The organism is Blautia glucerasea (assembly GCF_020537505.1).
Taxonomy (GTDB): Bacteria; Bacillota; Clostridia; order Lachnospirales; family Lachnospiraceae; genus Blautia_A.
Genome location: NZ_JAJBMO010000007.1, coordinates 1 through 57,671, shown reverse-complemented (window position 1 = coordinate 57,671; position 57,671 = coordinate 1). Strand labels below are relative to the sequence as shown.

Sequence of the window (57,671 nt, the reverse complement as noted above, 5' to 3'; positions counted from 1 at the left end):
TATTTCCTTCTGCATCGTGCACCTGTATCAGCGGTTTTGCCGACTCAACATGCTTTTCAAGATACCTGGATAAAGCTCTCGTAGCTTCACGGGTACGAACATATTCAAACCAGCGGATGGTTGCATGGGGAATATTCAATTCCGGATTATCCTTATGGGAATCGTGGACAATCTCTACCAGATCACCTTCATTTAATTTTGCATACAATGGAATCTGCTCCTGTTTTTTGTTAACCAGAGCGTAACGTGCACAGATTCCAATTTCCGGATGAATGGCAAAGGCAAAATCGAGGATAGTGGCACCTTCTTCAATCTGCACCATAGTCCCATCCTTACGATATACATTGATAAATGGCTTAAAGCTTTCTCCCGGTTCCGCGGTATCAATTTTGCCAAGTTTTTTTAAGCCAAGATCTCCTCCCAGAATAACTCCATTCATTTTGTTCAGATAATCCGATTCTTTTTCCACAAACAAACGATATCTATTGTTGTAGCAATCCACTAATACAAAATACGAACGGGTATCTTCTGCATTTCTTTTAATTTCCGTTACGGTGATACGGTAAGAGCCATTCAGGAGCTCCTGATAAAAATGGAAAAAGACGTCTACCGCTGTAAATGCACATTCATCCTTTACAATAAAATAGATATCATATAATTCCACTTTTTCTTTGCATATGTTCTTTTCCAGATCCGTAAGGATATTCGAGACCTGCGATGTTACATTACGAAAAATACTCTCCATATATCTTTTCCGGTATCCACAGGAAAGAATAAATTTGGACAGCGAATCACTCTTTCGAACACTATCAAGAGAGTCTCCAAAAAAGATCATAGTGAGGTAATCCTGCACTTCCTTCACACCATACCGGTTTTCCCATAAAAGCTGCTCATATTTTTCTTTTACTGCTCTATAACATTCTGGGTTCTCGATTCCAAAGCACAAATCTTCCAATTCATAGATCAGACGGTAAACTCCCATTTTACGTGCAAGCGGAATCAGGATTTCTCTTGTATGCTGTGCCTTTGCCCGTTGTTTTGCATAAGGGAAAGCACCGATCGTCGTCAAATTATGCATACGGTCCGCGATTTTTACATAGATCGCCTTCGGATTTTTTTCAATTTCATTTAGCAGCTTTACATCTGATAATACATCTACGTCTTTTTTCTCCATTTCCGGATCAGCAGATGTGATAACATTTACTGCGGAAAGTGCATCTACTGTATCGGCTACATTTTTCCCAAACCGTTCCGTCAAATATTCTACAGTGACATCACAGTCCTCTACAACATCATGCAAAAGCGCTGCTGCCACCAGATCGCTTTCAAAGCCTAAATTCGCCAAAATCTGAGCCACTGCGATAGGATGCAGGATATAGGGCTCTTTGTTTTTTCTCAGAGCCCCTTTATGTTTCTCCATAGCAAACTGAAATGCATCATTAAGCAGTTTTGTATCTGCCATAACTCCATGTGCATACATCGTCTTTATGATTCTGCTATATTTCTCGTGAATTTCTTTGATCTGCTCTTCTGTATATTCCTCCACCATTTCAGGTGCTGCAGTATTAACATTTTTTGTTTTCTTCAGTGCCAACAGTCTGTCTTCCATAGTCAGCCTCCTCGTTCTATTATCCACGATTTCTGGGATTGAATTTTTTTACAAAATGATACCACTCATCATCGTCAATATAAGAAATCTTAAATGTGCGGAAAACATTGCTTTCCACAACACTGTTGATCAATCTTGTAACTTCCCCCTGAATTAAACTCTCTCTGTATACATCAGACAGCTCCATTTCAAAATTCTCGGAAATATTATCGTATTCCAGACGTTTCTGATATAACTGCTTGATCAGCTTCAACAATGGTTCACACTTATCTCCTGGTTTGATGGAAGGATAGCCCAGCAGCAGCTTTCTTGCAATTTCCTCTTCGGAAATATCCATGTTAAACCGTGACACGCCCAGCGTCTGCATACAGGGAAAAGAAGTCCTGCCCTTTGAGGTAGACACCATTGCTCCCAGACCGCCAATATAATATTTTCCGGTTCCATCTGGTCTGTGAAGAATAATAAAAGCATGATCTTTTTCTCCGTAATCCAGAGTAAGATAAACATGACCACTGGTAATTTTCACGGTTCCCTGATACAAATGAACAGAGGAATAGCTTTTCATTTTAATTGCGGTATTATCCAGCGAAGTAACCGTGCTGATTTTCCCTCCGCCCAAGGTTAAAAACTTCTCGCGCATCTCCTTAACCTTCATGCCAAACTGCGCAATACAGGCATATTCCTTATTCGCTTTGTTTCTATAAATCAGCAATAAGCCACTATTTAAGGCTTCTTTCGCCTCTTTATTGTCACGTCCCTTGAAAGCAGCCGTATCATAGTAATAGAAACAGTAAAGACCGCACAGCTTGTCCGCCTGCTCCTTGCTTACATCTCTTGAAAAGCTTTCTTCGTCTTTGACTGTAATATCAGTACTCAGTATTTCTGACATGGTGTATGGGGTTTCTTTTTCTAAGTTATAAAAAAAAGGGTAAATACCGGGAATCTGTCCGGATTTTAAGATTTTCACAAGTGTCGGCGGTGCAATTTCCATTTTTTCTGCAAAATCTTTCTGAGATCGATATTCATTCTTGATAATGTACAACAGATTCTTCTGAAGTAACTCGCTTGCCATTTTTTCATTTGCTAACATAAAAAAGACCCTCCTTTGTCAAAATACATTGATAAGTTGGGTCTATTGTACCAAATTGGTATAATTATTCAATATGGTTAACGTTAATTTTGTTTATAAAAATGAATTATCGCTGTCCGCAATTCACAAATCAGAATTTTTTAACTTAAATTCTATTTTTTACATTTTCAACCTAATCTAGTACCAGGTTTCAGATTTGAATCAGCAAAAGATATAACAACCTCTTTGTTTTCATTCTCTGCAGCAACAATCATACCCTGGCTCTCTATACCACATATTTTTCTCGGTTCAAGATTCGCTACAAAGAAGACTTTTTTTCCGATCAGATCCTCTGGTTTATATGATTTTGCAATTCCAGAAACAATCTGTCTTCCAGAAAATCCATCATTGATTTTGAGGTGTAATAATTTGTCGGATTTCTTTACCTTCTCACATTCTACTATCTCGCCAACTCTCATATCAACTTTCATGAAATCATCAAATGAAATGTTCTTTTCAATTGGCTCAATATTATTTTCCTCTTTAACGGTTTCGTTGTTTTTTATGATAGCATTTAATGCTTCAATTTCTTTATCGATATCAATTCTAGGGAAAATAATATCCCCTCTTTTAACCTTAACATCAACAGGTAAAACATTAAACTTGTTCATATTGTCATATGATACATGTTCTTCTTCCGCACCAATTTGTTCCCATACTTTTGGCATTGTAGAAGGCATAAAAGATGATAACAATGCAGATGAAATTCTAATACACTCCAGTAAATTGTACAACACTGTAGCAAGACGCGCCTTTTTCTCCGGGTTTTTCCCAAGAACCCACGGCTCCGTCTCATCTATATATTTATTTGACCGATCCACAAGTTTAAATATTTCCGCCAATGCTAAATTAATTTGTGTATTGTCAATATAAGTATCAACAGCACCCCGAATAGATGTAGCTAAAGAAATAAGCTCATCATCCAATGCGTCATATTCACGTTCAGTGCTCAGCTGTCCTCCAAAATACTTATCAACCATTGCAACAGTTCGGGACACTAAATTACCGAATCCATTAGCTAAATCTGAATTAATTCGATTGATCAATACTTCATTAGAAAAGCTGCTGTCCGCACCGATTGCCATCTCACGGAGAATATGATATCGTATTGTATCACACCCATATCGCTCACCTAATACAAAAGGATCAACAACGTTTCCCTTTGATTTACTCATCTTTTGACCATTAAACGTAATCCATCCATGAACTGCTAAATGCTTTGGTAATGGCAGCTCCAAGGCCATAAGCATAGCTGGCCATATAAGTGCATGAAATCTCATAATGTCCTTTGCCACCATATGCAGATCTGCCGGCCAAAAAGTCTCATAGTCATTGTACTGGTCATTATCATAACCCAATGCACTGATATAATTGCTTAAAGCATCAATCCAGACATACACAACATGCTTTTCATCAAATGTAACTGGTACTCCCCATTTGAATGTTGTTCTTGACACACATAAGTCTTCAAGTCCAGGTTTGATAAAATTATTAACCAGTTCTATTCCTCTATTTTTCGGCTGTAAATAATCCGTGTTTAAAAGCAGATCTTCCAATCTATCCGAAAACTGTGATAATTTAAAGAAATAAGCTTCTTCTTTAGCATCAATTACAGGTCTTCCGCAATCTGGACACATTCCATTTACAAGCTGGGAAGGAGTCCAAAAACTTTCACAAGGTGTACAATATTTGCCTTCATATGTTCCCTTGTAAATATATCCTTTATCATATAATTTTTTAAAGATGCTCTGAACTGTTTTTATATGATACTCATCTGTTGTTCTAATATAACGGTCATAATCAATATTCATATATGACCACAATTTTTTAAATTTTAATACAACATTATCAACATATTCTTTTGGAGTTATTCCCGCCTCTTTGGCTTTCTGTTCGATCTTTAAGCCATGTTCATCAGTACCTGTAAGGAACATGACGTTGTAACCTTGTTTTCTTCTATATCTTGCTATTGAATCACATGCAACTGTAGTATAGCAATGACCGATATGAGGATTTCCTGATGGATAATATATTGGAGTTGTGATATAATAATTTTTCTTCACAAATATTCCTTCTTTCATTTATAATTAGTCTATTTTATTGTATCACTTTTCTCGGATTTTTCAAGTTTTTTCTATGCTCTTGCAAAGCTCCCCAACACAATTTGTTATGTGTTTTTCATTCAACAAAGGAGTTCTTTCTTCACACAGCCAAATAATATCTTCTAGTACTTTCTTTATTTTTTCAACTTTTTCCGTCAGAAATACGCCTTTTAAAACGATATCTGATTAGAATTATGGCTCTTATTTTATGATTTGTTAATACTATAAATATCCAACTGCATCGGCTCTGCAATGAATGCAATGCTTCATAATGGGAACCCATTTAGCAGCAATATTTTGATACTTACTAATATCTCTACGTAAATGTGAAATTTTTAATTTTTCAAATTTAGTTCCCTCGATAGGAATCAGGGGAATAATATTCATTAATGTTACTCGGTTTTTTGATGCAAATTTTGCAACCGCTTCAACTTGGTTTTCATTAACACCTGGAATCAAGACAAAATTGATTTTTATCTTTATATTTAAAGAGTTCAATATTTCTATTCCTTCCATTTGTCTGTCAATAAGAAAACCAGCAGCCTCATCCCCCGTCTTCACAGTATTATCAAAGATTACCTTTTCATATATCTGAGCTCCAATCCCTTTTTCTAGTGAATTAATCGTAACGGTTACATATTCAATACCAGTATCTTTTATTTCTGCAGACAATCTCGGAATAAGTAATCCGTTAGTAGATATACAAAATGCACAATCTTTGTTTATGTTTCTTATTAACCCAAAAGTTTTTTTCACCTCTTTCCAATTTGCAAGAGCATCACCTGGTCCTGCGACTCCGGCAACTGCCAAATTATAAATCTTCTTATTCTTCTTATAATAACCACAAGCTTCTTCAGGACTCATAATACGAGATGTCACTCCTGGACGTGATTCATTCAAACAGTCAAACTCTCTTTTGCAATAATTACATTGTATATTACATATCGGAGCAACTGGTAAATGTATCCGTCCACTTTTGCAGCCACTTGCAAAACATGGATGGCGTTCTTCTTTAATTTTCACTGCCTTCCCCCTAATTCTTCAATTCTAACAGACTCATCAATTATCAATGTAAATAATTTCTCAATAAATTCCTCATCTAATCCAAGATTTTCTGTGTCATTAATTTTTTTCATTCTATCCAAGATTGAACGGACTCGATCTGGCTGATTGGCTGGAATTCCATATTTAAATTTAACACTCGACACTTTTCTTATTAATTCTGTACGTTCCGATAACTTTCTAATAATTTCAATATTTAATTTATCGATTTCGTTCCTAAGTAATTTCAAAACATTAAATTCATTCATGGAAGAAATCATCTTTTCTATTTTTAACATTAATTCGTTATATTCATCAACGGGATCAGATTTTGCAACAATACCACCCCCTGCATGAATATAAAAACTCTCCCTATCAAAATATACGATTCTTATCCCTATGGAGGTGTTTACATAACCGGAATTCCCCCAAAAACCTACCATCCCAGTGTAAGGTCCTCTTTCCGTAAATTCCAACTCATCAATTATCTCCATTGAACGTATTTTAGGTGCTCCAGTAATAGAACCTCCTGGAAAGTTACCCCGAAGGATTTCCGACATCATTATATTTTCCTTCAAATCACCCTCAACTACAGTTTCCAAGTGATAGAGATTATTACATTTTTTTATTTTACACAACGCAGGAACCCTTACACTTCCAATTCTGCACACTCGTCCAATGTCATTCCGGATCAAGTCGGCAATCATAGTATTTTCTGCACAATTCTTTCTGCTTTTTTGCAAAAAATCGGCTTGATCCACTCCATTAATAACACACCGCACAGTCCCTTTAATTGGTCTGCTTTGTATCATCCCCTTACTCATGCGTATAAAACTCTCTGGTGACGTCGAAATCATTTTTTCCTCAAAATCGAAATATGCAAAATACGGATTAGGTGTTGTTTCACGCATTCTTGAATATACTTTAAAAGGATTTCCCACATATTTGCCGTGAAACCTCATGGTTATATTTGATTGGAGCATATCTCCCTGATGTATGTACTGAATGCACTTACTGATGGAATCCATATACTGTTTCTGCGTAAAATCAGCTTCAATATCTCCGAGCATAAAAAAATTATCATCACTGTTTTGATATTCTACATGATTGAAATATTCGCTCTCATATAGTTTACCTTGATTCAAATACGTTTCATCATCAGCCACCCAGAATGATTTATTTTCCACTCTATCATAAATCAATATCAAGGAATATTTTACCAGTCTAACCTGTGATACAGGACTTTTCACATTTCCAACAACAGTAATTTTTTCGAGATATTTATACATTTCATAGCCAATGTATCCAATTGCACCAGTTTGAAATACGGTATCATTAATTCCAATCGGTCCGCACCAGTCATCTAATAGGGCAAGCCAATTATCTATTGTTTCCACTTCTTTTTCATCAAATTTTGTGAGAAGGAATTCTCCATCTTGTTCACACAGTTCCTCTTTCGCAATTACACCAAGAAATGAATATCTGGCTGTTTCAGCATCAATATCTCCCAAACTTTCAAGTATAGCTGTATTAATACAGACCTTCTTTATATAACTATAAAAGTCAAATACATTTGTAATTAATGAATTCTCTATAATATTTTCCATTTGAGCCACCTAATTTCCGTATCTTCTGCTTCAAAAGACTTCCTTAAACCTGATTTACAATTCTTTTCTAAAACTATCACTAATTTTCACAAAATTATTCAATATTATTTTACCCGCTTGACCTGTTAAGATAGATTCGGGGTGAAATTGTACTCCATATAGTGGATACTGATTATGCTCAATCCCCATAATCGTTCCATTTTTCAACCTCGCATTAACATGAATTTCATCACTCTTAAATGTTTTTCCATCAATTTTAAGTGAATGGTATCGTGCCCCCATAATACTACCAGGTAACCCTTCATACAATTTTGATTCTGATAAGATAATATCGTCTGCTTCGCCGTGAATTATTTCTTCACACTGAGTAAGTGCCCCACCAAATACTTCACCAATGCATTCATGTCCTAAACAGATTCCCAGAATTGGAATCTTATTATAAAATTTGCGAATAATATCATTTGAAATGCCAGCTTCTTTTGGAGTCATTGGTCCAGGAGAAATAATGATTGCATTAACGCCCCCGTTATCAATCTCATCAATAGTTATTTCATCATTACGCCGAACAATAAACTTATTTTCTGGCAAGTTCAAGACATGGATAATGTTGTAAACAAAAGAATCATAATTATCAATAATTAGCAGCATACCTTCTCCTTCGCTTTCTATGCCTCGACCATTGCTTTCTTTAAATATTGATAGCAATAATCACAATGATCTGGATGACATGCATCTAAACATTCAAAATCTTCATTTAGGAACTTTTCAAGAAAGCCATCCAGTTTTTTATTATCTAAATATAAATGTTTTTGGGTCGTTGAAAATCCAAAAATAAGGTCAATCAAATTACCTTCATACGAACGGGAAAAGTACACTTCAATCATCCGCAGTAAATTAATATCGCTTAATCTTTCCCTTCCAATCAACTTAAACAAATCCACTCCATGCTTTGCATATGTTTCAATGTCTTCGGGCCGAATCCACAATGACTTAATAAAAGATACTGGATCTTCTATCCTGCACTTTGCACAATTCCCCCCATAATTAAATGCTTTTCTTAAACCGGATGTATCATGGGACACTGAATTATAATGAAAATTTCTATATACACAGTTAAAAGTACATTTGGTATTTACAATAATTTCTGTATCAACACCACCATATTTCTTTATACCTTCAAGGCGTTTAAAATCTCTTGTAATATCTTCTTCTAAAACAATTGTACTTGCACCAATTTTTTTTACCTCATTTGCGCGAAATACAGAATTAATTCCTGTAATTGCTGACGCAGTAATTAATAAATCAGGGTATCTTTTATGAACGGCAATCATTAATGCTGGAGAAGCGATGGTAATCCTCTTAACACCAATCTCTATAATTTCTCCAATAAATCCAAGAATCTCTTCTAATTCCTCTGTTATAATGTCTTTATTTTCCAAACAGGAAGAATTAAATGTATAATTAAAATCAAAACCAAGTTCTAATGCTTTATTAACATATTCTTTTAGCTCAGTTAAATTTTCAAGATATTTCTGAGACTTCAGAAATCCATGTCCAGACGGCCACTTGCTGCCAGAAAGATTACCAAAAACCTCCCGAATTTTGTTATCTGGATACTTCTCTTCCAATTGTTTCATCTTATATAATGAGCCAATCTTAAAATCTGCCGGAACCGTATACTGAATCATAATTTCTACTCTCCTTTATCTACCCTATTCGAATATATTTTTTACAACACGTTCCCTATAAATTTTCTCAAAAACCTCCGTTCCTTCCTCAAATGAACCCACAAGCTTTAAAGAAACCAATGCTAACGCACAAGTATTAGCTAATGCCTCTTTCCAGAATCCATCTTCTTCTCCACACAACAACGATTTATTAATACGCTTGATACTTTGAACACTTTCAAGTATAGGCATTGCATATTCAGAATTACACACCTGAAACTCCTTATTATTAAGAAAAATTGTACCATTTGGAACTGCTTCATCAACAATCCCACGGTCTGTTTCAGAACAATATGTAATCAAACAATCCGGTCTGTTATCTACACATAAATAATCATTCAATCCACAATGGTATTTTTTGTTCGTAATCCCCAAAAAGTATGTCGAAGCTTTGTAATCCAAAAAAACGGTTTTATCAAATACTCTTTTAAAATCCGGATGTCCATATAAGACTTTTTTAAATTTCTTCCAGGGTGACATTTCCAAATAATCATAATAAGCAAAACCATAGTCTCTGAACACTTGCTGTCTTTTTGCCGAATCCAGCATCCCTAAATCACGGAAAAAATCTGAGCTACCATATATCCCAGAATACGCAGTACTTCCAGTCTTTACAACCGGAATCTCAGACACCTGAGATATATATATACCAGCAATTGATGAGATATTAGGTTTATAATACCCTGATCCCCCTGAGCCATTTATGTTTATTGCCCCTTCTGCCAGAACCTTGTTCTTTTTTCCAAAACGCCTTAAATAATTAACAATAGTACTATCATCAAAACCAATTGCCGATGTATTGTCAACTATATCAATTAGTTCATTTTCATTTTCATCAAATATATATTTTTCTACTATATCTAAAAACTCATCCATTACAAATCACTTTTTCAAATAAATTTCTTATTTCTTCCAAGTCTAATGGCGTTGGTCTAACTTCCTTCTTCGGCATTCCTATATATTCACATATCCTGTCTATGTGCTCTTTAATATCTGAGTCAGGAAAAAGATCTGCAATTGGCATACCTTTTATTGTACACTCCTCAATTCTATTATCCCTGGGAATAATAGCAATTAATGGAACATTTAAAGATACACAGAACCGTTTTAAGATTTCTTCTTCCCTTGGTATTCCCCTCATGTTTCCAATAACTCCTGCAAGCTTTATACCGCGTTCATTTAATTTACAATTATTATAACCTTTGCAAAGATTATTTGCCGCAAAAAGGGAATTAAATTCACCCGATGTGACAACATACATTTCATCAACCATTTTCTTTTTTAATGGTTCAAAAAAACCGCCGCAGACTACATCACCTAAAATATCGTAAATTACACAGTCAAAAGCTGCCGTATCATACTCTTCAAAACTATCTAATTTCTGGAGGCCAGATATAATTCCCCGGCCAGCACACCCCAACCCTGGCTGTGGTCCCCCAATTTCAATACAGCTGACCCCATGTTTTCCTGTTGTCATTAGTTCATTTAACAAGCAATCCTTCTGTAAGTATTGAATTACAGTCGTAGGTTCAACACTTTTCTCTTGCAATAAGAGTGTAGAATCATGTTTTGGATCACATCCAATTTGCAGTACTTTTTTTCCTTGTAAAGAAAGATTAACTGAAATATTAGAGGAAATTGTGGATTTTCCAATCCCCCCTTTTCCATAAATAGCTATATTCATATCTTTATCCTCGATATAATCGTTTTCTAAAAAAAATATTTTTAGTTTTCTACCACAATTGTTTTTTCTTTTTGTCTTAGCAGTTCAATTAAGTAATCTGCCATACGAATCACACCAGAAAAGCCAGAATAATCAACTTCCGGACGCACCAGATATTTATGTGGTGCCACAATTTCCGGTAATGTAGAAAAAATAAAATCAGGATTTATCTCATCAATTTTTTCAACCAGTGTATTAGGAAACTCATTAAACATTACATTTTTAGAAAACTGCAGAAACTCTTTTTTGGAAGTATATTTCTCATCTGCCTCAGAAAAGATAAGTTTGACCTCGACTCCTAGTTCCTTTAGTATTGCCGAATACCCTAATGCTCTTCTTGTGCTCGCAACTATAACCGCGCTTTTTCCTCGTAATGCTTTCTTTTTCTCTTGCACGATTCTTAAATTGGTATTATATTCTTTTTCTAGTTCAGACTTCTCCACCTGAAAAAATTCACAAATTCTAGAATATAAATTATATACATTTTCCATGCCATAGAGATCTGAACCATTTCCAATATATGGAATTCCATATTTCTTCTTCATTTGTTCCGCAAGATACCTAGATGCGTTTTGGCACGTTATAATGTTCAACTCTGCATTTGAGGCGTCCTCCAGCTCAGATAAAGAACATTTTCCAGGCACATGAGTTACATCTGTAATCCCTATCTTATTAAGAAAAGCACTTAAATCTTGAGTCGATCTATTAAAATAATCAAATTCTCCCAATAAATTCACTTTCCTTTTTTTACACTCTTGTCTATCCGCAAATAAATATCTTATAAGAATATCTCCAGCCATTCTCATTCCATATTTATGATCGCCCTTGAATCCTGCAGTATGGATTGGAATAACCCGACATTTGTATTCCCGTTCAACATTCTCTGCAATTATATCAATATCCGAACCAATAATTTCAGATACACAACAGTTAAAAATAAATAGTATTTCCGGGTGAAATTTCTCGATAATCTCAGCAGCTGCCTGCTCAACTTTCTCATCACATCCCATAATAGCATCGCACTCGTTAAAATCCGTACAATAAATATGTGGAATATCCACCCTGTGTTGAGCATTAAAATACCCATTTAATCTAACTACAGCATTATTTGCATAAAATGTACACCCTGTCGGACCGTTAATTAAACAAACTGTCTTTTTCAAATTGGCAAAATATCTTAGCGCTCCAAATAATGCACATGATTGATATGGTTCACAATATTTCATTTGATTAGCCTTTCATACATAATATTTTGTTCTTTAAGACTTCTAGAAAAGCAATTGTTTCATTAAATATGTCGTATTTATCACCGTATGAATATAATAAATCTTCGTCCCTATTTTCAACACAGATTATCAGCTTTTCAAACTGCTTTTTATCCCCGCACAGCCGCCTATAATATTCATATGAAGATACTCCCTGTATTTCATTCATCATTATACAGCTTTCATATAAATTATTAAGTACATTTTTTAAAGAATAAAAAACGCTTTCCGCAATCATCTCATTTGGTGTTGGAATTTCGCAATATTTAAACTCTATAAAACCTTTATCATTTTTCACCCATATTAAGTACTTATAAACATCACGTTTCAACATATCAATACAATAGTCAATACCTTCATGACATGTAATCAGATACTGCGGTTCAAATTTCTTACATAAGTCTAATAAAAGATCTTCTCCGTATAATATACGGTGATTCTTTCCATACTGAACTTGATGTGTTAGCGGTAAAAAGTTTTTTAAATCATTTACTTCATGAATAAGAAAATGCAATAAGATATTATACTTCTTTTCAGACAGCCTATGATTAACTGCGCCAACATTGTTATTAAAACCAAGCTGAATCTCTTCATTGGTGAATTCTTCGACTATTTGTTTTTGAAACTTCTCTACCTTATCCAATACTCCAGGTGTAACCTTATCTACCAACAATCTTATATCATAATCATTGTTTCTGCGAATAGTATATTTCTCAAGATTGTACATCGATCCTACAACAAAAATAGAAACTATTTGTGGTTCATCGCAAAAAAAATCAACAGCTTTATTATCAATTTCCTTAATAAGTTCTAAAATAGTCATAGTTCGCCCTTTCTGCACTATATTCTCCCTAGGAATTTATTGTACCATTTTAGTACAACTGTTCAATACAATTTCTGTTAATATCATTTACAAAGGTAAATTGTATCTGTTTCTTATTCCTCTTCTGACATCCCCCCTACCAATTCCTTCGCCATCCCATACAATTCATCAAACTCCTCCAACTCCCCATACGCAAACCCTTTCCGATCCCCATACATACTCATAATTTCCCAGGAATCTGCAGGCTTAAAGCCTCCTTCTACGTCTGCGTATTTGTGAATCTGCAGGTCATCATCTAGCCAGAAAAGGTGCAGGTACTGGGTGTTAACTCCGTTATCTGCTGCGGTGTAGGTATAGACCATGCTGTCCCAGAAACCGAAGAATGGTCCGACTTCGTCTGCCCTTAGTTTTTTGCCTGGGGAGCAGTTGATCCGTGTGTCCATATACATAACAGATTCCATCTTCTCTTCTTCCAGATTATAGAGCCAGACGGATTCTTCATCTGCTCCTAACAGGCATGTGCTGTCACGGAAAAAGCTCATATCCAGATACCTTTTCCCGCCTACGTTCAGGGTATGGAGAACTTCCAGAGTCTCTGCATCCAGAACCCAGACGCTGCCAGAGCGGTCGTAAATCAGCAGGTTTGTACAATTTCTATTTTGGACAATTTCCACAGAACCATAATTCTGATCCTTTTCCAGAGACAATGTTTTCTCTGCCAGAACCTTCTTCTCCAGCGTTGAATATGTGATCACTCTGATCTGATTCTGATACTGGCTGATCAGTTCCAGCCTTATGTCACCTTCCGCATCCGGCTTCTTGACTAAAATGTCGCGTACGTGTTCTACGTCATTTAGCCCGAGAGAAATTTCCGAAAGCTCCTGTGTCTGAAAATCAATATAAAACAGCAGGTTCATGTTATGGTCCGCAAGGTTTCCGCATAAATAAACCCCTGTCAGATCAGAATTATACTGAATTTGATTTAAGAGCCCTGTAACCGTTGCCAATGCCTTGCTTTCTCCACCCTTCACTGGGCAAAGCGTTATTCTGGAAATGGTCTCATAGTTTTCGTTATACCGAGTCTCCAAAACCAGCGCAACTTCCTGTCCATCCTGCACTTGCATCTGCACGTCCTGGATTTTCCAGTCTCCGTCACTTTTATAGGTAAACAAAGGTTCCTCTTCCAGCATCCGATACACAGCCACAGCATCATTATAGAAAAACAGGGAACCGTACACCTTTTTCTGCCGTTCGGTGTCACCAAACCACATGTACGTATACGCACCTTCCTGTTCTACCCCTGCGATTTCATAGCTCTCTCCAAAAAGACCTGTGATATCCACATCTGTCATTCTGGAATCCTTTGGTTTTCCACAATGAACCACACCCTGCTCTGTATAAAGCTCCAGCGTCTGCGCCTGGGAGTCACAGTGGAAATCATACAGCGTGCCATTGCCTTCATAAACCAGCTTTTTGATCATAGAACCATCGGATACGGTAACGGAAATCACACTTCCGCTGCTCAGACCTACCAGAAATTCGTTCTCGGAATACGGCTCCACAGCAGCAATTTCTGAGTGAAACGTTAAATCTGCAAGCCGATCAGACATTCCATCAGCCAAATCCACAAGCCACAATTTCTGCCCGATCCAGCAGGCCCACACATCCGAAGCACTCTTTCCCATGAGATCCAGATTCAGCACACAGTTCCCTTTGCCATTTTCAAACCACTCATTCTCAGTTTCCAAACGGCATACCTCTTTCCCAGTTGTAAGATCATACAGCACCGGGGTAAAAAGCCCTTTTTCATCACTCCAGATGTCCATCTGGTCATAAGGATCCTGCTGTCCTTCCTGATATTCAATCACAGCCAATAAATTGTCCGCAACCAGAACTGGTCTGGCTGCACAGTCTGTTGTCAGTACAGTCTGGGTATTATTCTGTAAATCATATACGGTCAGCCCCTGGTCGTTCCGCTGTATCCGCCAGTTTTCAACGGTAAAATCATAATCGCGGATATCCTGGAACTGGTCAAATTTATTATTCCCTGGGGACTCCGTATCTTCAGACTCCGCCATCTCCTCTTCATCTATTTTTTCTATTCCCAGAGGCGCAAACATGGTTTCCTTACCCGAAGAATAAGAACCCATTATAGTATTCAGGGCGTACACCTGCTCCGGCACCACACTCCAGTTGGTTTTTTCCTCTTCATAAGGTAAAATGGCAGTCTCAAGTGCCCCCTTCTTGTCCCCATTTTCATATAGCGCCATAGCCTGATTGCACAAATTCAGTGCCCGGTTCTGGCTTGCCAGCGTATGCTGGATCTGGATCTGGTATGCCTGATACGCTGCATGTGCGCCAAAGCCGGTAAGCGTTACTGCCACAACAGCCGCAATGCTGCCGAATTTTCTCCTGCGGTACCGTTTGTAGCGCTGTACCAGTCCGTCATAAGGGACAGACAGAAGCGGGGCTGCAATACGGATTGCAGCTTCCTTTTTTATTTTCTTCCTGATTTCCTTCTGGGAACCGCCACGGGCATCTGCTGCCAGAACGGCTGCTCTGCCAAAACCTGCCACGCGGATCACCGGCATTTCCAAAGCCTCTTTTTCCAGCCCGGTTACCATAACCAGCACGTGGGATACAGGATGAAACCTGAGGAAAAATTTCACCTCTTTTGCCTGCCAGATTGCAGACTCCGGATCTGCCCCTCCTACAATGATCAGATAATCGCTTGCCTTCAGCGCTTCCACCGTCTGCTTATCCCGGTTGGCATCTACGGAAACCTCTGTGCTGTCCAGAAATACTCTGTGAATCCGCTTCAGCCCGGACGCCCGGAAATGCTCCAGCCTTTTCTGCAAAGTCTGTGCCGCCATCTGGCAGACAGGTTCTTTGGCGTCATACAAAATATATCCATCATAAGTCAGACCGGAAATCCGGGAATGGGAAGGCTGCAAGGCTTCCAGCACTTTATCAACATCCTTCAGCATGGCATCCGTAGTCCCATAACGCTTCTCGGGATCCGGTTCCAGTGCTTTTGCCAGAATGTGCTGGATCAGTTCTTCCACATATGCTGGAACATTCAATTCCTGTATGTTTTTGCGTGTAAGGTAATTCTTGTCATATTTATTTTGAAAACGGGCCAGAAGCCCAGCACTGTAGCGGGTTCCTGTGAGAAAATACAGAAGCAGGTAGCCCACGCTGTACAGATCCGCCTCTTTTCCCAGACGGAACTCTCTGTTCTCTCCACTAAGAATCCGGGCAATCTCCGGCGCGCGGTAGCCCAGTGAGGAAAATATGGGTCCACTTCCCACAGGAGCACATCTGCCATCCTCCAGCAGTCTGCGCGCTGAGCCGAAGTCGATGAGAAAGCAGGTCAGGCTCTGGTCCCGCCAGTCTCCCGTTACGAAAATATTCCCTGCCTGGATGTCGAGGTGGACATATTTTCCCCCATGCACCTCCCGAAGCGCCAGCAGCACCTGCCGAATCACGGAAAAAATCGCCGCAGCTGTATGGTTCTCCTCTTTCCCATACCACGCTGTCACCGATTCCCCTTTATTCTCCAAAGATGCCATCACCGTATATGTATTGCTGACATAATGGAAGCTTTCCCCCTGATCCTTGGAAATTTCCGCGCCGCCAGCCAGATGAAGGATTGGAACCATACGGATTGCCTCTGTTTCATAAATCTCCGACGTGATTTTTCCCTCATTCAGCTGCATGGCAGCTACATAATGCAGATAATGTTCCGCTTCCTGGCTCTCTGTCACAGGCCGTATTTCCCCTGTGGAATTACGGGCAAAGTCATACTGCTCCGAATAGGGGAAGCATTCCTTCAGCGCATAGCGGATCCGGCTCTGCTCCTCATATTTTCCATCCTGCAAAACCATTTTGCATGCAGAATACAGAAGGCTTCCGCCGCCTCGCCCGATCCTTCCGTTGATCTTATAACATTCTCCCCCTGGGAAACGGATATAGGTATTGTCTGATAAATATTCTCTCTCCATTTTTTCTCCACCTTACAGACCTTTATCATCAGTCATAATAATATGTTCACAGCCTGACGGGCACGAAAATACAGGCTAACCTATTCGCCTCACTGACTCATTTGACTGTTTACATACGCACTCAATGCCAGATATATCTGTGCAGGATTTTTCGCATGAACGGTAGAAATACTTATACACTCTCCCACCGGCATATTGCCAATGCACAAACTGAGTATAAATGTACGCTCCAGCACGTGTGGAATATACAGTTCCGGCAAATGCCCCTCTTCCAGTGCTTTGGAGCCCCCATCTAGGAAATCCCAAACCCTTGCACTCATTTTTTCCTTCTCATCTTCCCAATCCAGATTGCATGCCAGCCAGACCATAAATAGCATATCCGCCTTTGTCACCGGGATTTCTCCAGCCAGAAGTCTGATGATCCTGTCTGTAATAAGATTCGATTCCAGGCTGCCGTTTTGTGCAACCTGGGTATAACGCATGATCCGTGTTATATGTTTGGCCTCAAATATGCTTCCGCTCATTTTATTAAAAAGACGCACCAGACGATTGAGCACCAGTTTCTCGTAATCCGCCTTGCCCATATCCTCTTTTAGCTGATAAGGACTATTCATACTGCAGATTTCGCGGAATCCTGATTTCCCCGCATTCCAGTTTACGGCTTCATCCGGATCCTCAAGGCAGTCTTCCAGGTCCGTAAAGCCAATATTATCCTCTAAGCCGTCTGCCTTCCCAGTCCCATCTCTTGGGAAGCTTTTCAGGAAATCCCCGTCACCGCCAACATTGCTTCCTTCCTTTTTCCTGATGTCATGCTCAAGCGTATAATGATAAGCATATGCCACCAGATTCCGGTAAACAGCAAGGGCGCTTTTTCCCGGTATGTCCAGGTACTTTGCCTGGGAAACCAGCCATGCCAGAAATTTATCGTCTACAGAGTCTATCTTTTTGGGATCGTCTGCCTTGACTTTCTGTCCAGTCTTCTGGTCTTCCGCCTCCTGTCCTGCTGCCTCATTTTCTCCATTTGATTCTGCCAGGACCTGGGAAATAACTTCGTCCTCCCATTGACAAATCCGTTCATATAACATTCCCGGATCGTCTTTCTTTCCGGACACCTCACTTCCAGGCATCATCCCTGCAGTAAAACCTTCCGGCTTTTCCTCCAGATTTATTTTTTCAATCCTGGCTGCCTTTGTCTGATATTTTGCTTCCAGCTGCTGAAAAACACCATAACTTTTTCCACGAAGCAGACAGTACGCATGTATGATGTCTGTGCTTTTTGTAAAATCCAGTCCGTCATTTTCCACTGCGCGTACAAGAAAATAGCAGGTTTCTTCATAGCTCAGCCGGATCATATGGGCAATCTGCAGTCCTTCTTCCTTCGTAAGCAGCTGGGTATTCACATACAGGAGAAATGCCCGGCGAAAAACAGGGCTGAATTTATATGGACGCAGATCTTTTTCTTTCTCCTCTGGCCGCTCATTCTCCCATACAATGTTTGTAAAAATTGTAATATACTTCTTTAATTCTTCCTCATCCAGAGACAGGGCATGCGCTCTTGTAACCTTTTCAAATTTTTTTGCCTTTCTTGCACCCTTTGGTTTATACTGAAAAGCCGGGAATTCTCCCAGTTTCATTTCTGAACCCAGAAGATTTTTATTCAGACATTTTGCTGCCAGCCAGCACATAAGAAAATACCTGGGCGTGCAGATAAATTCCTCTGCAATTTCTTCCATTTTTTTCTTCCATTGGTCTACACTTGCATCTTTGGGCATGTTTTCCAACTCAGCTTTGCTCGCTTGTCCATATTCATCTGCATAATTCAATATGCTATTTGCAACGCCTAGTGTATATGCAGACGCCCCAGCCTCGTAGGTTTTTTTCTCCATCTTGCCTTTTCCTCTCTACGTAAATGTATTTTAACATTCTCATTAACAGGCATATCCTACTGTCAGAGTATGTAAAAAATGCTCTATAACCACCTTTGTTTTCATTCATTATAACGTAAATCAAAAAAGTTGTATAGAAATTTCACAGTGTACAAAAAAGCAAGTTACTGTTCACTCCGTGACCAGTAACCGCTCCGCGATGCACAGCCTTAGAGCCTGTTTGAAAAATCATTCCTGCAATCTGCACGCCCGCTTTTCGGTATATTTTGACCGAATTCGAATGTCTAGTTAGCTCTCAGAAATCCTTACAATACATTGATTTTGCTCTACCCATTGCTCTTCCTTTTTCTGCTCTTGCTGATACAGACTATATTCATAACCCTTACATCTGCCCACAACTCCTCCGTCGTGAAAAAGCAAAAAGCGCATATCACGCCCCCTGGCAAAAAGATAGAGCTTTTTAAATTTATCCAGCTGCTCCATCTTGATCCGGACCATTTCTATGCAGCCATCCTCGCAAATGCTCAAAGCTCTTTCATTCATGTTTATGTTCCAGCTGATATTTTTGCAGCAATTATTACTGGCCGCCCCACAGATCCCCCCGTCTCCAAAGCGCACATGGAACAGGATATTCTTACCGGGTATCAATAGAACTCCTACAAATCTTGTCTCCTGCACTGGATAGCCCTGTACTGCTTTTCGGATTTTCCGCGCAAGCTCAAATTTGATCTCATCACGAAACGGTGTTTTGGTAATCTTTTCTGCGTATTCCAGAAAATACTCTGCCAGAGCTTCCAATAGAAGCCTGGCAAAAGTACAATTCCGAAATTCTCCGTGGCCTTCATCCGCCACACCAACAAATGTCATGTTATTTTTCTTCTTTATTCTTATCATTTTCTGCCTGATTTCCCCCATATTCTCTCTTCTCATGATATTTTTCTAACGTCCATTCCGCAAACACCTGCCACGCCTCCCAAATAAACAGCACAATGGAAGTAAATAACGCCCATTCTGTCCATTCCATAATGGATCCCTCCTTTTTTCCCAATCTGCCACGGCTTTGCCGTCAGTGATCGCTTTTTTATTTTATAAAAATTATAAGCGCTCCAAAGCCCCAGGCATATCCCACAAGAGCGAAAAAATAGGCATTAAAAAACGGAGTATTTGATGAAAGTGTTTCCATGTAGTATAATAGCTTTAATAAACATCTTTCCCCTCCACAGAAAGGAAAATTGTCATGCCCAAAGAGAAATCCCCTGCCCGACAGGGGCCAAGATACATTTTTTATTTTCTGATGCTCGCCATTCTTGGATGGTTCATTTTCATGCAGTTTTTCGGTGCAGATGAAAGAACCGTCAGCAAAAATTCCCCGTCCCTCCTCTACCCCGGAACTTTTACCTGGGAAAAGCCTGACGGCACCACCGAAGAAATTACGGTGCCAGGTTCCTATGATGTTCCCACAGGCGAGACCATGGTCATTACCTCCACCCTTCCGGCAGATTTTGACGCCTCATCAGTGGCGATCCGTTCCTCTCTACAGGACGTGAATATCTACATAGACGGCACCCTGAGAGAACATTACAGCACTAGCGAAACCCGTCTGGTTGGGAAAAATTCTGCCAGCCGTTTCATTTTCTGCCCCACCTCCCATGAGGATGCAGGGAAAGAACTCCGCATTGAACTAACCACCTACACCTCCAACTATTCCGGTGTTGTGAACCAGGTTTTCTGTGGAGACAAAGCCGACATCTGGCAGCTGATTTTCAACCGTTACGGGCTTGCCACCTACATGGCTTTTTTCTTCCTGTTCGCAGGCCTGACTACCATTTTTTTCAGCCTTATGCTTGGACTTGTGTACCACACAAGCTTTGACATGGAGTATCTTGGCTGGTGCATGATTATGGGTGCGGTCTGGATGCTGGGCGAGTCCAAAATCCGCCAGCTGCTCATTCCCAATTCCTCTGCCCTGGGCTCCCTGTGCTTCATTATGATCCTCCTTGGACCAATCCCACTTCTGCTTTATGCAGACAGTGTGCAGCATGGAGTTCACCGCAGGCTTTACCACATTGTAGGCGGGATCGCCCTGCTGAATTTTGCAGTCTGCTCTATTCTGACTGCTGCCAATATTGCCGACTACATTGAGACACTCCCTGTGGGACAGATCATACTGGTTGGTACGTTCCTGATGGTATTTATCCACCTGTATCTCTACCTCCGCACCAGCCAAAAACGTACAGACCAGCTTCTGCTCCTGGGACTTTTGCTCACCTTGCTGTGCGTTGCCGCAGAATCTGCTTCCGTATATTTTGTCACCTCCATGTCCGGTCTTTTTATCGGCATTGGAATGCTTATCCTGTTGTTTGTCAATATCGTCCGAACCCTTCGGAACATCCAGCGGCTGGAAGCCGAACACCAGCAGCAGGAGCTGATACAGAAACAAAAACAGACCGAGTCAATGTCCCTGCAGATGATGCAGACTTTGTCCACCACCCTCGAGGCAAAGGACGAATACACCCGCGGACATTCCTACCGGGTTGCAAAATATGCCGCACTTATTGCCGCCGAACTGGGCTGGTCTCCAGAGGAAATCCATCAGCTGGAACACGCCGCCTATCTTCACGACATTGGCAAGATCGGTATCCCCGACTTGATTTTGAACAATCCCTCCAGGCTTACAGAAGATGAGTATAATCTGATAAAAAAACATACCGTTATCGGCGCAGAAATATTGAAGGATATTACTTTTATCCCTCATATTGTTGAAGTAGCACGAAATCATCACGAACGTTATGATGGAAATGGATATCCAGACGGTCTTACCGGAGACGAAATCCCCATTCATGCACGCATCACTGCCATGGCAGACAGTTATGACGCCATGAATTCCCACCGGATTTACCGAAATGCACTTTCCCAGGAAATGATCCGGGAAGAGATCAGTAAGAACCGCGGCAAACAGTTTGACCCGGAAATCTCAGATGTATTTCTAAAGCTGATGGACGAAAACCGCCTGGTTCTGGATGACCAGTTTTCCCTGGAAACCGAACCTGCCCGACAGCCTGAAATTGACAATACCATCAGCAAATTTATTTCCGATGTAGTTACCACCATAAAGAGCCAGGAAGAAACCAAGCATTACGATCTGCTCACAGGGCTCCCTACGCGAAGCCTTGGCGAGCGGCTGATCGCTGAATTTATGAAGGATCACAACGGTTGTCTTATTTTCCTGGATATGGATAATCTGAAAAAGATCAACGACATCCACGGGCACAAGGCCGGAGACCGGGCTCTGAAAAATCTCGGCAGCCTGCTTTCCCGTTATACAAAAGAAGGGCTTTCCTGTCGTCTGGGCGGAGATGAATTTCTTCTGTTTCTGCCAGATGTCACAGCTGAATCCGTTTCTGAGACAATGACGCAGCTTTTTGGGCAGTTCCAGGCTATCGCTCAGGCAGATGCAGAAATCCGCTATGCTTCCCTTTCTGCCGGACTTTGCCTGTGCACCAGCGGGGACACCTTCGCAGACTGCTGCTCCAAGGCAGATAAAGCGCTCTACTACGTGAAGCAGAATGGGAAAAACCAGTTTTCCTTCTACCAGCAGATCAGCTACCAGTCCCCTGACTCTGCAAGCATTGCAAGGGATCTTCACCAGATTGCAGATTCCCTGTGAAAGAGCGGAAGCTACGCAGGTGCCCTGGATCTTAACTACCGGGATTTTTCCCGTCAGTACGAATACATGCGCCAGCTCATCGTCCGAAGCAGCTGCCGCTGCTACCTGGTAATGGTCACCATGGAAACCGCTACCGACCCCCTTCCTCATATTGAGGAAATCGAGCAGGCTCTTTCCCAGATGGAACAATCCATCCGCCAGACCATCCGCCGCGTTGACATCTGCACCCGTTACAGCTCCATGCAGTACCTGATCATCCTGTTCGAGCCAATTGAAACCCAGATTCCAAACATCATGGACCGTATTTTCCTGCAATACTACAAACACTCCAAAAGCCACGACTTCCAGCCGAAATATGAGTATTTGACTATGACAGGGATGGGGGAGGATGGAAGCAAATAATTCAAGAACTTTAATTATCCCAAAAACTGAGGGGCTGTAAAATGACAGCCCCTTTAAACGTTGCAGCTGGCTGTCATTTTACAGCCCCTATAGCTTTGCGTCTCAGCCTTTCGACTGATTTGCCAATGAATCTTTTTTATTATATTGTACATTTCTCATTGAATCTGACTATTATAAATATTTCATCATTGTTGGAACAAGAATGTTCATATCAACAGGCTTTGCAACATGAGCATTCATTCCCACCGAAAGAGCCTTTTGTATATCTTCTGCGAAAGCATTGGCAGTCATCGCAATAATTGGTATGCTGGCTTTTTTCGTATCCTTCATCTTCCGGATAGTTAATGTAGCGTCATATCCATTCATAACTGGCATCTGAATATCCATAAGGATCAGCTTGTAATAATCAGCATCAGCTTTTTCAATCATATCAATACATGCAACACCATCATTAGCAGTCTCAACAATACATCCTTCTTCCGTCAATAGCTCCTTCGCGATTTCCGTGTTGATCTCATTATCTTCGACCAATAAAATCCGAACACCGTTCAAGCACTCCTTATTACACAGATTGCTATTTTTCTTCACCAGGGAATCGTCTTCTGACGCTTTTCTGCAAGGAATCGTTACTGTAAATTTGGAGCCCTCACCCTGCTTACTTTTCACTTCTATTGTACCATCCATGAGCTCTACAAGCTTTTTCGTAATGCCCATTCCAATGCCACTGCCATCAATATGACTTAATGTAGTGTTGCGTTCTCTTTCAAACGTTTCAAAAATACGCTTTTGGAATTCTTCAGACATACCAATTCCATTATCGGTAATGGTAATGATCATATTGCACCAGTCTTCTTTTTCACAGGATTTCTGTACAACATTACAGGATATCCTGCCTCCTGTATTTGTATACTTTATTGCATTGCTAATAATATTAAGACAGACTTCTGACAGGTGCGGTGCATCCATGTATACATACGGATACAGGATTTGTCCTGTCAGAGAGAGAGTCTGTTTTTTGCTTTCTGCCTGCTGCTGGAACATAATGATACAATTTTCAAAGCACTCATGGACATTCGAAACAGTGTATTCCATTTCGACCTTATTATTTTCAATTCTTGCAAGATCCAGGACATTACCAAGCAGCGACAAAAGTTCTTTTCCGCATATTTGAATTTTTTCAAGATATCTGCCAAGCTTTTCTGTTTCCTGCAAATGTCTGGACGCCAGTTCTGCATAACCAATAATAGCATTCATAGGAGTTCTGATATCATGGGACATATTGAACAGAAATGAGGATTTTGCTTTATTTGCACATTCTGCTTTTAATTTAGCTTCCCGCAATTCTTCCTCTTGTTTTAATTCCCGCAGTTTTTCATCTGTCACATCCCGGTTTGCAATCAATACTGATGTAGCATTTCCATTTTTATCATAATTTTGAGGAACGACCATGGAAAGAAACCATGATCCATCCTTTAGTTTGAATTCAGAAGACATAGATTCTTTATTATAAAGCCGTGTTGCCATGGTTTGTATGTCAAAAAATTCCATATACTTCTGCACAAATGGTTCTGCTATCACATTTTCAATATTCTCCGTCTGAAGATTCCATTCGGCATTATTATCTTGAATACCAATATCCATTTTTCGAGTTTTTTTGACAAGTTCAACACGCTTTGTTTTTAAATCCAACCGTAAAATCAAATAGTAGGCAGTGCCTAATGCCTGAAGTGCCTGCTGGGTTTTTTTCACCTGCTTTCCCAATGTAACAGGGAACTCTTCACCGTCCATCTGCTCCAGATCTGGTGTTGACTGATGCAGATGCTGAACCAGCCATTTCCCATTCGTCCATTTATAGATAATCGTAAACCTTGTCTCCATTTTAAAACAGATTGAGCCCTCTTTAAACAGACCAGTAAAATCTACTGTTCCATGTGCAAGGACATGGTCATCATCAAGTCTTTCTTCTTCCTGATGTAAATTTCCTATTTCAATTCTGATTTTATCTCTTCGTTTTACATCAAATTCAAATGATTCCAGAAACTCATGTAGATTCGCAAATAACTCATGTTTCCCAGTTCCAATCAGACTAACATTTTCATCAAAATAATTTTCTATACCAAAATCATTTACTGATTCGGCATTAATATATATTTTCAAAAATTGTTCTGTGAGTTTTTTAAAATCATCCATATGCTTCCCTCTCTCTAAAAAAAGACTTAAATGGCTTTAAGTTTTCTGGTTTATTTCTAAAGTTTATCTTCTTTTCATTCTCTTCAAGACATGTTCCACCCTTTCCCTCTGGATACATACCTTACTGAAAAATGGTACAATGCCGATTCCCGGGTATAAAAACTGAGATCATTATCCGTTGCAGGAAATCTGACCTCAGCAGTTTTTAAGATATTTGATTGTTTTATGATCAGGTGAAATAATAGCTTGCTTTGTATTTACTAATCTTCATTAGCTCCGAGAAGCTATAACATACTTTTAATCTCCCTGATTACACTTTCCTCCGTCAATGGTTTTGAAATATGTTTATTCATTCCTGCCTTTTTGCTACGCTCCACATCATCCTGAAAAGCATTTGCAGACATGGCTACAATAGGGATCAGTTTGGCATCAGGACGATCCATTGCCCGAATCTGTCTTGCTGCTTCCAGGCCATCCATAACCGGCATCATAATATCCATTAATATCAGATCATATTCTCCCGGCTTTGACCGGGCAAAAATATCCACTGCCTCTTTTCCATTCCATGCACAGCGAACCAGCATATTCTCATTTTCCAATATAAATTGTGCAATTTCCATATTCAATTCATTATCTTCAACAAGAAGTGCTCTTTTCCCTTTCAGGGAAACATTCTCAACAGATGATTCTGGCATTTTTGATGCTCGGTCTGAGGAAATCTGGAACGGCAATGTAATCGCAAATGAAGTTCCTTCATCCACTTTACTGGTAAAACAAATCTGTCCTCCCATCAGCGTTACTAACTGGCTGACAATCGTCATTCCCAGACCAGTTCCCATATTTGCTTTCTGTTCCAGTCTGTTCTCCTGTGTAAAAGGTTCAAACATATGCTTTTGAAACTCTTCACTCATACCAATTCCATTATCTGTACAGGTAAATTCGAATACTGCGGTCCGGTCATCTGAACGGATTTCCTGGCAGCCAACAATAATCTTACCACCCACATGATTATAATTTACTGCATTACTTCCTATATTCTGCAGGATCTGCTGAAGATGAAGAGGGCTTCCAACCAATTGATTGTGTATGATATTGATAGCTCCCAGGTTCAGTGAAATTCCCTTTTCACGTCCCTGCATCTCAACAATACCCGTCGATTCCTCCAGCACCTTGCGTAAATCAAAAGTTTTTTCTTCCAACTGCAAGGTTCCGGATTCCATTTTATTCATATCCAGGATATCATTCACAAGATTCAGAAGAAATCCAGATGCTGTCAGGACTTTATCTCTGCACTCCTGCTGTTTTTGCAGATCTTCCGGAAAATGGTTTGCAATCTGTGTAATTCCACAGATTCCATTGATTGGCGTCCGGATATCATGACTCATGCGTCTGAGAAAATCTGTTTTTGAAATATTCGCTTTTTCCGCTTCCTGGGCGATTCTTTTTAACTGTTCCTGATATTCGAACTGCTGCTTTTTTTCTTCCGTAATATCACGTGCTACATAAAGTACCTCCGTAACAGCTCCGTTTGCATCACGCCGCTTCACAATGAATCGTCCCATATGCCAGTGCCCGTCTGCGGCAAGATATTCTCTCGCAATCGTCTCCTCCTGCTGCAGCCTGTCGGCCAGCGTTGTAACATCAAAAAACTCCCGCATGGATTTCTGGTCCTCTATGGAAACAACACTTTTCCGAGCGGTACGAAATGCTTCTGAAGCACATCCGTGACTACCGGTTAACCGATGCATCACCTCGCCCCCGACAACTTCTTCAAAACTGTCTGTTTGTAGATCCATAGAATAAATCGTCCAGTAAATCTTTGAAATTGCGGATATGACCGCATTGCTTGCCAGTGCTTCTTTCAGTGATTTTTTCAGAGTAACATTTTCAGAAATATCAAGGAATGTGGTTAGTATTGTTTTTTTCCCGTCTGATGTATAAAAAATTTCCGTCTTCGCAATCGCCGGTGTCAGATGTCCCTTTCTGTCAGGGATTACACATTCATAAGAAACAGCTCCGTCATGGTACCGCATATCCATCAGTTTCTCAATTACATTCTGATTTAAATAGGACACAGCCCCTATGAGTCTGCCCAGATTTTCCTGTGCTTCCACAACTGTCTCCACTCCATAGATGCGCATAGCTTCTGCATTCATATGGACAATCTCATGCTCTGGAAAGGTGTAGGATAGCACTCCAACACTTATCGTATCCAGAAGCTCTTTATAATAAGAAATCTGGTTTTTGTTTTCATCCTTTAAATGCTGGTTCTGTTGCAGCAATCGGTTCTCCAAAAGTTTTTCTTTTTCAAAATGGACAATATCTTCTGCTTCCTGATGATAGCCCACAAGCCTGATCATGTTGTCTGGAGATAGGACTCTCCTTCCTGTACAGCGTATATAAATGACTCCCTTTACAGGATGCATATAACGGTAAACAGCTTCTGATTCATGCCTTTTCAGTTCTTCCATGTAATCCCAGAAGCACTCCCTCTCCTGCGGATAAATATGTTCTGCCACATACTCCATACATTTTTCCGGAGACATATCTTCTGTAATTCCAAACAGATCATTTGTGATTTCATCTGTGTACAGTCTTGTCTTTTTTCCTTTTTCAGACTCTACTTTCCAGAATCCGGAATTCCCCGCCTGAAAGTATGCCTGTATGTCCTCATCGTTTAACCTTTTCATAAACCTGTTCCTCTCGCATAATATCCTTAGATACACAAATACATGTAACTTAAACCTATCTCCATAATGAGAGCAATACTGCTCCTTTTTTGAACAGGCCCTTTCGCTTTGCGTCCCAGACATTCGTCTGATTTGCCATTTCACTTATTACTGTTTTTTATTTGAAAACTAATTATATTTTACACCTATATTTCTTTGCACACAAGAAAAAACATTGTTGCTTTAACGCGAAAAACACGCTAAACACGTCAAAATATATTGTCATTTTTCCAAAAAATTTATTCCGTTTTTCAGCTTCTATGATATAATGCTTTATTATAAAAAATCCAATGCATAAAATAAGGTGAACCAAGTGAAAAAGAAAACACTTATGCCTCTTATCATTTTTTTACTGGGCATATGCCTTTCTGGTTTCATTGTATACAGAACAGACACCAATGAAAAAAATCAGAGACACATATTGGCACAATTAAACGCAACCACCTATGGTGAACGCATAAAGAATGAAATTACAGGTGGAATTGAAATTACGAATGCTTTGAAACAGCTCTTAATCAGTGAAAATGGCGAGATCCATCAGTTTGACACGATTGCTGGGAATCTTATGACTGATTCTATTGAAAGCGTGCAGCTCGCGCCCAATGGTGTTGTAACAGATATTTATCCGGCTGAAGGAAATGAGGCAGGTAAGATTGATCTGCTCCATGATAAAAACCGTAAAGAGATTTCCTGTTACGCAAGAGATAACCATACAATCATTGCGCAGGGTCCCTTCAAATTAAAACAGGGCGGTTATGGAATTGCAGTCCGCAATCCAGTCTACCTGAAAGATAAAAGCGGACAAGAGTATTTCTGGGGATTTACCATTGCTATCCTGCGTGTTCCGGACATTTTTTCAGATGTAGTCAGTGCACTTTCAAATTTTGGATATGAATACAAAATTTTAAAAACAGACACTCCATGGAGTGGTACTTATAAAGTGGTTTATCAGTCAGATGGGCAACTAGATCATCCGGTTTCTTATACATTTACAATAGGAGATGAAACCTGGAAATTTGAGATAACTCCAAAAATCGGATGGAGAAATAACACTCTGCTGCTAATTATCAGCGGAATATTTCTTACTATAAGCCTGCTTCTGTCAGTACTTACCAGGGTATGGCTGGTAGCAAAAGAACACAAGAACAAATATAAAATACTGGCACGCACAGATTCTCTTACGAATATTTATAATCGCTATAGATTTGATGAATTAGCAGAAAAAATAATTTCTAAAAATCCGCAAACACATTTTGTGGCTGCACTCCTTGATATCGATGACTTTAAATTTATCAATGATATCTATGGCCATAGTTACGGAGATAAAGCATTAAAGAGTCTGGCAAACAGTATGAAAGCTTTTTTCCCATCCGATGCATTGCTTGGAAGAAATGGTGGTGACGAATTCTGCATTCTTTTACCAAATTGTACCTTTAATGAAGCAGATGAACAGCTGCAGCAATTCACTAAGCTTCCAAAAACATTTTCATATCATGGTAAAGAACATGCATTTTCTATATCTCTCGGATATGCAGAATATCCAACATTTGCCAACAGCCATTCACAGCTTATGCGCTGTGCAGATGCAGCTCTTTATGAAATAAAACTCCATGGAAAAAATGGATGTATGGCTTACAGAAAAGGTCTCCAGTCAGGAGCCCGCAAACAGCTTGGATTTGCACTTAAGGATGTCTCTGAACATCTGCCAGGAGCATTTATCATATATAGGGCAGACAAAGAAGACGATGAGCTCTTTTATGCAAACCACGAATTTCTTCATATGACTGGTTATAAGAGCATGGATGAATTATTCAGACTTACTCAAAAAAGCTTCCGCAATCTGATCCGACAGGATGAGCAGCAGCAGATTGAAGCAAGCATCTGGGAACAAATTGACAGCGGCAATGAAAATGACTATATTCACTTTCATCTTCGAAAGGCTGACGGAACTTACCTTTCTGTGCTTGATCACGGAAGAATCGTAGAAAGCCAGCAATACGGAAAAGTATTTTATGTATCATTCATGGATTGGGAAGATATGCATATTCGCTACAGTGATAAATTTTCCGAATAAATAAAAAACCTGCTAAAAAGTTGTTAACCAAACTTCTTAGCAGGTTTTTTATTACTAATCTACCAGATATGGCAGCACTTTGTACTGCGGATAATTTATTTTTATATAATGTGCAAGTCCCATCACCGATCCGGCAGCATCGCCATCCGGATTCAAGTGTCCCAGAAGAATCACGGTATTTAAATTGTGCTCTTGCATCATAGATTGAAATTCTCTGTCAAAATTGAATGTCATTTAATTGCCTTTCAGTTGAATCATTTGTTTTATCCTGGTCAAAAATCTACCGGCACTCTTATTTCCACGTTTTCCAGATATCCGGCTGATATCCAAGAGTGGATTGTTTTCCATTACGGACAACCGGTATCTTAATCACCTGCGGGTTTTCCAGCACCTTCTCAAGTTTATCTTCCTCTGCAATGTACTTAATGAGCGCAAGCAGATCCTTATCCTTGCCCTCCCAGTTGATCATATTTTCCAGTCCACCATTTGCCTGGGCAACCGAATTGAATTCACCCTTACTCATGCCTTTTTCTTTCATATCAATAAACTGAAACTTGATCCCACGTTCTTTAAAGAAACGTTCTGCTTTCTTTGTATCATTGCACTTCTTTGTTCCAAAAATCTGTATATTCAAATCAATTCTCCTTGTCCATCGCCATATGTATCATTTTGTAAAGCGGACATTCCAGGTCCGCATTCAGTTATATTATCTTTCCAGACAAATGATCAATTTCATGCTGGCAGATCTGAGCCGTCCATCCGGACAGCTTCTGCCGCTGTTTTTTCCAGTTGAAATCATAATACTCTACTTCTATTTCCTGGTACCGGGTCGTCTTACGAACACCATCTAAGGATAAACAGCCTTCTTCTGTCTCATACATGTCACGTTTTGAAACGATCACCGGATTGAACATTACAACATCTATGAAGCCCACATTCACAATGATGATATTCTTCTTTACACCAATCATGTTTGCCGCCATACCCACACAACGCTCCCGGTTCGCCTGCAGCGTATCCTGCAGGTCTTTTCCAACTTGGATATCTGCTTTCGTGGCCGGTTCGGATGGTTGGCCTAAAAAGAAAACGTCTCTTACAATTTGCTTTACCATTTACTTTCTCCCTGTAGCTTTCATTCTACTTTTTCCAATTTATTATTTACATCGAAACAAACTTTGTCTCCTTCATTGATATTACGCTCATAGAGCTCGGCATCCTCTGCTTTTACTGTCACTTCTTTTCCTGAAGAATCCACAAGAGTCACTATTGCCATGACCGGTGCATCATCCGGTCGTTCTTCACAACCAAAATTCAGGTCTTCATCGATTCGTTTTACTGTGTACATCATAGTTCACTTCCTCTGAAGTAATATTAAGAATCAGTTTTCTACATACCTTCTCCGATAATATTCCATCGTACGATACTCTTCGTATGAAGCTACTTTCGGAAAATCCTTCCAGTTTGTTCCTCGGTCAAAGAACTTTTTCCAGCTTTCCACTACCTCAGCATCTGTAACAGCCAGCCGTACATCTCCCTCGTTATAGAAACCGTACAAAATCGGCATCTTATACACTTTCTGCATATCCGTTGTTTCAATCAACTGCAGAAACTCTCTTCCTAAGGTCTGAACATTGACAACTGAATAACTGCCAGGTATTGAATTTTCAAGATGCATAGCTAAAATCTATCTGCGAAGTTTGAGTTATTGACTTTTCGCAGTCTATCGAAAGACAGACGGACAATCTAATTTTCCTTTTACTATACACCTTTTGATAGATTTTTCACGCAAGATCAACTCAAGTATAACATAGATATAACCTCTGTAGTACATCTTTCCTGTAAAACAAACTTATCATTCTGTACAATCGCCTGTCCCTGTAAAAATATGCTGTAAAAATATTTGTTCTTTTCCCATTTTATCCCTCGATTTTAATTACTGTTTTTAATTCCTGCGATCCATTATCTCTAATGCCACAGCATCTGCATTCATCTTTTTCGGATCATTAACACTAAATCCTCTACACATGTAAGAATCCACAATAATGCGGTACTAACTCGAACAGCTTTTAATATCTTTCGGTTCTTCTCTTTTTCCGGGATCTGCATCACTGTTATCATTAGCATAAGTGCCTGTATCTTATTTGCATGTACCGCTTGTCTTCGCTCCATAAGCTCCATTTTCATTTCTATATTTGACTTCATTAGTTGAACCCTCCTCTTAATCTTCCATAAACTCGAAATATTCCTGTCTTTTCAGAAATAGAAAAAGTGATGACCACATTGATCACCACCTTAACCATCTGTATTTTCTAATGTTTGCTCACGCAAAACTCCACTTTACCTTTCACTCAACCTTTTCTTTAGCTCAATGATATTCTCCTCAATCCGCTGTATCACAGCCTTGAAATCATCATCTGATTTTCCCGTTGGATCATCAAGTCCCCAGTTATCATCAAACGCCCTTCCAATAAAAGGACATCCCACATTGCATCCCATTGATATTGCAATATCAATATCTGGGATTTATTTTATCCTGTTTTTTCAGGTCTTCTACGATTTCATTGTAACGTTTTTTGTTCAGACGATAGAAAAACAGTACAATTGCTGTCACTATCCATAAAACTCCCGGAATTGTAGTAAAGGAATGTCTCATAATACTGAGAACAGCCGGATTCTGTACCTGATTTGCCACATATCCATATTTTCCAAGAAGTGCTGCAAGAAGCGCTGTTCCTATTGCCATGCCAATTTTATTTCCCAGTGACACAAATGCATATTGAAAACCATCATTCCTTAAGCCCGTTTTCCACTCTCCGTATTCTACGCAATCGGGAATGATCGCATAGATTGCAGTGTTAAATCCAGAAAAAAAGAATTGTGTAATTCCTGCAAGTGTATAGAACGCTGCCGGTGTTTCCTTTACATTGAAGAAGAACATACAGAGCATGGAAATTCCGGTAAAAAGGGCAAAAACAGATGCAGTTCTTCCTTTATTATTCAATTTTCGGAATACAGGCTGGAAACATGCAGCACCGATAATGGATGGAATGATAATGCACATGGAATATGTAGTATAGTAGGATGCATTTCCCTCTACATAAGTGAAATAGTATAAAACATCTGCATTTCTTCCATAAAGTGTAAATCCGAATAACACCTGTCCGATTAATGCCAGAATATATGGGCGGTTCTGCATCACTGCTCTTAACTGCACTTTTATGGATATTTTGTCTTTTTCCGGCATAATCACCTGCTCTTTTGTTTTTGCGAAACAGAAGAAATGACAGGCTGCAAAAATACATCCGTATATGATTGCTACCAGTAGGTATCCGGTTTTAGCACTTTGACTGCCAAGTTTTCCAATCAGTGGAACTGTAATGATATTGATAATTCCAATTGCAACCATTGCAGATACTGAACGTGATGTATTAATCTTTGCACGTTCATCGATATCCTGTGTCATTGCTCCACAAAGGGTGCCATACGGGATATTTACACAAGTATATCCAAGTACCAACAGACAGTATGTAATTACCATATAGATAACCTTTGATCTGTCCGACCAGTCCGGATGTGCCCAGAATGTCATAATCAGAAGCACGGCCGTGATCGGAGCTGCAATGAGAAGCCATGGACGATAACGTCCCCATTTTGTTTTGGTTTTATCTGTCAGTCCACCCACGATCGGATCATTGATCGCATCCCAAAATCTCGAAAACAGCATCAGGGCAGAGACTGCTGCCATACTGATTCCGAATACGTCTGTGTAAAAAATCATGAGAAAATTACTGACGAACATCCAGCTGAAATTACATCCTACATCGCCAAATCCATATGCGATTTTACTGATCAACGAAACTTTTACATTTTCGTTTTTACTCTCCATAATTCCTCCTGCCTGCTGCCATCCTCCGTCTTTCCGTTTACTCATGTCTTCTTTACAGCAGTCTTTTTTATTATATCTTTGTCTTACATAAGGCTTATGATCAGCAGGGTATTTTATTTTTCCTGCACATTGATAATCACTTTCATTGTAGTTTCACGGTTATCGTCAATGTACTGGTATGCTTTCAGATAATCTTTAAATGCAAATGTCTTAGAGATCAGCGGTCTTAAATGCACTTTTCCTTCATTCACCAGTCTGATTCCGTCTACATAATCATCATGTCTGTACATCATTGTGCTCTTGATATCAAGCTCATGATCATTTGCAACTGCCAGATCGATCTCAGCCATTCCTGCAAAAACTGCAACCAGCACAATCACGCTTCCTTTTCTTGCATATTTGATCGCCTGTCCCATTGTAATGTTATTTCCTGCACAATCATAGATAACATCTGCCTTATCCGGTCCAAAGGCTTCTACCATTGCTTCCCCGAAATTTTTATTTCTTGTGTTGACACATACGTCAATTCCACACTCTTTTGCTTTTTCCAGACGAAGATCACTGACATCTGTGATCATAACTTTAGCTGCTCCCATTCCTTTTGCAGACTGCGCTACCAGATTTCCAATCGGACCGGCTCCTATCACCACAATATTCATTCCTGTTACATCGCCCATCTGTTTAACACCATGAACAGCCACTGCCAGAGGCTCGATCATTGCGCCCTCTTCATAAGACATATCTTCCGGTATCGGTGTTACTTTTGATGCATCAACTGCAAAATACTCGGATGCAGTTCCTGTTGTCTGGAATCCCATTACTTTCAGTTCTTCGCAGAGATTGTATTTTCCGTGACGGCATGGATAACAATGTCCACAATATACCTGTGGCTCAATTGTTACTTTCTGTCCCATATGAAATTCTGTTACTGCATCACCTGTTTTTACCACTTCTCCTGATACTTCATGTCCCTGGGTTACCGGATATTTTGTAAAAGGATGTTTTCCGTGATATACATGGATATCAGAACCACAGATACCAATATTCATAATCTTAACCAAAACCTGGTTGTCTTTAATCTCTGGTACGGGAACCTCTCTGAAAATAATTTCTCCTGGATTTGTCATAACCTGCTGTAACATAATATTTTCCTCCTTGTTTGTTGAATGTACTTTGAGCCTCTAGTTATTTGTTGTCTTTTATTAAATGTTTTATTAAAGTAATTACATTATTATTCAAATCTCTAACTTTGTCAATAAACATTTAAAAATATTTCTCATTTCTACCAGTTGCACAAAGTAAAGATTTTGTTTTTATGCAGATTTTACTATAGCAATCCTTCTGATTGTCTTCGGAATTCCCTCAACAAAAACACCCTGATCAAAACGTTTCATTGTTGTAATCAGGGTATTTTTTGTATTCAGATATTTTTTTACTATGATATATCGGCAGATTATAGGCAAATCTATATCTTTCCGATAAAATCCTGCAGGAAATGCTTTGCTGCACCTACAGCTGAGGCTTCTTTCTTATAAGAACAGTTTTTCAGATATCTCAGATCATGATCAAATCCATTATACTTCATTACTTTTTCCCCAAGAGGTATCATATAATCTGAGAGATATCCACCCATTTCACCTCCAAGAATGATATCCATATCATATGCCATGCGCAGATTTGAAATCAGAATTGCAAGATAATCAAGATACTCTTCCCATTTTTTCTCTGCCTTTTCATCATTACTTTTGAGCAGCTGCATAAACTGTTCCACAGAATCCTTTGACACACCAACAAGTGCTCCTGCAGCGCAATAAGCATCTGCACAACCTGATTTTCCACAATAACACTTGCGGCCCTGAGGTACAAGTATCATATGTCCAAATTCTCCGGCCTTCTGATTTTCTCCGGAAAACAAATTTCCCCCTATGCAAAATGCACCACCAAGAGTCTGATTCAACGAAAGGTAAATTGCATTCTGATAGGTGTTCATATCTTCTGCCATCATTGCCGCATTGGCATCATTTGCAAAATAAACCGAGACAGAAAATGCCTGTTCCAGGAAACTGAGACTATAGTTTTCAAGTTTCAGTGCGTGGGATTTTATCACCAGTTTCTGCTCCTGATTAATGATTCCCGGAATAGAGATTCCAACACCCAGAAGCTTTTCTTTCTGTTCTGCATCATCCATATGATCCAGAAATTTCGCCGCATAATCTGCCACCTGACTGCAATATGACATATCAGATACAAATTTCAGACGAATCCGCTCTGATTTCACAATCTCATACTTCAGATTTACCAGCACCATTCCCAGATGATTTGCAGTGATCACAATTCCCATTGCATAACGATAGGATGGATTGATTCCAATACTTTTAGCCTTTCTTCCTCCTGTGGATTCATATTCTCCAGTTTCTATTATGATACCTTTTTCCAATAAATCTTTTACATTAGACAGAACTGTTGGCATACTCAGATTCAGTTCTTTGGATATTTCCACTTTTGATGTGGATTCTCTATTTATAATATAATTTACGATTTTTGATTTCGTAGCAAATTTCTTTTCCAGTCCGTTCATTCTGTTTCTACCTTCTTTTATGAATGTATTTATAAAAGAATGATACCTGTTATTGTCGTATTTGTAAATAGCCATTGTCTCTGCAGAGTATGTTGCTGCAAATATAAAGTCCCTATCGCAGAGTTCAGAGCAATTGTTAAGCTATCAATGTTCGTTAATAGTTGCTATTCCAACTGTACATTTAGCTTATGTACCTTTTAGTAGATTTTTCACTCAATATCAACTCAAGTATAACATAGATATAACCTCTGTAGTGCATTTTTCCTGTAAAACATACTTATCATTCTGTACAATCACCTGTCCCTGTAAAAATATTTGTTCTTTTCCCATTTTATTCCTCGCTTTTGATTACTGCTTCTAATTCCTGCGATTCGTTATCTCTAATGCTAATTGCTTCTTTGTCATACTCATTATCCGGTTCTTTTTCTAAGCGGATCTTCGTTCCTTTTTTCAGAAATTCTTTTCCGAAATAATGATTTGTTCCTGTCAGTGTGAAATAGATTTTACTCATTGCCCTTCCTCCTCTTAATCTTCCATAAACTCGAAATATTCCTGTTCACTGGCAAATAAAATGTATTTGCCTTCTACATATCCCATATATCCGTTGCTTGTGTCATAACCTTTCATCTGCCAGTCCTCCTTGGATTTTTTTGATGTTATCATTTTATATCAAATGGCTGTACAAAAATCCCGACAACTAACAAAAAAAGACACCCTTTAATTGCTATTTTAAAGAAAAAAAGACACCAACCGCAGTCAGTGTCTCTTCTGTCATTTCTTCAATCTTTCTATTCTCTCACACAAACATCTCATACATTCCCACCATCACTGGCATGGTCACAATTGACAGCAGTGTCGTAAGTACATACAATGAGCTCGCATATGCCGCATCTTTATCATATAGTTGCGCCATGGATGTCACAGTTGCGCAGGCAGGTGTTATAGATGCAATATACACAGTCAGGAGAATCTGTTTGGAATCATTCACTCCCGCAAATGTATTAATCATTTTCATTAAAATCAATACAAATATTGGATAAATAATCAATCTCAATACTGTCGAAATATAGTTCCTTTTTTTAGTAAATACGGTCTTAAGAGGTACATCCGCAATAACCATTCCTGCAAGCAGCATACCGATCGGACCAATCATATTATTCATCATATCCATGACATCCTGTACACCCGAAGGCAACTGGATTTTGCAGACAAACAATATCACTCCTACTATGATTGAAATAATATTTACGTTCAGAAATACTTTTTTCCACTCTAATCTATCTTCTTCGCAAAGCATATTTTTGCAGTGTGTCCAGATCAGAATCAGCTGTACCGCAATATAAGCACTGGAGTAAATAACGTACTCCTGTCCAAGCAAATCCTGTACCAGCGGAATTACCAGTATCCCGGCATTTGAATAAATAACAGTTGCACGCTCAATCGTATCCAGCTGTAATACTTGTTTTAATATTGTGGTAAGTATCAGAAATAAAACATGTACCAAAACTGCTGCTGCACATGCCAGAAGCAGTCCTTTTTTTACATCTGATGTATAGTCCACCTGAAATGCGTCGATAATCACACATGGAATAACCAGATAAACCATGACTACAGATAAGCTTTTACTCTCCGATGACTTCATAAGTCCAGCTTTTACAACCGCATATCCCATAAGCATGATCGCAAAAAGCTTTGCGATCTCTTCAATTAGTAATAAACTGATTTGCATATTTTGTCCCTTCTTTTCTGATGTCTACTGTCAGTAATTATAGCACACCGTCTACATTATGCTTAATTAAATTTCTTTATCTCTGGATTTTCTTTTTCAATACTCCACTAACGCCTTACAAATACTATTAATTTTTTCTTTTGTTATTATTTACCTGCTCTTCCGTCCAAACATCACCTACTTCTTTCATTTTTTCAATAAATACATTGATTTCCTGTTTGTTCATAATGCGCTTTCTGTACCCTCTCTTTCCTCTTTCACTCTTTTTGACTTCATGTTCATTATTGAGCTTGTTGTTAATTGATAATTCAAGTATAATGAACTCTATACGAGAAACACACGTCTTGCATGAGGACTTAAAGATTGATAATCCTCATGTTTAGCGATATACGAGGAGGAAATTCTCATGGGTAAGCAATCCACCAGGGAAAACAAAACAATTTACCAGCTTTGCCGAGAAGCGGCAGGACTTACAAGAGCAGAGGCCAGTGAAAAAATGGATGCTGTCTCTGATTCAAAAATTGAAAAATTTGAATATGAAACACAAGAACCTACACCTTATGATATCCTCCAGATGGCAGATGCCTATAAAAGACCAGAGCTTTGCAATTATTATTGCTCTCACAAATGCGAGATCGGCCATCGTTATGTTCCAGAAGTAGAAGTGACCGAGCTGTCAAATATCATTTTGGAGACAATTGCCAGTCTAAATGAAATCAATCCTCTTACCGGTCGTCTGATCCAGATTGCCCGTGACGGTAAGATCAGCGATGATGAAATGAAAGATTTTGCTTATATCAGTAAAAAACTTGATGAAATTTCTTTAGCCATAGACTCTTTGAATCTTTGGGTAGATAAGACCGCCGGAGAACAGGGGCTTAATCTTGAGCTCTTAAATGCCGAGAAAGAAAAATTGAAATAATCCATAACGCGACAAAAGGCAATGAACCATTTCTGACTCATTGCCTTTTCCTTTAAATACGCTGTAATTGATTGACGATACTTTCTGTTTTCTTCCTCCTGATCGATTATGAATGTGACGTCACCAATGCCATAATGCCACCAATGATCAATAATGGAAAAGCAATGTACATCAGTCCACCTATAACCATACCAATCAATATCACCGGAAAGAAAATAACTGTACAAAGTAATTTCATAATTCCCCAGGATGCTTTTAATCCAAATATAAAAAATTTTCCAACAAACCAAATCATACAAATTGCAAATAATAACGATAACATTTTTTACTCCTTCTAAAACTCATTTTGATATGCGTCTTTCATTTTTTCTGTTCTTTTTCTGATAAATATTCAGATGTGTTCTTTATACCAAGCTTATTACTGAATGCCTGATTTTTCTCCATCCTTTCTATTATCCGGATTAATCGAATTCTCTGTGCTGCTTCCATCTGATCACCTCATTTATATTCTGCTTTTTTGTTGATATTGTCACTATAACAAATTTATTTTTCATAATACACATCCACCATGAGAAATTACATCTTTATATTTCTCGAATTTTGAGAATTCTGTCTTTATATTTCTCTGCACGAATTGTTTTCTTTCTATGCCGACTCTTTTATAATAAACATATCTGAGTAACACTATGAATTATTATTAAAGGTAAAGGAGTCAGTAGTAATATGCGAATTGAAAACTTACAAAATGAAAACAGAAAATATGCAAAAAGCATCGGAAACTTCCATGTGCTTGAATATGTGCAGGATGCCAGCGTTTCACCTATGAATGCAATGAATGAGTATTTCATGAGTAAAATGAATGTCAGAAGAAGACAGGTTGTTATTGATATTGATAAAGACCATTCAGCTGTTATCCAGGCTGGTTCCATGCAGTGGATGGGTGGTAATGTACAAGCCACATCGGGTGTAAAAGGTATTGGAGATTTTCTTGGAAAGGCACTCAAGGGTGCGGTTACCAAAGAAACTGCGGTTAAGCCAGAATATGTTGGCGAAGGCTGTCTGGTACTGGAACCAACATATAAATACATTATTCTTGCAGACATTGGAAAATGGGGTTCGGCCGGAATGACAATTGAAGATGGCATGTTCCTGGCTTGTGATGCAAATGTAAAAAGTAAAGTTGTAGCCAGAAAGAACCTTTCATCAGCCGTATTAGGTGGCGAAGGCCTGTTTAATCTGAGTTTGCAGGGAAATGGTGTAGCTGCACTGGAGTCTAATGTTCCCGAAGATGAATTGATTGAAGTCATATTGGAAAATGATGAACTGAAAATTGATGGAAACCTTGCCGTATGCTGGTCATCAAACCTTGAATTTACCGTAGAACGATCAACCAAAACACTTGTGGGATCAGCGGTTAGTGGAGAAGGCCTGGTAAATGTTTACCGCGGAACAGGACGGGTACTGATGTGTCCGGTCGCACCGACAGCTTCCTTGTTTGAGTCCACCAACACCATGGCAGCTAAAGCTGCTGCTAAATCCAGCAATACATTTGGAAAATAAACGTAAAACACATTCTCACGTAAACAACAAACAATCTCTTCCAAAGAGAAACAACATTTAAAGATATTTGAAAAAATCATCTTCAGACTATTTTTTTTATAGTCTGAAGGTGATTTTAAAATTCCCGATATACACCAGCTTTACGGCAGTATCTCAAGCCAGTATCCATCTGGATCTACAATGAAATAGATTCCCATTGCTTCATTTTCAAAACAAATGCATCCCATCTCTTCATGCTTCTTATGCGCTGCCTCGTAATCCTCTGCCTGGAATGCCAGGTGGAATTCGCATTCACCCAGATTATATGGCTGTGGATGATCTTTAAGCCAGGTAAGTTCCAACTCAAAATCACTTACATCATTGCTCAAATACACAATGATAAAATCATCGGTAGTCTTTCTTCTCACTTCGTGCAGATCAAGGGCCTCGTTGTAAAATTTAATAGATCGGTCCAGGTCTGATACATTGTAGTTTTCGTGAATCATCTTAAACTTCATAATTCTTCTCCTTTTGCACATTCTGTGTTTTTAATACGTGATTTATATTGCGGATATTCCGTAATAAACCGCTTAATTACATTGGCATCATTCCAGTAATGCATTGGAAAAATGACATTGCAATCTACATTTTTAAGGAAATACAGTATCCCGTCGGCATAGTGATTTCCCTGTCTCGGATCTAAGGGGACAAATGCAGCATCAAAATGCATACCCTTGATTTTCCTAATCTCCGCACGATATGCTGAAGTAAGTCTCTGGTTATCAGCTTTTGGCTCACCATCCCAATACCAGTCATTTAAGTCACCGGCATGATAAATGGTGCCTTCCTTTGTTTTGACAATAAATGCTACACCACTATCGTTAGATAGCAATGTATCGACTTGAGTGCCATTATCCAGATTATAAGTCTGATCATGATAAACATATGTGATCTTCATATCTGACAAATGTTTTCTTTTGCGTATATCTTTCGCCAAAATTGCCTGATATGTCATGCTCATATCATCAAGGATCTCAAAAATCACAGGATTAAAATGATCCTTATGAAAATGACTGCAAAAAACAATTACTTCTTTTTTCTTGTCAAGAAGTGGTAATTCACCCTTATAATAGTCAAAAATATAGTAGCAGTCTTTAGTTTCAATTAAAAATCCACTGTGGTTAATGTAAGTAATTTTCATCATATCACGTTTATAAAATAACTCCTTTTTCCCTATAAGCTTACAGACGACTACCTGGCGTTCATCCATAACCCAGAAGATGTCTAATATTCTTTTGCAATTTCCTCTGTTATCTCATATATCTCTTTGAATCTTTCTAGGTCCTCCGGCGATCTGATCAGCATGATTTCTTCGATTTTTCCGGTCCGTATGTCTTTGAATCCTGCTACTTCTTCTCCGGTACAAATACTTGCACGAATAACTGGTTTCATATGTTCTCGGTCATATGTTTTTTTCATGATTTTCTTTTTGAATAATCCCATGCTTCATCCTCCGAATAATTACAGTAACAAGATCAACTATTTAATTTCTGGAACATTTTTCTGCATCGATTGCCAGTACAAACATCAGCGCATCCAACGCGTTTCCGGGATCCTGCACATCAATAACATATGTATCAGTCATATGAAACAGTTCTTTACTAACCCGTGCAATTGAATAACCAGTTCGATCAAGAATGCTATAATCCCATTCCATAATTGTTCCATCAATATGCCATCCATTGTAATCAATATTATAATGTGGCGTCAGGAATGAGAATTCTTTGCTCAGGCATCCGATATAACTGCCGTTTTTATAAATCTCAAATTTAGGAAGAAAAGTAAGTACCTTCTGAACAACCATTCCTACTTCGTTTCCATAGGCATCATAAATTACAAGTTTATGTCCCCAGGACAACTGACCTTTTACTACATAAACAGTGTTGCCTGCTTCATCATAGATATCATAGCTGTCAAACCATGAAAACAACCTTTGTTTAAACAATAACTTCATAACTTTTCACCACTCTCTCCAACAGATATAATTGGTTCTTTATAAGTACCATAATACCATACCGGAACACCTTAAAAAATATGTAAATCGAAGAATTGACCCATCTTATTTCATGGATTATGATAAAACACATATTACAATCTATAAATCTCTACTTGTTCACAAAAAGATATAAAGAAGACCATCTACTGCTTGTTTACGGTAAATGATCTTTTCATTGCAACATTTAATTAAATATCGTACTGAGCCGCTTGTCGTCCCTGCAAACTTGAATTTGTTAATTAGAATTGCTCTCAAAGCAACAATTACCTTAACATTCCCCAAATACACTCCAGTAATGTTAGTGCAAGGATAATGTTAATAACACGGAAATGCCGCAGATAAAACTTCTGAATCAGTACGCCCAAGCCAATCCAAGTACAGGTTGCGATTGTTCCGATTGTTGCAATAACCAGCTCAAAAAACAGCAAAGCCGGAAAAGAGGACATATATCCTACAACATAACCCGTTAGTGCGGTAACTCCGAACATATAGATCTTCACATTGACAAATTGCAGCATGAAGCCTTTTAGAAACGATGCGGATTGCTCTGTGTTTTCTGAGGTCTTCTTACTGAAAGCAATATGAATCGCAAGCCACAGGATATAGGCTGCTCCGATGTACTTCATCACTCCCATTACATTTGGAAGCAAAGAATTAACCCCATATACGAAAATTGCACATAAGATTTGTACTACATAGTAACCTGCAAAAATTCCAAAGAACAGCGGCTTTCCTTTTTTATATCCATAGTTTGTTACGGTATTTAATGCCAGAATATTTCCCGGTCCCGGAGTAAAGGCATTTATAACGCAATAAATCAGAAAATTGCTCAGTACCGCCATAGGCATAATCATCAACCACCTTTCTGCTGTTATTTTATCAGCAAACAGCGGTACATACATAACACCTATTTTATATGATTATCCATAGCCTATGACTATGGATTGGCTGGAGCATATTTCCGTAATTCTTCCAGATAGCTTTTTCCAAGTTCACTTAATTCCTGATTTTCATTCAGCACATATCCAATATGCATTGTTTCATTTTCTGCAAGCGGAACGGAGATGATATTTTCTCCGTTCAAATATTTCGGGAAAATGCCACTTGAAATAGTATAGGCATTCAGTCCGAGCATAAAGTTGACAATAGCCCCTCTGTCATTGACCCGAATTTCCTTATCCACCGGGATGGAGCTGAATAGTTCCTCTGAAAAATAGACAGATTCATACTCTCCCTGTACAAAGTTTAGCCGAGGATAAGGTGCAAGGTCATGGACGGAAACTACTTTTTTCGATGCCAATGGGTGATCTTTTTGCAAAAAAACATGAGGCTTTGCTGAAAATAGCTCGGTAAACACCAGATGGTTTTCCTCTATCACTTTCCGCATGACGACTTCGTTTTCATGCGATAAATAAAGGATGCCTAAATCACAGACACGATTTTTCACATCATCCAATATTTGATGTGTTCCGGTTTCATTATAATAAAAAGCGTATCGTTCTTGCCCAAAACGCTTAACTAACTCCACAAAAGCGTTTTCCGTAAAAGTATAGTGCTGAGAAGATACTCCAAATGTCACTTTCCCCGGAAGATTTGTAACATACCGATCCTCCAGCAGTTCCATCTGCTGTATCACCTGACGAGCATAACCGAGAAATTCAGCACCATCTTTTGTCAGCGTAATTCCGATTCTACTGCGGAGAAAAATGGTGATACCAGCCTCTTTTTCCGTTTCTTTGATGGAATTGGACAGACTCGGCTGTGATATAAAAAGCAGTTTTGCCGCTTCGGTAATAGAGCCAACTTCTGCTACCTTCAAAATATATTTTAATTGTTGAACCGTCATTTCTTTATCCTTTTTATTCTTACAACTTCCGATTGAGATTTCACCTGTTTTAAGAAATTTAATAACTGTTATATTTTGTTATTAAATTCTCCGCAAACCATTGAAAACACTGGATTTGTCGCAGGTGAGCTTTCCCTTATTTTTTCCCTTGTGTTATATCGTCCCACCAGTGTTTACGAACTCTGATAAGGGAAAATACAAGGGCAAAAAATTATATAAAACAGTATAACACAAAATAAAAGTGACATGGTGAACTGATTGAAATGCTTCTGATTTTTGTAGCAAATAATTGATTGAACGATAAGGAGATAAGATACGATGAGGACAATATTTGCAGAATATAATCCCGGACGAAACAGCATTGATGTTTATACCAGTGCAGACTATATGCTTCGCATTGAGCATTATACCCCCTTCAATGAACAAGAAGAGACGGATAAGCAGCTTATTCTGAACTGGATCAGAAATAATACCAATCCTTTTTCCAGAGAAAACACGGTGGCACATATGACCGCTTCTGCCTGGGTGGTAAATCCGGATAAAAGCAAAGTTCTCATGGTTTATCACAATATTTATAATTCCTGGTCCTGGCTGGGAGGACATGCGGGTGGGGAGACGGATTTACTTGCAGTTGCCCTTCGGGAAGTGAAAGAGGAAGCGGGGATTTCCCATGTCAGTCCTGTATCTGAGGAGATTTTTTCTTTGGAATCCCTTACAGTAGATGGACATGTGAAAAAGGGAAAATATGTGCCCAGCCATTTACATTTGAATGTAACATATCTGCTGGAAGCAGATTCTGAGGAAGTTGTCTCCATAAAAGCCGACGAGAACAGCGGTGTCGCCTGGTTTTCCCCTGAAGAAGCGCTGAAGAAATCTACAGAACCATGGTTTGTAGAACATGTGTACTCCAAGCTGATTGAGAAAATGTAATGAAAGAAGCCAACAATTATAATACTTATATGATACAAAGAAAGAGAAGAGAACATGAGTGAAAAAATTGTAGTTTGCCTTGAAAAAGGTGGCGCAAGAGATATGGCTGAAGCTTTTTCCAGGCGCACAAATACCCCAATCGCTGAAAAGCCGGGAGAACACCTGACGGTGCTTTTTAATTCCAAAGGTGTTTCTTTAACCGGATATGGTCTGACTTATCAGGGAGATTTCGAGAATATGCTTCATCGGGTGACCCACGGAAGATTACAGCATGAAATGCTGGTACGGGCTTCCAAATCAGAAAAGCCAGGGCGCAAGGCGATAGATGCCACAGCAGGTATGGGAGAGGATGGATTTCTTCTGGCAGGAAGGAAGCCTTCTTATACGTTAAGCGGAAAAGCGATTCGATATGATTGTTATACGTTGTAGAGGAAATAAATTGGCAGAACAGGCGGATGAATAAATGATATATGCGTAGCAGCATTTTTATAATCCTTTTCGATTACTGTCAGAAGTGCTAGTGTGAATCAGAAGCAACTATGTATAATAAGAATAAAAAGGACAGTATTGTTTATAAGGAAGGAGAAAATGCTTATGAGAAATGGTAAAAAGTCATTAAAAAAAGCCAGCGTACTGCTTACTACATTCTTACTTGTAGTAATGTGTCTGGCAGTGGATACCACATCTGTAAGTGCCGCGAAGATCAAACTGAACAAAACAAAGCTTACCTTGACCCAAGGCAAGAAATACCGGTTAAAGATAAAAGGCACAAAAAAGAAAGTGAAATGGTCCTCCACAAAGAAATCAGTGGCAACTGTTAATAAAAAGGGTGTCGTTACAGCAAAGAAAAAAGGAACTGCATATATTAAAGCTAAGGTTGGCAAAAAAACATACAAGTGCAAGGTTACTGTTAAGAGTAAAAAAGCACCTGCAAAGCCAGCACCTACAACACCTTCTGCTCCGGTAAATCCGCCGGCAGAGCCTACAGCAACACCTACCGCAGCTCCAGCAAAAACACCAGTACTAAGTGCAACATCTTTAAATATGCGTAAAGGTGAATATTATCAGCTTAGCGTACAAAATCCTAAGCATCTGCCTGTATGGACCAGTTCAAACAAGAATATTGCAGAGGTAGACAGTCAGGGAAAGGTACATGCAATTAATGTTGGAACAACAGAAATCAAAGTAGATGCAGGAATTGTTCTTACATGCACAGTTACAGTTACCATGGAAACAAAGCCTCAGACTGAACCAGTTCTTTCGAAAGGAGTTATAAAAGGGCAGCGGTCAGTCAAGAATGAAGCTGGCGAATCTGTAGTGATCGATATTCCTCTGAATACTTATACCTATACTTTCAGCACAATTCCAACAAACGTGGAAGAATTGAAGCAGTATAACATCAGCGGTGATGATGGAAGATATAAGGTGCTCGCTCTTTATATCATGTCACTTCGAACCTGGAAACCGGAAAATCAGACAGATTGCGAAGAAATGATCGGATATTTATGCAACAAGCAGTTATCTGTTTATGAGAAGCAGAGATTAGCAGAGCAAATGAAGAAGAGTAAACAGTATCTCTATCTTGGAAATGCATTCTTAAATGGTGCAACTCCGGCGAATGACTACACACCTTCACAGCCTTATTCAATTACATTAACTCAGGATTCTGTAGTAGATGAAGATCAGATATACATTCCAGCAAATCCTTCCATACCATCTCCTGATCAGTATAGAGCCTTTATCTATTGCAAGGCTTCTGACAGTGGTAAATGGATCGATGTTTATAAATCATCTAAGGACGGAAACTGGTATATGTATAAATGGATGGATCTGATCACTTCAATAAAAGCCCCGGCTTCAAGTAATCCATTCTAAATATGTCTTCGGGTGATTCATTCTAATTACAAGAGGGCAGACATCAAAGACCTCGGTTTTGGGTGTCTGCCCTTAATGTATTTTATAAAAATTATATCTGTAACCGCTGGGGGATAACAGTATACTAAGAGAAATCTTTTTGGACACTTTGAGAGCAGCTTCCCAAACTACTGCCACGGACTCCCCAAAAACAACTTGTGACGATCATCAGCAGTTGCTTATAGAACTGAAACATAATGAACTAAATAGATAACACTGAAAATCATGCAACACGCAGGTGCAGGTGATCAATAAGGGATTGTCCATCCTTGTTTTCGAGTTTTTATAAAAACTTGCGAAATCGAAATGAAAAAAATCAGGTTCTTTTAGGGCCTTTTACTATTTCCATCTTATATTTTGTGCTGATATATTATGCTTTTTAGTGTTGTTTCGTGATATCTGATACCAAACGGCACGAAATAATACGCTGACCAAAGGTCGTTTTTGACCATATTTTAAAGCAACTTTTGATTAAACTTTTTATTTCAAATGTCCCCTTCATTATCGTACTCTAAAACAGCGGCTTTTCTGAACCCCAAATAGCCGCTTCCTGTTCCCCGCAATCCGCGTAAAATCTGAAAAATTTCTGTGATCTGGGCTATGTCTGCTGCCGCAAAAATGGTTTGCCCTATGGACAAAATTTTTACAAAAAGCCATATCAGCGTCTGTTAAAGAAATACAATTTTCCAAAGATCGACTGGCGGAAACTGCGCAATTCCAATGCCACCATCCTGGCCAACGAAAAAGTCAGAATGAAAGCCATTTCCAAAAACCTTGGGCATTCCAAAACCTGATCGAATTCTGCATGGAACCAGGGATTCCTTGAAACATACCCGGCAGCTGACATCACAGAACACAAAGAACCGAAATCCAGCCTTCGTATTTATACCAAAGAACAGCTGAAATTATTCCTGCACGCCATGCATGAAGATTCATATGCACACGTTTTACTCTATTTTAGTTTTGACAGTTCATTTTCGCAGTCTCGCTCCATGGGGCAAGCTGTTCCAACTGTTCATCTGACATTTCATCGTCTGGCCGCTGTGATAAGAGATATGTCAGATATTTATAGGTATTCAGATCATTCGCTTTTACCATCTCAACCATTGTATACACAATAGCGCTGGAAGCAGCTCCTTTCGGACTAGCACTGAACAGCCAGTTCTTCCGGCCAACAGTGAATGGCCTGATTGTGGTTGGGCGCTGTTGATCCAGCCAATTCCAGAATGCCTCCAGTATCGGCTTCTCCTTTTCAAGACGAAATTGTTTTCTCTGCTCCGCAGTGTGATTTTTTGCTTTTGAGTACCGCTCACAATCAAACAGCTTGGAACAGAACTGTACTCCCTGCACTGCCGGAAGGCTGTAATCATACTCTTTCCCTTTCGGTATGGCATCTGTGAAGTAACGTCTTACATGTGCCCAGCAAGAGCAGTGTTTGATATCCGGCAGATTATTATAACCCTGGTATCCATCCGTCTCCAGATATCCGCTGAACCCCTGTAGGAAAGATGCTGCATGGAACTTTGCCCTTGTCTCTGTGTAATGGTAGAGCAGGATCGGCGGAAGTCCATCTTCTCCACTGCGGAAGAGCCACATCCAGGAATCCGTTTCAGGATTACGCTCCGGCTCATTCAGTACCTGAACCCGAGTTTCATCTGCCATCAGATATTTACGCCTCCGTAACTGACAGTGAAAATAATCATAAACATGACGGAGATAATTCTCGGCACAGTAAATGATCCAGTTAGCAAGCGTAGCCCGGCTTAATGGGACACCCAGTTGCTTCCAGTCCTCTTTCTGCCGGTTTAACGGCAGACCATTCTGGTACTTCTGGTGCATTGCCCATCCGACAACGGATTCCGATGCATAACTTTCCGGGATCAATGGTTCCTGAACAGGGGCTTTGACAAATGTCTGATCATCCGGATGTTCCTCTGATATGGCACACTCCGGGCATTTGTAGGTTTCACGATAGATATTTACTACTTTTCCTTTGGCATGGGTAAAGCGAAATTCATGGCGGATGAATTCTTTCCCAATAACTTGAATAGAGTAAAATGCTCGCATCTATCATTTCTAGCAAGAGAAAATGAAGTGAAATGCTTGCATTCTCTAATGATTATTATGGATTGATTTTTAGGGCAATACAATCCGTCGAATTATTTTGCGCTTACGGAGTATGAGGCAACGGAGTATTGGAGATATGAGTTAGGGGCGGAGTTGGATTAATTATCGTTATACTGAAAGGAGGCAACGGTTTTTCCGCTGCCTCTCTTTTTTATTCGGTTTACTATTACTTTTAGTTTGAGATTATATAGAGAAACGGCTGTTTTGTCAAATTATATATCAAATTGAATCCACCTTATCAATCGGCCATAATTTTCTGAGTGCCGCATAAGAAATCAAAAAGTTTGCGAGCCATCCAGCCGGTACAGCAAGCCAGACAAATGCAATACCAAAACGAGGAGCACAGATTAAGGCAACTGACAATCTTATTGCAAGATTTACCATATTTGCAATAAGAAATGGCCGCATGATTCCAAGCCCACGAAGGACTCCATCTGTTGCCATCTTGATACCCATGAAAATGAAAAAGTAGCCTAGCCATCTCATATAATCCCCTGATACCTGATAAGCTAAAGCAGTTCCGTCTTTTCCTAAGAATAACGAAGAAATTTGCGTATGCAATGTCTCAATAACTATAAAAGCAAGAACTGCAAAACATAAATCTAACACCAGTGCAGCATGATATCCTTTTTTGATACGTTCGATTTTCTTTGCACCAAGATTTTGGGAAACATACGGTGAAACTGCATTTCCAATAGATACAAATATCAGTGAAAATACATTCTCTACTCTCATCGTTGCCGAATAACCCGCTAGTGCCTGTGTACCAAATGGATTTACAACCGCCTGTACAATCATCATCCCAATTGACACTGTAGACTGCTGAAGAACCGAAGGTACAGCAATTCGAAGCATTGAACGTAACTCCTGCCCGTCAAACCAGCTAAAGTGACTTTTATATCGGCGCATCCGACTAAAGAAAATCAAAAGTGAAAATACTGCAGAAATTCCTTGTGCAATAAGAGTCGCAAGGGCTGCACCAAACACACCAAGACCAAGTCCAGCCACCATCCAAAGGTCCATAAATATATTTAAAACCGAAGAAAATATTAAAAGACCTAACGGAATCTTTGATTCGCCGATTGAAGTGAACATCGTTGAAAGGATATTGTACATAAACAGAAACGGAAATCCCACAAAATAAACTCGAAGGTACAATACCGCTTCATCTAATATATCAGCAGGTGTCTGTAATAAACTCATCATTGGATGGGAAAAGCAAAATCCAAACAGACCCAGAAGTATACTTAGAATCAGAAAACTAATTAATGATGTCGACACAATCGTTTTCATTTTGCTATAATCCCGGGCACCAAAATAACGGCTTACAAGAACCCCTGCACCTACACCTGCACCCAATGCTACACAAATGAATACATTCGTAAGTGCGGCGCAGGCACCAACTGCAGCAAGTGCAGATGAGCCAACAAACTGACCAACAATAATAGAATCAGCCATATTATATACTTGTTGAAAAAAACTGCCTAGAATCATAGGCATTGCAAAAACAGTCAGCGCTTTAAGAGGCGCATCTGTAATTAAATATTCATCTTTTGACATTGTCTTATTCTCCTTCTATAGAGATTTATTTTATATCTTCAAAACACAAAATGCAAAAATGATTTGTAAATCATCCCCAACTTGGGGACGATTTGCATCTGTAATCAATTCGTCCTCAACTTGAGGACAAATTACTGTGTCAGGATACATCTCATAAAAGTATCTCATATATTTCAAGTTAGTTGGAGAAAATGATTTCACATCTGGCAACAGTCTCGTTTGTACGGATAAAAAAATAAACTGAGCCACGGCTGTTCCAACATGAAATCAGCCGTGGCCTTATTTATATCATTTCACTCTTTTTTGAAATAGAACAACACCACAGCAACAACTCAAATCGACTTAAAATTCCAGACTATTCGCATTCAGCAAGAAATACTTCATTCCCATGATGACAAAACCTTCATCATTTCTCCAAGGCTTTTTGCTGCCATTTACAATGACGATCTTCTTGAAAGAGTCCGGGATATTACGCAGAGAATTGAACTCCTGCGTCTGTTTTTCTTCCGAAGTCATGTCATATGCAACCTGGATATAGTATCTCTGGTTTCCTTGATTCACCACAAAATCAACCTCCAACTGCTTGCGAACACGTTTGCCCTCTTTATCCTTATCGAAGATATCCACGACACCCACATCAACATTGTAGCCACGGATCAGCAGCTCGTTATAAACAATGTTCTCCATGATATGAGTAGGCTCCTGCTGTCTGAAATTCAGACGTGCATTTCTCAGTCCCAGATCAGTAAAGTAATATTTCAGATTTGCACCGATATACTTTCTGCCCTTAATATCGTATCGGCTTGCCTTGGAAATCAAAAAGGCATCTGTCAAATGGTCGATATGCTTGGAGATGGTTTTATTAGCATAAGTCATCTGGCGCTCACTGGCAAAGGTATTGGCAATCTTTGAAGGGTTGGTCGGTGCGCCGATTGCAGATGCAAGCACATCAACCAGAATCCCAATCTCATCCACGTTCTGAATCTTATTTCTTTCAATAACATCCTTCAGATAGACATTTGCAAAGATGTTCTTCAGATAGTCCGCTTTCTGTCGTTCGCTCTGGAAACTTACGATCTGCGGCAATCCTCCGTAGATCATGTAGTCATCCCAGGCATTATCATAATCGCCGTCATAGACAGAATAAAACTCTGCAAAGGAGAGAGGGTAGATTCTAATCTCATCACCTCTGCCACGGAATTCGGTCACAATGTCGCTGGACAGGAACTTGGAATTACTTCCGGTGACATACACATCAATATTGCTCATGCGTAGCAGGCTATTCAGCACTTTCTCAAATCGTGGCATGAACTGCACTTCATCCAAAAGGAGATAATACTTCCCGTCGTCTTTCATGGCATCCTTGATGTACTTGAAGCATACCTTTGGATCTCTTAATTCCTCGTTCTCAATACCATCCAATGCAATTTCAATAATATGATCAACATCAACGCCGTTCTCCAGTAAGTATCTCTTAAAGATGGTAAACAGCAAAAAGGATTTGCCACATCTACGAATGCCGGTAATCACCTTTATCATTCCATTATCTTTTCGCTCGATCAGCTGCTGTAGGTAAGCGTCTCTTTTAATCTCCATCGTTACGCTCCCCATTTCCGTGCATCTACACACTTTTTAGTAATGAGATTCTATCACAAAACGACCTGAATTTCAATATGTATTCCCATTTTATGTGCATCTACACACTTTTATGTAATGTTGATAAATATATTTTCAGATTTTTTTGATTGCAGTGTCTATAATCGACTACTCCAATCGTTATTATAGGTAAACAACAAAAAGAAGATGGTTCCGATGTTTCATTAAATATGTTCGTTAGTCTTTTACGCAAAGGATTCTATCTCCTCTGCGCCCTAATGCTTTTCGGATTCAGTTCAACAAACTGGATTTTGTTTTTTGATACTTATTACACTTTTGCTTTTTTCTTAATCATACATATTGCTGCTAAAGTAACTATAACATAACCTAATAGTGCAATAATTGATGATTCAATTCCAAATTCTCCACCAGTGAAAACAAAGCCTTTTGAATCAAGTACATATGTCATAACCGAATATTCATCTGCCTTTTCGCTTATTGATAAACCGCCGCCAATAATTAAAATATTCCAAAGTGAATGGACAATTCCGCTGTTCCAAACAGAACCATTTTCAATAGCAACCATTGAGAACATTATTCCTACCATTGTTCCAGCAATAAGAACCAACAGGCTACTTACAATGGAAAAATCCATTCCTATAATATGTACTAATCCAAATAAAACTGATGGAATTAATACAGCTACTTTAATATTCCATTTCTCTTTTAACAGATTTAGAATAACTCCTCGAAAAACCATTTCTTCAACAAAACCAGCGGCTATGCCTGTAAAAGTAATACCAGCACTCAGTGTTGAAAAAATCTGATTACTATTCATTCCAGAAGAAACGTACTTTCCAGAAAAGAAAAAAAGATAAACCGCTTTTACTGTCACAGGTAATAATACACCTACAATAATCCATTTAGCTTTAATTGAAAATTTTGGCATTCCCAAATTTTCTATTTTTATTTTAAGTAGTCTTTTTGAAAATAATTCACTTAAAACAAATGCTAATCCAACATATATAATTCCTGCTATAATATTGCATATACCTTCTGGAATTTTAACCAAAACAAACAAACTTGCCACTAACTGAGCTAATATTTGAGCTACTATCAATACAATGATAGCTCCCAAAGCCCCTCCTATCGTCTTTCTTGTACTCATAAAATGCTCTCCTTTATCTTCATTATTGCAAAAAATTACTACCAACTTAACAAATCCCGATTTCTATTTTTGTTTCCATAGCATGGTGTATTCTTTTTCACCAGTAGCTTCATCCAAACCTTCACATTGAATAATGAACCCTTCTCTTTGGTAAAAAGAAATTGCTCTGGCATTCTTCTGGTATACATTTAATCGTAACACTCTTCGGTAAGAATATTTTACGCACACTGCTTTCTGTCTTCGGTGTTTTCAGAATACGGACCGTAGAATTCTTCTTATGATTTGTCGGAAATACCAACAACACATCTTTTCCATCCAATGCATTTAAAGATTCTTTTCTTATACGCTGTGATTCTTTGTTGATGAAGACATATGCACGGTTTTCTTCAATTGCCTCATGAGAAATATCTACACAATCCCAGGTAAGACCAAGCAGCTCACCAAGTCGCAGGGAACATGAGAAAGATAGATTAATTGCGAGTTTTAATCGTTCATCTTCACAGACACTGAGCGCATACATCAATGTATCCGCTGTCCAGATGTCTCTTTTTTGTGATTTATGTTTTGGTACAGTCGCATGGGTGCAAGGATTCTTCTCCATCAACTCCCATTTCACTGCCTGTTCAAAACAGTTTCTAAGCAGCTTATTAATATCCCTGACCGTACTGGAAGATACAAATTCATTTCGACTGGTTTTATTCAATGGATTGATAACTGCACGTCTCTTCAAAAGACTCTGATAATATCTTTCGATGAAACGGGTATTAATCTCTGAGAGTTTCGTATCACCAATGATCGGAAGAATATAGTTATTGATAAGAGAGACATTTCCTTCATATGTAGAAAGCGCCCAGTTTTCTTTGCCATAAAGTGCAACATATTCTGTAATAAGCTCGTCCAGTGTTTTGCATTTACGGACGACAAATGATCCCATCTCTTTTTTATATTCAATTTCTTTTTTTCTTCTCTTTGCTTCGGCTTTCGTTTCATAGGTTTCCCACTTCTGTTTCCTCTCACCTTTTTCATTCGTATAAGAATAGATTACATTAAATTTTCCGTTTCGTTCTCTTATAGATGCCATATTATTGCATACTCCTTTCCAAATCTCTTTGCTCCATCCAGTCCTCAAATTCATCCCGACGGATCCTAACTCGACTGCCAACTTTTATTACGGTGAACTTTCCTGTATCCGCCCACTTGTTGATCATGCTTCTGCTGACCTTTGCCAGATAGGAAGCTTCATCAAAAGTAAGATACTTTATATTTCCATTGCTTCCTCGTATTCCGGTCTGTGATAATTTCTTCCGCCGGAAATTAGCCAGGGCAATATTCTGTTCCTGTGCAAGTTCTTCATAATCATTCGATGGATCCAGCTTATACCGATCCTGACCTTCCAGGAATTTTTGAAAACTCTCTTTTGTGATCCTTTTCTTTTCTGCAATCACAATGAATTCAAAAAAATGACTATACTTTGGATTATCAAGAATTGTATATACTGCGCTTCTGGTTGTTCCAAGCAGCTGTGCCATCTCAGGCATCGTAATTGTTGCATCTTCCAGAAGAGCGTCTTTTTCTCTGTCTTCCTTTGTTCGATACCGGGACTGGCTTTTATACCAGTTCTGAAAAGATTCTTTTGGTATTCGTTTCCAGTAATCGACAATAACAGCTTCCATTTGATTTTTCTTGAGTAAATCATAAACAAGATACTCATCAACACCCAACAGATCCGCAACTTCCTTAACGGAATAGGACCAGGATTTCAATTCTTTCCCCGGTTCTTCTCCGGTAACTTTATGGTATTTAATCTGATTGGCGTACCATTTTTCAAAGCTGGCAATATTGATTCGTATCTTTCCGGCAATCTCTTTAGATTCAAAAACATTTTTATGCACCAGCCAGTATCGATCTGTCTTTTTTAATCCCAGCAGCTTTCCCATTTCCGGCACGGTCATCCAGGTTCTCTTTTGTGTCGGACGCCGTTTGTAAGGACTGTCTTCTGATATCTTTGAAATGATCTCTTCAACAGCGTCCATTTCCGGAACTTCTTTTTGTTTCATAATTGCTGTTGCCATTTATTCTTCACTTCCTGTCTTTTTTAGTGTTAGTGTTTTTTCTTATATCATATCTCAAATCCAGATAAAAATTTAGGATGTCGATTGCAGACAAAATCTGCCTGATCAACACCCTGTTTTTTATTGTTCCAAGTTATCGAGCCAGTCATCGAAACTCTTCTTAGAGATGCGATACTTTCCGCCATCCAACTGGATCCACCGGAATTCCTTTTTCTTTAAAAGGTTATAAATAGTAGGTCTGCTGACTCCTAAGATTTCCTGTAACTCTTGAACTGTATAACATCTTTTTTCTGACATTTCTTTATCCTCTTTTCTTTGAAATATGAAAGAAAAATTATCCCTTCATATAACGAAACGCTCAGAGCATGTTTTACAGTGGTCAAAAGCAAATTTTTTTACTTTTTTCTTACGAGTTTTCTTTAATGCAACTCGTAACATTAGATTTTTACATTTTTCATGAAATTAAGTAAAGAAAAAGAGCATATGGAATTGAATCCATACACTCTATGATTACTGAAACTTAATTTCATTTTTAATTCAACAAACTTGAATTTGACTTGCCTATTTTCTTAAAATCTCATGTGGAGCTTCTATTTCATTTGCCAAGGTATGCTCTGTTAATTCTGACATCAATTTCAATTTTTTATTAATCAATGGTCGCATACAATTAGGAACATGTTCCTGATGTGCTCTGTGGATTGCTACACATTCCTTACAATTTCCGTGATAACGACAGGCTTTCAGGCAAGGACAGTGATCTTTGTCTTTATACTCCTTACGAAATTCCGCTGCAAATTCTTCTTGCAGTCTCAGTCCCTCGACACGGTTTCCCTTATGAAATTCTACCATTGCATCCAGTTCTTTCTGGTTCCCTTCAATCTTCATGTTATTATAGCGCCTCCATTTCAACTATTCCTCATTTTCTGATAAATCCCGATTTTTCGTTCTCTGCGACTTCCCAATAAACGGGAAGTTGGTTACTTCTTGTAATTCATTTTCTTACTTAACACCCCAAACAAAGCCAATAAAAATATTCCAATTCCAAGCAATACGCCAGCCACTTTCATTAATTCATTGTTTGTATACCCTGTATCCGGAAGAATCCCATACTTGTAATAAGAATAACTAACATGGTCTGTGGTATATGCAGCTATGGAATCTCCTACATTATATTCCGAATATACAAATCCCGGTACTTGCATTCGCTTGTGATAATCATTCACTTTTCCATTGTTGTAGTAGAAGAAATAATTCTGAGATATCGTATCAACCGAAGCATCTTCAGCCCTTTTACCTGTAATCACAATATCCTCCATATAGTAATCTTCTCCCAGTACCATCTCTTCCATTTGTGTATTAAATGCTTTAGATGTCAAAAGTATATTTATCCAGACTGTAATGAAAGCTATACTTAAAATAATGAAACAAATCCAAAACAAAATTTTCTTTTGATTTCCAGTTAATATTTCTTTTGATTCTTTGTGCTCAACCAATTTATTACTCATTCCATAATACCTCTAAAGTACTTTTTCCTTCTTCCTTCCCTTCGTCCAAGAAGTGTATCTCACTCAAAGAACTCGGTCAATCCCGATTTCTCAGTTTCAAAAAATGGCATTTATCGTCTTGTTCCATTCTTATCAAAATTCTTTTTTAATGCTATTTCTGTTGGGAGAATAGACCCAATTAAAGGAATAAGTTGAACACCACAGATAATTCCTCCTCATATAATCAAGTGTTTTTTATTGAAAATTCAAGGTTTTTCAACCTTTC

General features: G+C 38.9%; 52 protein-coding genes, 5 pseudogenes and 2 riboswitches (1 of these 59 running past the window's edge). Of the genes and pseudogenes, 9 read left to right on the top strand and 48 right to left on the bottom strand.

Going from position 1 to position 57,671, the window contains the following annotated elements:
- The 16 genes from LIQ05_RS07925 to LIQ05_RS07855 form a co-directional block, all read right to left on the bottom strand.
- Positions 1 to 1,609 carry the 5' portion of an HD domain-containing protein gene (locus LIQ05_RS07925; RefSeq protein WP_226819789.1) on the bottom strand. Its footprint begins 269 nt before the window's first position, so the window shows 1,609 of its 1,878 coding nt (coding positions 1–1,609); its start codon is at positions 1,607 to 1,609; the stop codon falls past the left edge of the window.
- A gap of 19 nt (positions 1,610 to 1,628) precedes the next feature.
- Positions 1,629 to 2,699 (bottom strand): hypothetical protein, encoded by a 1,071-nt coding sequence (locus LIQ05_RS07920; protein ID WP_226819788.1) that lies wholly within the window; start codon positions 2,697 to 2,699, stop codon positions 1,629 to 1,631.
- 167 nt (positions 2,700 to 2,866) lie between these two features.
- Positions 2,867 to 4,801 carry a methionine--tRNA ligase gene (metG, locus tag LIQ05_RS07915; protein ID WP_330633967.1) on the bottom strand — a complete coding sequence of 645 codons (1,935 nt, stop codon included), beginning with the start codon at positions 4,799 to 4,801 and terminating at the stop codon, positions 2,867 to 2,869.
- Positions 4,802 to 5,062: 261 nt separating this feature from the next.
- Positions 5,063 to 5,863: a radical SAM protein gene (locus LIQ05_RS07910; RefSeq protein WP_226819786.1), complete on the bottom strand. Its 801-nt coding sequence runs from the start codon at positions 5,861 to 5,863 to the stop codon at positions 5,063 to 5,065.
- A complete protein-coding gene (locus tag LIQ05_RS07905) occupies positions 5,860 to 7,488 on the bottom strand; it encodes a chorismate-binding protein (RefSeq protein WP_226819785.1) in 1,629 nt (542 codons plus the stop codon). Before LIQ05_RS07905 ends, LIQ05_RS07910 begins: the two co-directional genes overlap by 4 nt.
- A gap of 54 nt (positions 7,489 to 7,542) precedes the next feature.
- Positions 7,543 to 8,136, bottom strand: coding sequence for an anthranilate synthase component II (locus tag LIQ05_RS07900; protein ID WP_226819784.1), 594 nt, complete (start codon positions 8,134 to 8,136; stop codon positions 7,543 to 7,545).
- 17 nt (positions 8,137 to 8,153) lie between these two features.
- A complete protein-coding gene (locus LIQ05_RS07895) occupies positions 8,154 to 9,176 on the bottom strand; it encodes a U32 family peptidase (protein WP_226819783.1) in 1,023 nt (340 codons plus the stop codon).
- Between the two features lie 24 nt (positions 9,177 to 9,200).
- Positions 9,201 to 10,091 (bottom strand): hypothetical protein, encoded by an 891-nt coding sequence (locus LIQ05_RS07890; protein WP_226819782.1) that lies wholly within the window; start codon positions 10,089 to 10,091, stop codon positions 9,201 to 9,203.
- Positions 10,084 to 10,899, bottom strand: coding sequence for an AAA family ATPase (locus tag LIQ05_RS07885; protein ID WP_226819781.1), 816 nt, complete (start codon positions 10,897 to 10,899; stop codon positions 10,084 to 10,086). The genes LIQ05_RS07890 and LIQ05_RS07885 overlap by 8 nt, the downstream gene beginning before the upstream one ends.
- A 41-nt stretch (positions 10,900 to 10,940) precedes the next feature.
- Positions 10,941 to 12,164, bottom strand: a complete 1,224-nt coding sequence (locus LIQ05_RS07880) for a nitrogenase component 1 (RefSeq protein ID WP_226819780.1) — start codon at positions 12,162 to 12,164, stop codon at positions 10,941 to 10,943.
- Positions 12,165 to 12,168: 4 nt separating this feature from the next.
- The gene (locus LIQ05_RS07875) at positions 12,169 to 13,026 is read right to left on the bottom strand and encodes a hypothetical protein (protein WP_226819779.1); all 858 of its coding nucleotides are present in this window, start codon (positions 13,024 to 13,026) and stop codon (positions 12,169 to 12,171) included.
- A gap of 113 nt (positions 13,027 to 13,139) precedes the next feature.
- On the bottom strand, positions 13,140 to 17,030 hold the full coding sequence (locus LIQ05_RS07870) for a protein kinase domain-containing protein (protein WP_226819778.1): 3,891 nt from the start codon (positions 17,028 to 17,030) through the stop codon (positions 13,140 to 13,142).
- A gap of 89 nt (positions 17,031 to 17,119) precedes the next feature.
- Positions 17,120 to 18,916 (bottom strand): hypothetical protein, encoded by a 1,797-nt coding sequence (locus LIQ05_RS07865; RefSeq protein WP_226819777.1) that lies wholly within the window; start codon positions 18,914 to 18,916, stop codon positions 17,120 to 17,122.
- 142 nt (positions 18,917 to 19,058) lie between these two features.
- A complete protein-coding gene (locus LIQ05_RS20600; RefSeq protein ID WP_416385988.1) occupies positions 19,059 to 19,181 on the bottom strand; it encodes a DUF6783 domain-containing protein in 123 nt (40 codons plus the stop codon).
- A gap of 23 nt (positions 19,182 to 19,204) precedes the next feature.
- On the bottom strand, positions 19,205 to 19,783 hold the full coding sequence (locus LIQ05_RS07860) for a hypothetical protein (RefSeq protein ID WP_226819776.1): 579 nt from the start codon (positions 19,781 to 19,783) through the stop codon (positions 19,205 to 19,207).
- A 1-nt stretch (position 19,784) separates the two neighbouring features.
- Complete coding sequence (locus LIQ05_RS07855) at positions 19,785 to 19,940, bottom strand: hypothetical protein (protein ID WP_226819775.1); 156 nt, start codon at positions 19,938 to 19,940, stop codon at positions 19,785 to 19,787.
- Between the two features lie 213 nt (positions 19,941 to 20,153).
- Between LIQ05_RS07855 and LIQ05_RS07850 the strand changes: the two genes are divergently transcribed.
- Together LIQ05_RS07850 and LIQ05_RS07845 are read left to right on the top strand one after the other, a co-directional pair.
- Entirely contained in the window at positions 20,154 to 22,583 is a 2,430-nt protein-coding gene (locus tag LIQ05_RS07850) for an HD domain-containing phosphohydrolase (RefSeq protein ID WP_226819774.1), read from the top strand.
- 66 nt (positions 22,584 to 22,649) lie between these two features.
- On the top strand, positions 22,650 to 22,985 hold the full coding sequence (locus LIQ05_RS07845; RefSeq protein ID WP_226819773.1) for a hypothetical protein: 336 nt from the start codon (positions 22,650 to 22,652) through the stop codon (positions 22,983 to 22,985).
- Between the two features lie 58 nt (positions 22,986 to 23,043).
- Positions 23,044 to 23,119, bottom strand: a riboswitch (cyclic di-GMP riboswitch).
- A 37-nt stretch (positions 23,120 to 23,156) separates the two neighbouring features.
- Here LIQ05_RS07845 and LIQ05_RS07840 read toward each other — a convergent pair.
- Both LIQ05_RS07840 and LIQ05_RS07835 read right to left on the bottom strand, forming a co-directional pair.
- Positions 23,157 to 25,175 carry an ATP-binding protein gene (locus tag LIQ05_RS07840; RefSeq protein WP_226819772.1) on the bottom strand — a complete coding sequence of 673 codons (2,019 nt, stop codon included), beginning with the start codon at positions 25,173 to 25,175 and terminating at the stop codon, positions 23,157 to 23,159.
- Positions 25,176 to 25,459: 284 nt separating this feature from the next.
- A complete protein-coding gene (locus tag LIQ05_RS07835) occupies positions 25,460 to 27,865 on the bottom strand; it encodes a response regulator (RefSeq protein WP_226819771.1) in 2,406 nt (801 codons plus the stop codon).
- 65 nt (positions 27,866 to 27,930) lie between these two features.
- Positions 27,931 to 28,012, bottom strand: a riboswitch (cyclic di-GMP riboswitch).
- Positions 28,013 to 28,325: 313 nt separating this feature from the next.
- On the opposite strand from LIQ05_RS07835, the gene LIQ05_RS07830 reads away from it, so the two are divergent.
- Entirely contained in the window at positions 28,326 to 29,978 is a 1,653-nt protein-coding gene (locus LIQ05_RS07830) for a diguanylate cyclase domain-containing protein (RefSeq protein ID WP_226819770.1), read from the top strand.
- Between the two features lie 54 nt (positions 29,979 to 30,032).
- On the opposite strand, the gene LIQ05_RS07825 is transcribed toward LIQ05_RS07830, so the two are convergent.
- The 12 genes and pseudogenes from LIQ05_RS07825 to LIQ05_RS07770 form a co-directional block, all read right to left on the bottom strand.
- Positions 30,033 to 30,212: a hypothetical protein gene (locus LIQ05_RS07825; RefSeq protein WP_226819769.1), complete on the bottom strand. Its 180-nt coding sequence runs from the start codon at positions 30,210 to 30,212 to the stop codon at positions 30,033 to 30,035.
- 58 nt (positions 30,213 to 30,270) lie between these two features.
- Positions 30,271 to 30,612 (bottom strand): arsenate reductase family protein, encoded by a 342-nt coding sequence (locus LIQ05_RS07820; protein ID WP_226819768.1) that lies wholly within the window; start codon positions 30,610 to 30,612, stop codon positions 30,271 to 30,273.
- A 67-nt stretch (positions 30,613 to 30,679) separates the two neighbouring features.
- On the bottom strand, positions 30,680 to 31,090 hold the full coding sequence (locus LIQ05_RS07815) for a peptide deformylase (RefSeq protein ID WP_226819767.1): 411 nt from the start codon (positions 31,088 to 31,090) through the stop codon (positions 30,680 to 30,682).
- Between the two features lie 20 nt (positions 31,091 to 31,110).
- On the bottom strand, positions 31,111 to 31,326 hold the full coding sequence (locus tag LIQ05_RS07810) for a hypothetical protein (protein WP_173719330.1): 216 nt from the start codon (positions 31,324 to 31,326) through the stop codon (positions 31,111 to 31,113).
- 30 nt (positions 31,327 to 31,356) lie between these two features.
- Positions 31,357 to 31,578, bottom strand: coding sequence for a hypothetical protein (locus LIQ05_RS07805; protein WP_226819766.1), 222 nt, complete (start codon positions 31,576 to 31,578; stop codon positions 31,357 to 31,359).
- 386 nt (positions 31,579 to 31,964) lie between these two features.
- A complete protein-coding gene (locus tag LIQ05_RS07800; RefSeq protein WP_173719332.1) occupies positions 31,965 to 32,180 on the bottom strand; it encodes a hypothetical protein in 216 nt (71 codons plus the stop codon).
- 135 nt (positions 32,181 to 32,315) lie between these two features.
- A pseudogene (locus LIQ05_RS20280) lies at positions 32,316 to 32,501 on the bottom strand (arsenate reductase ArsC); the annotation flags it as partial.
- On the bottom strand, positions 32,488 to 33,864 hold the full coding sequence (locus tag LIQ05_RS07790) for an MFS transporter (protein WP_226819765.1): 1,377 nt from the start codon (positions 33,862 to 33,864) through the stop codon (positions 32,488 to 32,490). The pseudogene LIQ05_RS20280 and the gene LIQ05_RS07790, both read right to left, overlap by 14 nt.
- 113 nt (positions 33,865 to 33,977) lie before the next feature.
- The gene (locus tag LIQ05_RS07785) at positions 33,978 to 35,006 is read right to left on the bottom strand and encodes a zinc-dependent alcohol dehydrogenase (protein WP_195391825.1); all 1,029 of its coding nucleotides are present in this window, start codon (positions 35,004 to 35,006) and stop codon (positions 33,978 to 33,980) included.
- A 323-nt stretch (positions 35,007 to 35,329) separates the two neighbouring features.
- A complete protein-coding gene (locus LIQ05_RS07780) occupies positions 35,330 to 36,442 on the bottom strand; it encodes an ROK family transcriptional regulator (RefSeq protein WP_226819764.1) in 1,113 nt (370 codons plus the stop codon).
- A 331-nt stretch (positions 36,443 to 36,773) separates the two neighbouring features.
- Entirely contained in the window at positions 36,774 to 36,953 is a 180-nt protein-coding gene (locus LIQ05_RS07775; RefSeq protein WP_264292744.1) for an HIRAN domain-containing protein, read from the bottom strand.
- A 285-nt stretch (positions 36,954 to 37,238) separates the two neighbouring features.
- Positions 37,239 to 38,171: an AEC family transporter gene (locus LIQ05_RS07770; RefSeq protein ID WP_226819763.1), complete on the bottom strand. Its 933-nt coding sequence runs from the start codon at positions 38,169 to 38,171 to the stop codon at positions 37,239 to 37,241.
- Between the two features lie 406 nt (positions 38,172 to 38,577).
- On the opposite strand from LIQ05_RS07770, the gene LIQ05_RS07765 reads away from it, so the two are divergent.
- Complete coding sequence (locus LIQ05_RS07765; protein WP_226819762.1) at positions 38,578 to 39,093, top strand: helix-turn-helix domain-containing protein; 516 nt, start codon at positions 38,578 to 38,580, stop codon at positions 39,091 to 39,093.
- A 106-nt stretch (positions 39,094 to 39,199) separates the two neighbouring features.
- Here LIQ05_RS07765 and LIQ05_RS07760 read toward each other — a convergent pair whose 3' ends face one another.
- A complete protein-coding gene (locus LIQ05_RS07760) occupies positions 39,200 to 39,415 on the bottom strand; it encodes a hypothetical protein (RefSeq protein ID WP_226819761.1) in 216 nt (71 codons plus the stop codon).
- Between the two features lie 38 nt (positions 39,416 to 39,453).
- On the bottom strand, positions 39,454 to 39,582 hold the full coding sequence (locus tag LIQ05_RS19660; protein WP_264292743.1) for a hypothetical protein: 129 nt from the start codon (positions 39,580 to 39,582) through the stop codon (positions 39,454 to 39,456).
- A 234-nt stretch (positions 39,583 to 39,816) separates the two neighbouring features.
- Between LIQ05_RS19660 and LIQ05_RS07755 the strand changes: the two genes are divergently transcribed.
- Positions 39,817 to 40,653, top strand: coding sequence for an AIM24 family protein (locus LIQ05_RS07755; RefSeq protein WP_226819760.1), 837 nt, complete (start codon positions 39,817 to 39,819; stop codon positions 40,651 to 40,653).
- Between the two features lie 140 nt (positions 40,654 to 40,793).
- On the opposite strand, the gene LIQ05_RS07750 is transcribed toward LIQ05_RS07755, so the two are convergent.
- From LIQ05_RS07750 to LIQ05_RS07725, 6 genes are all read right to left on the bottom strand, one after another.
- Complete coding sequence (locus LIQ05_RS07750; RefSeq protein ID WP_005426079.1) at positions 40,794 to 41,150, bottom strand: VOC family protein; 357 nt, start codon at positions 41,148 to 41,150, stop codon at positions 40,794 to 40,796.
- Positions 41,147 to 41,833: an MBL fold metallo-hydrolase gene (locus LIQ05_RS07745; protein WP_117526569.1), complete on the bottom strand. Its 687-nt coding sequence runs from the start codon at positions 41,831 to 41,833 to the stop codon at positions 41,147 to 41,149. Before LIQ05_RS07745 ends, LIQ05_RS07750 begins: the two co-directional genes overlap by 4 nt.
- Before the next feature lie 83 nt (positions 41,834 to 41,916).
- Positions 41,917 to 42,135 (bottom strand): aspartate dehydrogenase, encoded by a 219-nt coding sequence (locus LIQ05_RS07740; protein ID WP_226819759.1) that lies wholly within the window; start codon positions 42,133 to 42,135, stop codon positions 41,917 to 41,919.
- 40 nt (positions 42,136 to 42,175) lie between these two features.
- Positions 42,176 to 42,646 carry an LURP-one-related/scramblase family protein gene (locus LIQ05_RS07735; protein ID WP_226819758.1) on the bottom strand — a complete coding sequence of 157 codons (471 nt, stop codon included), beginning with the start codon at positions 42,644 to 42,646 and terminating at the stop codon, positions 42,176 to 42,178.
- A gap of 305 nt (positions 42,647 to 42,951) precedes the next feature.
- Positions 42,952 to 43,536 (bottom strand): LysE family transporter, encoded by a 585-nt coding sequence (locus LIQ05_RS07730; protein ID WP_226819757.1) that lies wholly within the window; start codon positions 43,534 to 43,536, stop codon positions 42,952 to 42,954.
- Between the two features lie 89 nt (positions 43,537 to 43,625).
- Positions 43,626 to 44,534, bottom strand: a complete 909-nt coding sequence (locus LIQ05_RS07725; protein ID WP_226819756.1) for a LysR family transcriptional regulator — start codon at positions 44,532 to 44,534, stop codon at positions 43,626 to 43,628.
- Positions 44,535 to 44,852: 318 nt separating this feature from the next.
- Between LIQ05_RS07725 and LIQ05_RS20595 the strand changes: the two are divergent.
- From LIQ05_RS20595 to LIQ05_RS07710, 4 genes and pseudogenes are all read left to right on the top strand, one after another.
- Positions 44,853 to 44,936: pseudogene (locus LIQ05_RS20595) on the top strand (toxin-antitoxin system protein); the annotation flags it as partial.
- On the top strand, positions 44,922 to 45,464 hold the full coding sequence (locus LIQ05_RS07720) for an NUDIX hydrolase (protein ID WP_226819912.1): 543 nt from the start codon (positions 44,922 to 44,924) through the stop codon (positions 45,462 to 45,464). The pseudogene LIQ05_RS20595 and the gene LIQ05_RS07720, both read left to right, overlap by 15 nt.
- A gap of 54 nt (positions 45,465 to 45,518) precedes the next feature.
- Positions 45,519 to 45,893, top strand: a complete 375-nt coding sequence (locus LIQ05_RS07715) for a class I SAM-dependent methyltransferase (protein ID WP_226819755.1) — start codon at positions 45,519 to 45,521, stop codon at positions 45,891 to 45,893.
- Between the two features lie 165 nt (positions 45,894 to 46,058).
- Positions 46,059 to 47,339 carry an Ig-like domain-containing protein gene (locus tag LIQ05_RS07710; protein WP_226819754.1) on the top strand — a complete coding sequence of 427 codons (1,281 nt, stop codon included), beginning with the start codon at positions 46,059 to 46,061 and terminating at the stop codon, positions 47,337 to 47,339.
- Positions 47,340 to 48,335: 996 nt separating this feature from the next.
- Here the strand turns inward: LIQ05_RS07710 and tnpC are convergent.
- From tnpC to LIQ05_RS07660, 10 genes and pseudogenes are all read right to left on the bottom strand, one after another.
- Positions 48,336 to 49,427 (bottom strand): annotated as a pseudogene (gene tnpC / locus LIQ05_RS07705) (IS66 family transposase); the annotation flags it as partial.
- Between the two features lie 297 nt (positions 49,428 to 49,724).
- Positions 49,725 to 51,065 (bottom strand): MATE family efflux transporter, encoded by a 1,341-nt coding sequence (locus LIQ05_RS07700; protein ID WP_226819753.1) that lies wholly within the window; start codon positions 51,063 to 51,065, stop codon positions 49,725 to 49,727.
- A 342-nt stretch (positions 51,066 to 51,407) separates the two neighbouring features.
- Complete coding sequence (locus LIQ05_RS07695; RefSeq protein ID WP_226819752.1) at positions 51,408 to 52,661, bottom strand: ATP-binding protein; 1,254 nt, start codon at positions 52,659 to 52,661, stop codon at positions 51,408 to 51,410.
- A 328-nt stretch (positions 52,662 to 52,989) separates the two neighbouring features.
- The gene (locus tag LIQ05_RS07690; protein WP_226819751.1) at positions 52,990 to 53,829 is read right to left on the bottom strand and encodes a CPBP family intramembrane glutamic endopeptidase; all 840 of its coding nucleotides are present in this window, start codon (positions 53,827 to 53,829) and stop codon (positions 52,990 to 52,992) included.
- A gap of 63 nt (positions 53,830 to 53,892) precedes the next feature.
- Positions 53,893 to 54,027 (bottom strand): annotated as a pseudogene (locus tag LIQ05_RS20275) (GNAT family N-acetyltransferase); the annotation flags it as partial.
- Positions 54,028 to 54,424: 397 nt separating this feature from the next.
- Positions 54,425 to 54,763: pseudogene (locus tag LIQ05_RS20270) on the bottom strand (site-specific integrase); the annotation flags it as partial.
- A 148-nt stretch (positions 54,764 to 54,911) separates the two neighbouring features.
- The gene (locus tag LIQ05_RS07675; protein ID WP_003864534.1) at positions 54,912 to 55,901 is read right to left on the bottom strand and encodes a helix-turn-helix domain-containing protein; all 990 of its coding nucleotides are present in this window, start codon (positions 55,899 to 55,901) and stop codon (positions 54,912 to 54,914) included.
- Between the two features lie 120 nt (positions 55,902 to 56,021).
- Positions 56,022 to 56,198, bottom strand: coding sequence for a helix-turn-helix domain-containing protein (locus LIQ05_RS07670; protein WP_003864535.1), 177 nt, complete (start codon positions 56,196 to 56,198; stop codon positions 56,022 to 56,024).
- Between the two features lie 264 nt (positions 56,199 to 56,462).
- Positions 56,463 to 56,786, bottom strand: coding sequence for a hypothetical protein (locus tag LIQ05_RS07665; RefSeq protein WP_004613237.1), 324 nt, complete (start codon positions 56,784 to 56,786; stop codon positions 56,463 to 56,465).
- Between the two features lie 92 nt (positions 56,787 to 56,878).
- Positions 56,879 to 57,406, bottom strand: coding sequence for an LPXTG cell wall anchor domain-containing protein (locus LIQ05_RS07660; RefSeq protein WP_096240087.1), 528 nt, complete (start codon positions 57,404 to 57,406; stop codon positions 56,879 to 56,881).
- Between the last annotated feature and the right edge of the window lie 265 nt (positions 57,407 to 57,671).

Excerpts from the sequence above, each read along its gene's own strand:
- LIQ05_RS07920 (WP_226819788.1), bottom strand. The coding sequence starts at position 2,699 with ATGTTAGCAAATGAAAAAATGGCAAGCGAGTTACTTCAGAAGAATCTG.
- LIQ05_RS07905 (WP_226819785.1), bottom strand. The coding sequence starts at position 7,488 with ATGGAAAATATTATAGAGAATTCATTAATTACAAATGTATTTGACTTT.
- LIQ05_RS07900 (WP_226819784.1), bottom strand. The coding sequence starts at position 8,136 with ATGCTGCTAATTATTGATAATTATGATTCTTTTGTTTACAACATTATC.
- LIQ05_RS07895 (WP_226819783.1), bottom strand. The coding sequence starts at position 9,176 with ATGATTCAGTATACGGTTCCGGCAGATTTTAAGATTGGCTCATTATAT.
- LIQ05_RS07890 (WP_226819782.1), bottom strand. The coding sequence starts at position 10,091 with ATGGATGAGTTTTTAGATATAGTAGAAAAATATATATTTGATGAAAAT.
- LIQ05_RS07885 (WP_226819781.1), bottom strand. The coding sequence starts at position 10,899 with ATGAATATAGCTATTTATGGAAAAGGGGGGATTGGAAAATCCACAATT.
- LIQ05_RS07880 (WP_226819780.1), bottom strand. The coding sequence starts at position 12,164 with ATGAAATATTGTGAACCATATCAATCATGTGCATTATTTGGAGCGCTA.
- LIQ05_RS07875 (WP_226819779.1), bottom strand. The coding sequence starts at position 13,026 with ATGACTATTTTAGAACTTATTAAGGAAATTGATAATAAAGCTGTTGAT.
- LIQ05_RS07870 (WP_226819778.1), bottom strand. The coding sequence starts at position 17,030 with ATGGAGAGAGAATATTTATCAGACAATACCTATATCCGTTTCCCAGGG.
- LIQ05_RS07865 (WP_226819777.1), bottom strand. The coding sequence starts at position 18,916 with ATGGAGAAAAAAACCTACGAGGCTGGGGCGTCTGCATATACACTAGGC.
- LIQ05_RS07860 (WP_226819776.1), bottom strand. The coding sequence starts at position 19,783 with ATGACATTTGTTGGTGTGGCGGATGAAGGCCACGGAGAATTTCGGAAT.
- LIQ05_RS07855 (WP_226819775.1), bottom strand. The coding sequence starts at position 19,940 with ATGGAATGGACAGAATGGGCGTTATTTACTTCCATTGTGCTGTTTATT.
- LIQ05_RS07850 (WP_226819774.1), top strand. The coding sequence starts at position 20,154 with ATGCCCAAAGAGAAATCCCCTGCCCGACAGGGGCCAAGATACATTTTT.
- LIQ05_RS07845 (WP_226819773.1), top strand. The coding sequence starts at position 22,650 with ATGCGCCAGCTCATCGTCCGAAGCAGCTGCCGCTGCTACCTGGTAATG.
- LIQ05_RS07840 (WP_226819772.1), bottom strand. The coding sequence starts at position 25,175 with ATGGATGATTTTAAAAAACTCACAGAACAATTTTTGAAAATATATATT.
- LIQ05_RS07835 (WP_226819771.1), bottom strand. The coding sequence starts at position 27,865 with ATGAAAAGGTTAAACGATGAGGACATACAGGCATACTTTCAGGCGGGG.
- LIQ05_RS07825 (WP_226819769.1), bottom strand. The coding sequence starts at position 30,212 with ATGACATTCAATTTTGACAGAGAATTTCAATCTATGATGCAAGAGCAC.
- LIQ05_RS07815 (WP_226819767.1), bottom strand. The coding sequence starts at position 31,090 with ATGGTAAAGCAAATTGTAAGAGACGTTTTCTTTTTAGGCCAACCATCC.
- LIQ05_RS07810 (WP_173719330.1), bottom strand. The coding sequence starts at position 31,326 with ATGATGTACACAGTAAAACGAATCGATGAAGACCTGAATTTTGGTTGT.
- LIQ05_RS07800 (WP_173719332.1), bottom strand. The coding sequence starts at position 32,180 with ATGAAGTCAAATATAGAAATGAAAATGGAGCTTATGGAGCGAAGACAA.
- LIQ05_RS07790 (WP_226819765.1), bottom strand. The coding sequence starts at position 33,864 with ATGGAGAGTAAAAACGAAAATGTAAAAGTTTCGTTGATCAGTAAAATC.
- LIQ05_RS07785 (WP_195391825.1), bottom strand. The coding sequence starts at position 35,006 with ATGTTACAGCAGGTTATGACAAATCCAGGAGAAATTATTTTCAGAGAG.
- LIQ05_RS07780 (WP_226819764.1), bottom strand. The coding sequence starts at position 36,442 with ATGAACGGACTGGAAAAGAAATTTGCTACGAAATCAAAAATCGTAAAT.
- LIQ05_RS07775 (WP_264292744.1), bottom strand. The coding sequence starts at position 36,953 with ATGAGTAAAATCTATTTCACACTGACAGGAACAAATCATTATTTCGGA.
- LIQ05_RS07770 (WP_226819763.1), bottom strand. The coding sequence starts at position 38,171 with ATGCAAATCAGTTTATTACTAATTGAAGAGATCGCAAAGCTTTTTGCG.
- LIQ05_RS07765 (WP_226819762.1), top strand. The coding sequence starts at position 38,578 with ATGGGTAAGCAATCCACCAGGGAAAACAAAACAATTTACCAGCTTTGC.
- LIQ05_RS07760 (WP_226819761.1), bottom strand. The coding sequence starts at position 39,415 with ATGTTATCGTTATTATTTGCAATTTGTATGATTTGGTTTGTTGGAAAA.
- LIQ05_RS19660 (WP_264292743.1), bottom strand. The coding sequence starts at position 39,582 with ATGGAAGCAGCACAGAGAATTCGATTAATCCGGATAATAGAAAGGATG.
- LIQ05_RS07755 (WP_226819760.1), top strand. The coding sequence starts at position 39,817 with ATGCGAATTGAAAACTTACAAAATGAAAACAGAAAATATGCAAAAAGC.
- LIQ05_RS07750 (WP_005426079.1), bottom strand. The coding sequence starts at position 41,150 with ATGAAGTTTAAGATGATTCACGAAAACTACAATGTATCAGACCTGGAC.
- LIQ05_RS07745 (WP_117526569.1), bottom strand. The coding sequence starts at position 41,833 with ATGAAAATTACTTACATTAACCACAGTGGATTTTTAATTGAAACTAAA.
- LIQ05_RS07740 (WP_226819759.1), bottom strand. The coding sequence starts at position 42,135 with ATGGGATTATTCAAAAAGAAAATCATGAAAAAAACATATGACCGAGAA.
- LIQ05_RS07735 (WP_226819758.1), bottom strand. The coding sequence starts at position 42,646 with ATGAAGTTATTGTTTAAACAAAGGTTGTTTTCATGGTTTGACAGCTAT.
- LIQ05_RS07730 (WP_226819757.1), bottom strand. The coding sequence starts at position 43,536 with ATGCCTATGGCGGTACTGAGCAATTTTCTGATTTATTGCGTTATAAAT.
- LIQ05_RS07725 (WP_226819756.1), bottom strand. The coding sequence starts at position 44,534 with ATGACGGTTCAACAATTAAAATATATTTTGAAGGTAGCAGAAGTTGGC.
- LIQ05_RS07720 (WP_226819912.1), top strand. The coding sequence starts at position 44,922 with ATGCTTCGCATTGAGCATTATACCCCCTTCAATGAACAAGAAGAGACG.
- LIQ05_RS07715 (WP_226819755.1), top strand. The coding sequence starts at position 45,519 with ATGAGTGAAAAAATTGTAGTTTGCCTTGAAAAAGGTGGCGCAAGAGAT.
- LIQ05_RS07710 (WP_226819754.1), top strand. The coding sequence starts at position 46,059 with ATGAGAAATGGTAAAAAGTCATTAAAAAAAGCCAGCGTACTGCTTACT.
- LIQ05_RS07700 (WP_226819753.1), bottom strand. The coding sequence starts at position 51,065 with ATGTCAAAAGATGAATATTTAATTACAGATGCGCCTCTTAAAGCGCTG.
- LIQ05_RS07695 (WP_226819752.1), bottom strand. The coding sequence starts at position 52,661 with ATGGAGATTAAAAGAGACGCTTACCTACAGCAGCTGATCGAGCGAAAA.
- LIQ05_RS07690 (WP_226819751.1), bottom strand. The coding sequence starts at position 53,829 with ATGAGTACAAGAAAGACGATAGGAGGGGCTTTGGGAGCTATCATTGTA.
- LIQ05_RS07675 (WP_003864534.1), bottom strand. The coding sequence starts at position 55,901 with ATGGCAACAGCAATTATGAAACAAAAAGAAGTTCCGGAAATGGACGCT.
- LIQ05_RS07670 (WP_003864535.1), bottom strand. The coding sequence starts at position 56,198 with ATGTCAGAAAAAAGATGTTATACAGTTCAAGAGTTACAGGAAATCTTA.
- LIQ05_RS07665 (WP_004613237.1), bottom strand. The coding sequence starts at position 56,786 with ATGAAGATTGAAGGGAACCAGAAAGAACTGGATGCAATGGTAGAATTT.
- LIQ05_RS07660 (WP_096240087.1), bottom strand. The coding sequence starts at position 57,406 with ATGAGTAATAAATTGGTTGAGCACAAAGAATCAAAAGAAATATTAACT.